This window comes from Campylobacter sp. BCW_6889, from assembly GCF_001762535.1.
Taxonomy (GTDB): domain Bacteria; phylum Campylobacterota; class Campylobacteria; order Campylobacterales; family Campylobacteraceae; genus Campylobacter_D; species Campylobacter_D jejuni.
Genome location: NZ_MJWZ01000076.1, coordinates 74,225 through 130,598 on the forward strand (window position 1 = coordinate 74,225; position 56,374 = coordinate 130,598).

A 56,374-nucleotide genomic window follows, 5' to 3' on the forward strand; every position below is an offset into this window, starting at 1 on the left:
TTAAAGAGCCTATGTAATCTCTACTTTTACTCTCAAGATAAAAAGTCCCTTCTTTATGAATGCCAACTTTTGCCAAAAAGCAATCGTATGGACTTTTAGTTTTAACGATATCCCCTTCATAAATCTTTTTGCCATTTTTATCATAAATCCCAGTCCATAGCTCGATTTCAAATTTATTTCCATTAAGATGCGCCACTCTAGTTAATACATCAATCATTAAAAGAGAAATAAGACACTTATTTGTTTCGTGTCTCTCAGTTTCGTTGTTCCAAATCCTAAAATCAAAATCTTGTAGTTTCATTATTTATCCTTTAAAAAAACTTTTTAAAAAAGCCTTTGTTGCTTTGTTCGTTTTCATATTCTTTTACAAGTTTATTAATATTTTCAACTAATTCGCTTTTTTCTAAAATTTGTGTAATTTCATTATCTAATCTAAAAACTATGTATTCTTTTTTTCTACTTTCTAAAAAAGCAAGTGTTTCAAGTAAATTATTACCTATAACCCCACAAAGTTTTTGCATTGAAATATCTATATCATTAAGTATTTTTATAGTTTTTGAATTTTGTTTTACACCAAAAAGATAATGGTATTCAACTTCTTTGCTTTGAAATATTTCAAAACATTGCGTATATTGTTCTCCATTAAAAATCTCAAGAACAACAAAATTTTCATCTTGAAATATTCTAAAACTCTTAATTGTTTCTGCTAAGATATAAGTATTATTAATTTTGACTGATTTCATTTGTTATCTCCATTTATGCTTTTTATAGTTTTTTGCCATTCCTCATCGCTTTTAAACTCATTATTAAGTTCTTTTAAAAGTTTAAGTACTTCATCATTAGACAAATTAGAAAGAATAGTTCTTATTCTTTCTAATGGCTTGATATCCTTATGGATAATTCCAAAGAATTCCTCTTGCTCTTTTGTGCTTAAATCTTCAAAAAGTTCAGCCAAATCATGAGCGTAAAAATCTTCTAAATCACTCGCATCTATGCTTACATTGACATGCATTTTTTATCCTTTTGTTTTAAATTAAGTTTTAAAAACTTAATCAAATCCGCCTTAGCGGACTTGTTAAATTCTCAATTTTGAATTTCTAAACTTTCAATCTTTGGTTCTATTCTAAAATTATCCTTTACAACTCTTTTAAGTCCAAGCTTTACTAAGGTGCTATCTTCAAGCTCTGCAATGGCATCTTTATTAAGTTCTTCTTTATAAGTAATGCAATCATTAAGTCCATAGCTTTTTAAAGCTTTGATTAAGTTTTCTAGTTTTTCTTTCACACGTGGTAAAGATACACTTTTACTTAAGCGATAGCCAATCTTGCCAAAGGTAAATTCTTTAGATCTTTTTTCGGCAAATTCATGCTTGTTATTTTCACAAAAAGTAGTGATACATTGCTCTATGTATCCAAGCTCATCACTTAAAACCTTAATCTCTCCTGCGCGAGCTTCTTTAATCTCATTGCAAGCTAAAGTTACTTCTCCATTAATCTTTTCTATTTTTACACTAAGCTCTGCCACTTTTTTAAGTGCTAAATTAACATCTTCTAAATTATTTATTTGCATTTAAATCTCCTTTTAAATTAAATTTGTTAATTTGATAATCCCAAAGAACTACGCCATATCTTAAAAGCACTGCGTGTTTAGCTCTTTTCTTAACTATCCTTAAACCTTTTTTTTCACGCAGTGTCACGGAGCCTTCAGGTGGGTTAAGGGAGTGTAGCTCTTTATCGCAAAAGGTGGCTTTGCCACATTGCGAAGTCAAAGAGGCAACTCCAAAACTAGCTCTTTAATGCCAAGCTTTTTAGCTAATGCTAATTCTTCTTGCATACCTTGTGAATACTTAGCATCTTTATGATTGCTCATATAAATATAATCACTTGCTTTTAAAAGCTCTAATCCCATTTGTAAAGCTTTGTCTCTGTGTTTGTTTTCATCCAAATAACTAAATTGTAGTATGGGTGAAACAGGTGTAAAACCTTCACATTCACGCATGATTTTTAAGCATTCTTGCTGGGCTACACTAATAGCCTGAGCTTTTCTTTGACTTTCTCTTACAGCTAAAGCTTTGTAAGGAGAAGCGATATAAACTATTGCCATGAATTTTCCTTTCTAATAATTTTAGGGTTTTACCCTTTTTAAGTCTTCTTAAAAAAAGACTTAAAAAGAAAAAACTTAATCAAAACCAGCGAAGCGACGCCGTTAAGGCGAGGTTTCTATAAAGTGCTTTTAATTTAAGCACTTTTGTTAAGCTTTTTACCCAAATGAAAACGAATGATTTTTTTTGCAATATAATCAGGATAAATTCCTTTTAAAACATCTACAAACACTCCACTTTGCTTGTAATAAATCCCTACGCCTCTTACTTCAAAAAGACTTCTACTATAATCAGCTTTCTCACCTTTAATCATTGGTATCATTTTTTCTCTCCTTGTATTAAGTTTTCTTTCTTTGCTTTTTCTTTTTTGATTAAGTCAATCGTTTCAAAGATAGCCATCCACTTATCTTTATTTTTAGGACTCTTTAACTTTCTAAGAGCTTCAGTATAGATTTGATGAACGCGTGTCACGCTAAGATTAAGTTCTTTAGCTATCTCTTCAAAACTCATAATATAACCATCTCGCTTGCACTAGTTAATAACTCATCATTTATTTCGCACTCTTCAAGTTCTGCAAGTCTTAAGGCCTTTTTTAAAAGCTTTGCAGAGCTTCTAAAATTACCATTGCTAAATTTAAAATAGCCCTTGCCAAAAAACTCATCACTTTCTTCCTTGCTAAGTCCTCTCATCATCCATTTACCACAAATCCTTGAGTAAAGTTGTTTAAGCTCTTTGTTTTTACCCATTAGGTTTTTGTATAAAATCTCAGTTCCTACTAAAATAAGAGGCACTCTAGCAAAATCCGCAATGCGTCTTAAATCCTCCAAAGCCTTTAGTGGTAGATATTCGGCTTCATCTACGATTAAAATCTTTTCATTGGTCTTTAAAAATCTTGCAATTGCTTTTAGTTTTGAAGCATTGTTACTATTTGCTTCGATTTTAAGAGCATTTAAAAGCTCATCAAGCATTACGCCCACACTTGTATGACAAGTTGCCTCTATTAAAATACTTTGTGGTCTGGTTTTAATAAACTCGTTTATAATAGTGGTTTTTCCTGTTCCTGCTTCTCCAAAAATAAGTGCGATTTCTTTTTCATTTACAGCTTCGCTCATTACAAAAGTAGCCATAGAAAAATCACGGCTTCTAAAAAGTTGTTCTTTTTTAGGTTTTTCATTTTGCTTATCTTTGTGATTAGCGATAAAATCTCTTATCTTTTTACTCCATAAAGCCACATCACCTTTATAGCTTGCACTTTTAATCTGTGAGATTAAAGAAGCACTCGCACCAATCGCTCTTGCCAATGCACTTGGCTTCATACCGCTTTGCTCTAAAAAGCATTCTAATTCTTTGCTTAGTTCTTGCATATAAATCCTTTTTTATAACTTCGCGGTGGAAATAAATTCCACCTTGCGATAAAGGGCGTTGCCCTTTTAAAACCCCTAAAGCCCCCGTCCCACTGCCGTGGGGAGAACTTTTAAATTAAAGCTTTTTTAAAAGCTTTTAAAAACTTTCAAAGCGTGTTTAAATAGACTTTAAAAGCTTTTAAAGACTTTTAATATCCTGCCTTTTTGGCAGCATTTTCCCATTTTGGAATTTTCTTTTCATCTTTAGCCTTGCTTTTTAAAGCAAAACGTTCAAGTTCTCCATTGCTTACAAGAGTATTTGAAAATTCAAGTTCAATTTTTGCATTGTTGCTAACTTTTACTTTTGGAGCTTTAACTTTTTCTAGTTTTTCCTTGCCAAGAGCTAAATACTTTTCCATATTCTTTTCTAAAATCATTCTTTGCTTATCGATTTTGTCTTTATTTGCTTTTATGGCTCTATTTACAAGCTTTCTAGCAACTTTAGCTTCTTCAATGCTTACTCCAAGTTCTAAATCTAAGTTGTTTGCTACACAAATAAGTTCTTTTTGTTTATCAAAGCAAAAGATTTCGTTTTGGTTATTAAGATTTTCACACACAAACACTTCTTCATGGGTGTATAATTTTGGATTATAAAAAAGAGTTCCATTAAGACTAAGTCCTTTATTTAGCACCTTTCTAAGTTTTAATTCACCGCCTAAATACATACTAAGGCTAAGCTCATCTATACTAATGGCATCGCTAATCTTTGCTTCAAAGCTTTCTTTTGGAGTGGCACCTAGTCGGTCAAGCCATTTGTTATTCATAAAATACGCACTATAATCATCAATACACTCTCTCATATACTCAAGTGTTTTAAGTCTTCTTTGATTTGTCTTATAGCCTTTTTTAAGTCTTCTTTCTTTTTTAGAATAAAAAAACTCAATAGCTTGTCTTTCTTTAACATTAGATCCTATGTATCCAACTAAGTTTGCAGTGAGTGAGTTTTGTAAGTCTTTAAATTTATTTTCTACATAAGGCTTACTCCAGCCACTGTAAGCTGGCATTGCTTTATAGTCAATGTTTAATCTCTCTAAAAGAGCTTTGACATTTTTACTTAAAAATGCCTTGCCATTATCTGAGTGTATGCATTTTGGCACACCATAAGTGCTGATGTATTTTGCGATGGCTCTTGCTATGCTTAAACTATCTTCACTAAAGCCTAGATAAAAGCTAGCCACACCACTATAAGTATCGATTAATGATATTATAGTGTAGCGTTTATGCCAAGAGCACTCATCGCCTTTTAGCCCATAAGTTTCATTGATAAAATCTACTTTACAAATAGCATCAAGTGGACTTGCATCAATTTCTACGATTTCATTGATGGTATTTACTTTCCAATTACTTACCCCAAGTGCTGGTAGATGTCTGCTTATAGCTCCATCTTCGCCATGCAAGATGATATTTTTTATGAGTTTGTTTTCTTTTAAGTATTTTTTCATACTTCTTAAAACACACTCATAGCTTATAAATTCATCTTTTTTGCCTAGAAAATCTTTTAAATCTAACTTGCCATTCTTTGCTAATTCATAATTTAATACCCTGTGGATATTAGAAGCATTAAGCCTTCCTTTTTGAGCAAGCAAAGTATTTATAAAAAGCTCTTTTATACCAAGAGTGCTAATGGCATCATCTTTTTTATTTTCTCTTTTATCTATTAAAGCATCAAGCCCGTTTGCTAAGTATTCTTTTTGCCAAGAAAAGAGCTTGTTTTGTGTGAGTTTAAACTCATAGATTTTTTTAGCGTTAATGTAATTTATAAAATCATTTGTGCTTATCTTGCCTTTAGCATGTAGCCATTCTTTAACCACAGCTGCTTTTTGTAAGGCTAAATTTTGCTTTTTAGAACTGGCTTTTGCAAAGAGACTTAAGCTATCTTTGTTTATTTGTATTTGATTTTCGCTAAGTTTGGTTTTGTTAGTGTTTTGCACTTGCAAGGCTTTAGAATTTTTAAGCAAAACATCATCATTTAATGCTTTGCTTAAAACTTCTTGTGTTGTTTTAGGAGTTATAGTAGTAGTATTGCTTATATCTTCTATGTTAAAACCTTGCTCTACTAGCTGTGCTTCTTCTTTGCTTAAAGGTTTAGACCAGATTTGAAGGGTTTTACCACCGCGTCCTTTGCCTTGGGTGTATTTAAAGTGTATTATATGACTACCTGAAATACAAATTTTTTTAGTCTGCTTATTTGCACGAATACAAGATTTTTTAAGTGCTTCGTAATTTATATCATATTGCTTTGCAAATTCTTTACTGCTTATCCACATTTAAGCCACCTTAAATCCATCTTTTTCTAACATTTCTTTTAATTCTTTAGCTCTGCCTCTTATACCTTTTGTTTTGCCATAGCTCATATTTAAAAGCAGTCTATAATCGCTTTCATTTAGCTTTTTAAACTTAGCCCAAGTACGAAGCTTAAAGCCTTTTTTGCTCATTTGCTCAGTTAAATTTGTAAAGCTTTTACGCATTTTTACTCCTTTATGGTATAATCACCTAAACCACTCCAAAAAAAGGAGTGGTAAAGATGATTTTATAACTCAAGTTTGAAAGTGATTTTTAGCTTCCAAACTTTGAGTTTTACGACCACCTTTTTACACTTTAAAACTTTCATTTTAAAGCTCCAAAAGTGATATTATCCCCACTCACCCAAGCCACTTTTAAAAAAAATCTTTTTGTGATACAATTCTTTTAAAAGTAATAGAATTATAGTGTAATTTATTAAACTTGTCAAGACAAAAGGTGTATTTTATGAATATTTCTCAAAAAATTAAAAATGCTAGAGAAGCTAAAAACTTAACACAATTAGAATTAGCTAAATCAAGCGGCGTTTCACTGGATTCAATAAAAAGATATGAAACAAAAGAATCTAATATAACAATACATAATTTAATAAAAATTGCAAAAGTTTTAGATATTGATTTGAATTATTTTGCGAATGTCCCTAAGTTGTCCCTTAGTCTGTCTTCTAAAATGTCCCTAAGCCAAGATAAATATGTCCCTAAGTTGGAAAATCAACAAGAAACCTTAAACGATGATATGATAAACATTCCTTTTTTTGAAAATGTAAGAGCAAGTGCTGGAAGTGGCGCTTATAACGATGAAGAAAGCACTCAAGCTTTGGGACTTTCTAAAAGTTTTTTGCGTGAATGTTTTGGCTTATACTCTTTTATAAATCTCTCTGTGATTTTAGGACAAGGCGATTCTATGGCACCAACACTTCCTGAAAACTGCTATCTTTTAATCCAGCAAGGAGAAGTGGCAGAAGGCGAAATTTGTGTAACACGCATTGAAGATGAGCTTTATGTAAAACGCCTTCAAAAACGCCCCAAGCTAAAACTCCTTAGCGATAACAAAGCATATGAGCCCATTAATCTAGAAGGTGAAAACTTTGAAATACTCGGACGCGTTGTAGGATATTTTAAAAAGACTACTCTTTAATTTTTTAAAGGTGTTTAAAAGACTTTGTAAAGTATTTATAAAAAGAATGTAAAAATGTGTAAAGCACAATGTAAAAAAATGTAAAGATAAAAGCTCACTTTGATTTCTAAAAAAATCTCATCAAAATACTATAAAATAATACTTTGATTAAAATTTCTCTCACTTTACTTTTTTACATATCTTTATACAATCATTGTGTCATGAATACTGTATTTTTCATTCCAAGTTGAAATTAGTTTATCCAAAAGCACCTTCTTTAATTTTTGTATTTAAAATTAATTTCATATATTCGAGTGAAATATTATATTTTATTAAAATATTATTAATTGAAAATTATTTATTTTATTTATATTTGTATAATATAAAAAATATATATAATTAATATTAAAAATTAAGACTTACTGATTCTAGTATAGAATCAGTAAATAATAATATGTGCAATTTGTGGCCCATGAACACCAAAAACAGTGACAAGTTCTATATCTGCTGTTCTTGAAGGCCCTGCTATAAATAAGATATTAGTAGGTAAGATTTCATTTTCTTTTTTTACCAAATTTAAAGCCTCGCTAAGACTCTTAACAACATTTTCTTTTTTAAGTAGCACTATACAAAGTTTAGGTGCAAGGCTTAGCATTCTAGGTTGAGTTTTGCTTGAAGGTACAAGTGCAACTCCGTGAGAGCTTACCCCTGCTCTTGCATGAATGATGGAAAAATCACTATGAAAAACCTCAGATCTTAAATTTTCGATTTCTTTATCAAAGCAAATCTTTTTTTCTGCTTTGATTTGTTCTAAATTTAAATTTAAATCCAGCCCATAAATCATACTTTTAAAGCCATATTTTGCGATAATTTCATTGATTTTTTCTTCTAAGGTATCTTTAGTGGCATTTTCAACAATGTATTTATTAACACTCATTTTTTGCTTCATTTCTGCAAGCATATCTTGGGTGGTTTGGATATGTTCTACAGGATCTATACTTTCAATGCGTGTGAACGTTGTTTCTTTGTAAGCTTTTTTAAGATGTTCTAAAATACTTGCTTTACTTTTGCTTGAAATTTCATCGATTTTACTCATAGCTTACTCCTTCTAGTTTTTGCACTTCTTTATAAAGATCCATTTTAATTTGAGGTAATTCTTTAAAAGCGTACCATTTTTTAATCACAGGCAAAACGCTTGCGAAATTTTGTACCGTCCAGTTAAAATAATGTGCTTTTGAAAGTGAAAAACGCCATTTATTACCATTGGTTGCGATATTTTTAAATTGTTTAAAAGCAAAGGCTTCTAAGGCATTGTGATGAACATTATTTGCTCCTAAAGGTGGATTTTTACCTTGTCCTATTTTATCACATCTTAATTTGCGAATAAGATCAGCCAAAGGAATTTGCACTGGACAAACTTCAGAACAACGCCCACAAAGTGAACAGAAATTTAAAATATCTCCTGTATGATCTATACCAAAAATATTAGGACTGATTACTTCTCCTATAGGTCCTGGATAAGTGGTTTGATAGGCATGTCCACCGATTTGATCATAAACAGGGCAAAAATTCATACAAGCCCCACATCGAATACAACGCAAAGCCTCATAATAATCCTCATGAGCTAACATTTTAGAGCGATGGTGATCAAATAAAATCACATGCACTTCTTTAGGACCATCTAAATCCCCATTTTTTCTAGGGCCTGTAATGATATTATTATAAGTTGGTATAAATTGTCCTGTGGCTGAAGGAGTGAGTAAAGAAACCATAGTAGCCGCATCTTCAAAGCTTTCCATGACTTTTTCTATGCCGCAAAGTGCGATATGAATATCAGGTGCTGTAGTGCACATTCTACCGTTTCCTTCATTTTCTATAAGCCAAAAAGCTCCTTCTCTTGACATGGCAAAATTGACCCCACTAAGTCCAAGTTTTAAGCCTTCAAAATCTTTTCTTAAATGCTCTCTAGCTACCGCATTTAAACTTTCAGGTTCATTGTTTTCTAAATTCGCTCCTAATTTTTCTTTGAAAATTTCTCCGATTTCATGGCGGTTTCTATGTATAGCAGGTACAACTATATGTAAAGGAGGCTCTTCATTAAGCTGTAAAATAAGCTCTCCAAGATCGGTTTCTATAGCTTTTAAACCTTTTTTTTCTAGGTAGTGATTTAGGCCTATTTCTTCGCTTGCCATAGATTTACCTTTTAAAAGCTTGGTAATATTTTTTTCTTTCATGATTTCATAGACGATTTCACAGACATCTTCATCACTACTTGCCCAATGCACTTTAATGCCATTTTTTGTAGCATTTTTTTCAAATTCTAAAAGCCTTTCTTCTAAACTCATTAAGGCATTGTTTTTAGCTTGTTTAGCTTTAGCTCTTAAACCCTGCCAGTCTTTAAATCTAGCATCAATAACATTGAGTCTATTTTTTTGTAAAGTATGCATGGCAGTCATTAAATTTTCTTGCATTTGCTTGTCATTGAGTTTAATTTGAACGATTTGTTCGTGAGGAATTTTTTGACTCATAGTCTTTCTCCTTCCAAGCGTTTAAGTAAAAAGTCATATAAATGTATGCCTTTTATATCTAAACCCATTCTTTTCATTGTGCCATCTATGTTTAAAAGACAACCTCCATCGCCACTGATGAGATATTTTGCACCGCTATTTTGTATATCTTTAATTTTACTTCTTACCATAGCATTTGAAATTTCAGGCTCTTTTACTGAAAAAGTTCCGCCAAAACCACAACATTCTTCCTCGTATTGAAGTTCTACTAATTCTACATTTTTTAGTTTTTTGATAAGATTTTTACTCGCTTGTATGCTTTTTTGCACTCTTAAAGCATGGCAATTAGAATGCCAAGTTACTTTTATAGGTGCACCTTTATCTTCATAATCTACTTTTAAAACTTCATCAAGGTATTGTGAAAGTTCTATGACTCTAGAGCTAAAATCTTTGACTTTAGAAAATTCAGGTTTGTTTTTAAAAAGTTCTTTATAGTCATGACTCATCATACCCGCACAAGATCCGCTTGGCACAACGATGGGGTAATCTTTATCAAATAAATCCACATTATATAAAGCAATCTCACGACTTTCATCGAAATAACCTGAGTTAAAAGAAGGTTGAGCGCAACAGGTTTGATTTTTTTTAAAAATCACTTCAATACCTTCACGCCTTAAAAGTTTTATTGCATTTAAAACGCTTTGTTGCATAGCAGCACTTCCTAAGCATGTGGCGTAAAAATACACCTTTTTCATGATCTCTCCTTTTGGGATAATTTAGGATAAATATTCTAATCCTATAAAAATAAAAGCAAAGTAAATTTTCCAACAAATATTCTAAAAACGAATATTTGTTGAAGCAAAACTTAAATTTTTTAATTATTTCACTATAACTTCAGGGATGATTTCTTGTAAGAAAAAAGCTATAATGCAAGTCCAAATTCCTATTAAAATAATAAAAGCTACAGAATATTTTAATGTGAATTTGAAAAGATCAGATTCTTTTCCTACAAGCCCAACTGCTGCGCAAGCTATAGCAATGCTTTGTGGACTGATCATCTTTCCAACGACCCCACCTACTGAATTAGCTGCTAAAAATAAAGCTTCACTAACACCTAGTTTTTGAGCACTTACTTGTTGCAAGGTTCCAAAAAGTAAATTAGCACTTGTATCAGAGCCTGTTAAAAATACCCCTATCCAGCCAATGATTGGTGAAAAGAAAGAAAAAGCATCACCTGTATGTGCAAAAGCAAGTCCTAAAGTAGTGCTCATACCACTATTTTTAGAAATAAAAGCAAAAGCCACAACTAAACCTATGGTGATACAAGGTATAGCCATTTCTTTTAAAGTAGCCCAAAAGCATTCTGCTGCATCTTCAGCTTTGATTTTTAAAATAGCTATACTTAAAAAAGCTGCAAGCAAAATCGCTGTTCCTGCTTGAGCTACGGTTTTTCCATTGATTAAATCTATACCTAAAGCCAAAGATAAAGGCTTAGCTTCTCCTATGCCTGTGATAGAAGGGCTTAAAATTCCAGTTGTGATATTGCTAAATTGTAAAGTAATGCTTGTATAGCTTAAAATTCCATCCTTATCAAAGAGAGCTTTAAACCAAGGTTGTGTCCAAATGATAATACAAACAATGAGTAAAATAAAAGGCGACCAAGCTTTTAAAATTTGATTAAAGCTTAGAGTGTTATCTTGAGTGAAATTGCTTTCATTATCAAATCTAAAAATATTTTTTGGTTTCCAAAATTTTAAAAATACAGTTGTAACCGCTAAAGAAACTACAGCTGAGATAATATCAGGTAATTCTGCTCCTAAGTGATTTGAGCTTAAAAATTGAGTAGTTGTAAAACTTAGTGCCGCAACTAAAATAGCTGGAAAAGTTTCTTTAACGCCTTTAAATCCATCCATTAAAAAAACTATGAAAAAAGGTATAGTAAGACTTAAAGGAACTAGCATTCTACCTACCATGGCAGAAACTGAATGCTGTTCTATGCCGACAAGATTTGCCATAGCAATAATAGGAATTCCCACCGCACCAAAAGCAACAGGAGCGGTATTTGCGATAAGACAAAGTCCTGCAGCTTGCAAAGGACGCAAACCAAGTCCTACTAAAAGTGCAGCAGTTATAGCCACAGGGCCACCAAAACCTATAGCACCCTCTAAAAATGAACCAAAACAAAAACCTATTAAAATCACTTGAATTCTATGATCTGGAGTAATACTCATCACGCTTTTTTTAATGATTTCAAAAGAACCCGACTTGATAGAAAGTTTGTAAAGAAAGATTGCCGCAATGATAATCCAAGCTATAGGCCACATACCATTTGTAAAGCCTTGAATAAAACTTGCGCCCACTAAATTCCAAGGCATTTTATAGGCAAATAAAGCTACCAAAGTAGCAAGTATAACAGTTAAAAAACCTGCTTGATAACCTTTAAGTTTTAAAACAACCAAACAAACTAAAAAACATAGTATAGGTAAAAATGCCACTAAAGCACTTAGCCAAATGTTTGAAAAAGGGTCGTAAACTTGTTGCCATGTTAAAATTTGCTCCAATTTTTCCTCCTTGATAATTATTTATGTATAAATTTATTGTAACAAAAAATTAAATTAAAATAAAAAAATTATAGAGTAAAGTAAATTACATTGTGTTATTATTGATTATTTTGTGTATTTTTGTAATATCATAAATATTAAATAAATATAAAAATAGAACAAGAAAAAATCTTATTCTAAAGGGGTAGAAGCTGTTAAAGGTGGAGTTATAATCATTAGTTCGTTTACTTCATAAAAAATTAGGATCTAAGGTGCAAGGGGCTATTCTAAAGCGTTTTTGTGTAGGAATATTTGGATTAAAAAGTTACCATACATTCATCAGATTCCAAAACTAAAGAACAAATTTGCACAGCTGAAGTTGTTGTTGGCATTATAGAAAATACAGTTTCTAGTTTACTATCTTTTAGATTATCTTGACAAGATTTTGCTCCAAAGGTTCCATCTTCTAGGATGGTCAAACAAAGATCGCTTTCTTTTGGATTTGTAAATTGCACATAACCAAAAGGAAGTTCATTAGCTAATTTATCTTTTTGTTTTAACTCATTGCTTAAAACAATTTCTTTAATATTCCAATTTTGATCAATAGGATCTTTTGAGATATCTCTAAAGGCACTTAAAAAAATTCCCGTTTCTAAATTTCTTATAGAAACCATTTTGGTAAAATCTTTCAAATCTCCAGTAGGAGTTGCAAAGGCTAAAGTTATAAACATAAAAAATAAAGCAACAATTTTTTTCATATTAAATGTCCTAAAATTTTCTAAAATTAACTGGAAAATGATCTTAAACTTGCAAGCATCAAAATCACAGCTAAAAGTGGTGGAGTATAGGCTTGTTGTCTGTTTAAATTTCCTGTAATTGCATAATCAATAGTCCCTCCGTTTGCTTGAGTTGCACTAGTTGGAAAAACCACTCTAATTTTATTTGCTAATCCTCTATCCACTGTATTTGTTATAGTAGAAGGATCACGGTTAAAATCCCCTGCTATCATCCAGTTAACTTGAGGTATATTTACAAAATGTGTATTTATGGGCTGTGATAATTGCTCCTACATCTGTTCCTTCATTGGCTAAAACATAGATATTGAAAAAAGCATCACTTCCATCGCGAATTCCTATAATGGGTCTTGAAACTATAGCTAAATTTACACGATTAGCTCCTACATCAACGCGAGAATAATAAATAAAAACCCTATCAGGTCTTGAAAGAGTCCTCAAATTCTACTCATATTCATCAATAGGCGTTCCATCTTGTTGCACATGGCGTCCTGTTGGAGTGGCTATTCTTAGTAAAGTTCCTATTTCTTGTATCATTAAGATATCTAAGGGGTTTGCTCCACTTGCAAGTTGTCTTATTGCATTATTGTTGATGCTACTAGTTAAAGGTGGGGTAAATAGGAATAATAAGTACTAAATCAGCATTGCTAATTAAACTTGGAATTTCTTGATTAGTAGGAAAAATAGGTTCAAGTCCTAGTTTTAAAGAAAAAGAATTAGTATCTTCAAATTCTCCAAATGAACGCCCCAAAGGATTTACATTTTCAAAATTTAGAAGAACATGCATTAAAGAAAAAAATCATAAAAAAAATAAAAACTTTAATTTTTTGCATTAAAAACCTTGATTATGTATTTAAATTTTTTAAGAAAATAATAACATAATTTTCATTATAATTTTCCGCTTCTTAAAATGTTTTATTTTGTTGTTTTTAAAGGTAGAATTTACATGCATCTTAAACACTTATATTTTAGTATTTCTCAAATTTTTAATTTTTACAAAGAAGGTTTTAAAAATTTAACTCTTGGAAAGACCCTTTGGAAAATTATCTTTATCAAACTTTTTGTTATGTTTGTGATTTTAAAACTTTTTGTTTTTGATGTAAATTTTAATTCTATTTTTAAAAGCGACAAAGAAAAAAGCACTTTTGTACTCAAAAATCTTACACTCGAAGGAAAATAAATGAACGAACTTAATAGCGTTGATTGGTCAAGAGCGCAGTTTGCTTTAACTGCACTTTATCATTTTTTGTTTGTGCCTTTAACCTTAGGCTTATCTTTTATCATTGCTATCATGGAGACTATCTATGTAAAAACTAAAAATGAAAGATGGAAAAAAATCACCAAATTTTGGCTTTCATTATTTGCTATAAATTTTGCTATCGGTGTAGCTACAGGTATTATAATGGAATTTGAATTTGGAACAAACTGGGCAAATTATAGCTGGTTTGTGGGAGATATTTTTGGTGCACCTTTGGCGATTGAAGGTATTATGGCATTTTTTTTAGAGGCTACTTTTTTTGCAGTTATGTTTTTTGGCTGGGATAAAGTAAGTAAGGGTTTTCACTTACTTTCAACTTGGTGTGTGGCTATAGGAAGTAATCTTTCTGCTTTTTGGATTTTAGTGGCAAATGGTTGGATGCAATATCCTGTAGGAATGAGCTTTAACCCTGATACAGCAAGAAATGAAATGCAAAGCTTTTTTGAAGTAGCACTTTCTCCTGTGGCTATTTCAAAATTTTTACATACCATAGGCAGTGGTTATGTGATTTCAGCTTTATTTGTAATAGGAATTTCAGCTTGGTTTATGTTAAAGGGACGCCATATTATCGAGGCTAAAAAAAGCTTAGTTGTAGGAGCTAGTTTTGGTTTGGTTTGTTCAATCTTTTTGTTTTTCAGCGGAGATGAAAGTGCTTACCGTGTAACTCAAACTCAACCTATGAAACTTGCAGCTATGGAAGGGGTTTATCAAGGTGAACATCGTGCAGGACTTGTACCTTTTGGAATCTTAAACCCTAAAAAAACCATAGATAATAACGAAAGTGTGTTTTTATTTGACATTACTATACCTTACGCTCTTTCTATATTAGGAAACCGTGATCCAAATTCTTTTGTACCAGGAATTGAAGATTTAATCTATGGAAATGAAAGCAAAGGTATAGAACCTATGCAAAATCGTATCGATAGAGGAAAAATCGCTATACAAGCTCTAAAAGACTATAAGCTTGCTAAAGAAAACAATGATACAATAGCTATGGCAAATCACAAATCTATTTTAGAAACTCATTTTAAAGATTTTGGCTATGGATATCTAGAAAAACCAAGCGATACTATTCCGCCTGTGGCTTTAACTTTTTATAGCTTTCATATCATGGTTGCTTTGGGAAGTTTTTTCTTTTTACTTTTCATCGTTACTCTTTATCTTACTATGGCAAATGATATTGAGAAATTTAGAAAAGTACTTTGGGTATGTTTATTATCCATTCCATTGGGTTATATCGCCGCTGAAGCAGGCTGGATTGTTGCTGAAGTAGGCAGACAACCTTGGGCAATTCAAGACTTACTTCCTGTACATATCGCAGCAACGCAACTTGGAAAAGTCAATGTTCAAATTTCATTTTGGATTTTTGCAGTACTTTTTACAGCCTTATTGATTGCAGAAGTTAAAATCATACTTACTCAGATTAAAAAAGGTTTTGACGCACATGCAGAGCATACTCCACTTATGGGCAAAGGAGAAAAATGATGTTTTTTGGTTTAGAACTCGAAGGTTTGCAAATTTATTGGTGGTTGATTTTAAGTTTGCTCGGCGGACTTTTAGTTTTTATGTTTTTTGTCCAAGGTGGACAAACTTTAATCGATGAGCTTAGCAAGGATGAGCTTGAAAAAACCATGCTAGTCAATTCTTTAGGGCGTAAATGGGAGCTTGGTTTTACAACTCTCGTACTTTTTGGCGGAGCTGCTTTTGCAGCTTTTCCACTTTTTTATAGTACAAGTTTTGGCGGAGCTTATTGGGCTTGGCTTTGTATTTTATTTTGTTTTATTTTACAAGCTGTGGCTTATGAGTATCGTAAAAAAGAAAATAATGTTTATGGCTCTAAAACCTATGAAATTTTTCTTAAAATTAATGGCTATTTAGGTGTGTTTTTAATCGGAGTTGCAGTAAGTAGCTTTTTTAGCGGTTCCGAATTTATCTTAAATGAGCATAATTTTGTTTCTTGGCAAAATCCTTTGCACGGCTTAGAGCTTTTACTCAATCCTTTTAATTATCTCTTAGGCTTAGCTTTGGTATTTTTAGCAAGGCTTTTAGGCGCAGCGTATTTTATGAACAATATCAATGATGAGAATATCAAAATAAGAGCTATGAAAAAACTTATGATCAATAGCATTCTATTTTTACCTTTTTTCTTAGGTTTTTTAGCGTGGATTTTCTTAAAAGATGGTTTTAGTGTAGATATCAATGGAGTTGTAAGCATGAGTGCGAATTTATATTTATATAATTTCTTAAATCAAATGATTTTTGCTGTTTTGCTTGTTATTGGTGTGATTTTAGTGCTTTTAGGTATGGTTCAAGGAGCAAAAGGTTGCTCTAAGGCTATTTTTACTTTAGGACTTGGAACGGTTTTAATAGTTTTTGCTTTATTATCAAGTATTGGTTTAGGTCAAAGTGCTTTTTACCCATCTTTAAGTGATTTACAAAGTTCTTTAACTTTAAAAAATGCAAGTTCAAGCTATTATACTCTAAGCGTCATGGCTTATGTGTCTTTGCTTGTACCTTTTGTTTTAGCTTATATTATCTATGTTTGGAATGCAATGGATAAGGTAAAAATCACACGCGAAGAAATCGCAAACGATGATCACGCATATTAAGGAGAAAAAATGTTACATGCTTTGTTTTTATTGACTTGGCCTTTAGTAATTTATCTAAGCTATAAATTTATAATGCTAAATATCAATCAATTAGAAAAAGATAGCAAACTATAAAGCAAGATAAGATTTAAACCGATATAAGTATAAATCTTTTCAAAATATTGCAATTTGCCCACTTTTGGGCATCTTTTAATCATAAATCTTTTAAAGCTTCATTAGCAGCATCAAGGGCGTGAATAAGGCTTGTGTCAAAAATTTTGATATTTGTATCATTTTTGGATATTAATAAACCAATTTCAGTGCAAGCTAAAAGCACTCCCTTTGCACCTTTTTCTTGTAATTTTTTTATAATATTTAAATATTTTTCTTTAGATTCTTGCTTGATTTTACCCTTGCAAAGCTCATTAAAAATAATATCATTAACGATTTTTATATCTTCATCGCTAGGAATAATAACGCTAATATTTTCTTCAATAAGCATTTTTTTATAAAAATCCTGAGTCATTGTGTATTTAGTACCCAATAAACCAATTTTTTGTATGTTTTCTTGTTTTAAAGCCTTAGCAGAGCTTTTTGCAATATGCAAAATAGGGATATTTATGTTTTGTTGAATTTCATCAAAAACCTTATGCATAGTATTAGTTGCAATTATTATAAAACTAGCCCCTGCAAGTTCTAATTTTTTAGCACACTGAGTTAAAATTTGCGCAGCTTCTTGCCATTTATCTTGGCTTTGTAAATTTTCTATTTCTTCAAAATTAACACTGTAAAGTAAAATTTTTGCAGAATTTAAAGATTTTAATTTATCATTTATAGCTTGATTTATTGTTTTATAATAAGTAATAGTACTTTCAAAACTCATTCCGCCTATAATACCAATGGTTTTCATTTTTCTCCTTAAAAATTAATTTTTGAGTTGTTTTATTATAATATATTTCATAGAAATACGATTTATTTTTAAATAAATAAATATATTTTAATATTTTTATTAAAATTTAAAATAATTTTTTAAACTATTTTCCAATCTACAGGAATTTTACCAACTTTTTTTAAAAATTTATTAGCCTTTGAAAAATGTTTACAACCTAAAAATCCTGTTCTAGCTAAAGGGCTTGGGTGAGCTGCTTTTAAAATCAAATGCTTAGCATTATCAATCAAAATCTCCTTGCTTTTTGCGTAATTTCCCCAAAGCATAAAAACAAGCCCTGATTTTTCATTGCTTAATTTATGTATTATAGCATCACTAAATTCTTGCCAACCCCACGAACTATGACTAGCTGCTTTATTTGCTTCAACGCTAAGAATAGAATTTAAGAGCAAAACTCCTTGTTTTGCCCAAGAGCTTAAATCTCCGCTTTTTGCTGGAGCGATGTTTAAATCATTTTGCAATTCTTTAAAAATATTATTAAGACTTGGTGGGATTTTTACATTTTTTGGAACCGAAAAACTAAGCCCCATTGCTTGGTTTGGTTGATGATAGGGATCTTGTCCTAGGATAATAATTTTAATTTCTTTTAAGGGACATAAATTAAAAGCATTAAAGATTAAATTTGCAGGCGGATAAATAATTATATTTTGATCAATCGCATTTAGGTATTGTTTTTTGATTTCTAGAAAATATTTTTTTTGAAATTCGTCTCTTAAAAATTCTTTCCAGTCATCATTTATTTTAATCTTATCTATGTTTATTGTAATTTCTTCCATGTTATCCCTAATTATTTAAATTATTAAAAATTTTATTCTAGCAAAAAAAGCTTGCAAAAATATATTAATTTTTTTTGAAGTAAATAAAATTTTTTATATTAATAAAAATTAAATATAAAGACATAATTTAGGATATAAAAATACTTAATTTATTATATTTTGAAAGTATTTTAATTATTAACCAATTATTAACTAAAAATGCAATATCATTATTTTATGATTTAAATCAAAAATTTTTGATTTTAAATTAAAATACTTTTTATGAAAGGTTCAAAATGGGAACAAGAAAAGAACATGATTTTATTGGGGAATTGGAAATCTCTGATGAGGTTTATTATGGAGTGCAAACTTTTAGAGCTGTTGAAAATTTTGATATTTCTCATGATAGATTAAAAGATTTTCCTCGCTTTGTTAGAGCTTTGGCTAGAGTAAAAAAAGCTGCAGCTATGGCAAATCATGAATTAGGTCTTTTGGATAAAAATATCCAAGATGCGATTATTAAAGCGTGTGATAAAATTTTAGAAGGCGGGTATTATGATCAATTTGTAGTAGATATGATCCAAGGAGGTGCTGGAACAAGTACAAATATGAATGCTAATGAAGTTATAGCAAACATAGGACTTGAACTTATGGGTCATAAAAAAGGTGAATACCAATATCTTCATCCAAATGATCATGTTAATTTAAGCCAAAGTACTAATGATGCTTATCCTACAGCTTTACACCTTGCCTTGCATGATTATTTAAGTGATTTGGCAAAAGCTATGGAGCATCTGAAAAAAGCTTATGAGAGAAAAGCTGAAGAATTTAAAGATGTTCTTAAAATGGGTAGAACCCAACTGCAAGATGCTGTACCTATGACTTTAGGTCGTGAATTTAAAACTTTTGCCGTAATGATAGGTGAAGATATACAAAGAGTATTAGAAGCTAGAAAATTGATTTTAGAGATCAATTTGGGTGGAACTGCTATTGGAACGGGAATTAATTCTCATCCTGATTATCCGAAGGTTGTAGAAAGAAAAATAAGAGAAGTGACAGGTTTTGAATATACTGTGGCTGAGGATTTGATCGAGGCGACTCAAGATACGGGAGCTTATGTACAAATTTCAGGTGTTTTAAAACGTGTTGCAACAAAACTTTCTAAAGTATGTAATGACTTAAGACTTTTAAGTAGTGGTCCAAAATGTGGTCTTAATGAGATTAATCTTCCAAAAATGCAACCAGGTAGTTCTATCATGCCAGGTAAGGTAAATCCTGTTATTCCTGAAGTAGTTAATCAAGTTTGTTATTTTGTTATTGGAGCAGATGTAACTGTAACTTTTGCTTGCGAGGGTGGACAATTACAACTTAATGTTTTTGAACCAGTTGCAGCATATAGCTTATTTAATTCTATTGTAATGCTAGAAAAAGCAATGTATACTTTAGCTGATAAATGTATAGATGGTATTACTGCAAATGAAAAAATTTGTTCAGACTTTGTCTATAATTCAGTAGGTATAGTAACAGCTTTAAATCCTTATATTGGTTATGAAAATTCAGCTTCTATAGCTAAAGAGGCAATGAACACTGGAAAAAGAGTGGCTGATATTGCGCTTGAAAGAGGGCTTTTAAGTAAAGAACAAATTGATGAAATTTTAACACCATCAAATATGCTAAATCCTCACATGGAAGCTAAAAAATAGCATTTTAGGATTTAATATGGATATAATGATAATTTTGCAAGTAATCGTCCTTCTTGGGGCAATTTTTATCGGTATTCGCCTAGGCGGTATTGCTATAGGTTATGCTGGAGGATTGGGTGTAGTTATACTAGGACTTGTTTTAGGTATGAAACCTGGTAATATTCCTTGGGATGTTATTTTAATTATTGCTGCAGCTATTGCAGCAATTTCTGCTATGCAACAAGCAGGTGGACTTGATTATATGGTAAGGGTGACAGAAAAAATTTTAAGATCAAGCCCTAAATTTATAAATTATTTAGCTCCAGCTTGTGGATGGTTGCTTACAATCTTAGCAGGAACAGGAAATGCAGTATTTTCTTTAATGCCTGTTGTAGTTGATGTTGCAAAATCTCAAAACATAAAACCTAGTGTTCCACTTTCATTAATGGTTGTTTCTTCGCAAATTGGAATCACTGCTTCTCCTGTAAGTGCAGCTGTGGTTTATATGAGCGGCGTTTTAGAGCCACTTGGATGGAATTATCCAACTTTAATTGGAATTTGGATCGGTACAACTTTTATAGCTTGTATGCTTACAGCTTTTATAGTGAGTTTAATCACTCCTATGGATTTAAGCAAAGATAGCGTTTATCAAGAACGCTTAAAAGCAGGACTTGTTAAAGATGCAGGAGCTATTTTACATGGTGAAGATAAACCAGGTGCTAAACTTTCAGTAGGAATTTTCTTGATCACTGTTTTGGCAGTTGTACTTTATGCAACTGCAATTTCAAGTAATATTAAATGGATTGATCCTGTTGTGGTTCCAAGAGATGCAGCTATTATGAGCTTTTTACTTACTGCAGCAACTTTGATCACTTGGCTTTGTAAAGTTGAACCAGGTAAAATTCTTGATACCAGTGTATTTAAAAGTGGTATGACTGCTTGTGTTTGTGTTTTTGGTGTAGCATGGCTTGGAAATACTTTTGTTGCAGGACACGAAGCTTCTATTAAAGAAGTAGCAGGCGACTGGGTTAAACAAACCCCTGCTATGTTAGCAGTTGCATTTTTCTTTGCAAGTATGCTTTTATATTCTCAAGCAGCAACCGCAAAGGCCATTGTACCTGTAATTATCACCGCTTTAGGAATTTCAGCAACAAATCCGCATGATTCTTATATGCTTGTAGCTTGTTTTGCAGCAGTTTCAGCACTTTTTGTGCTTCCAACTTATCCAACCTTACTTGGCGCTGTGCAAATGGATGATACAGGAACGACTAGAATTGGTAAATTTATATTTAATCACTCTTTCTTTATACCAGGAGTTTTAGCTATTGCAATTGCTGTAGCATTAGGCTTTGTATTAGCTCCTATGCTTATTTAAATCAAACCCTAGGTTTTTCTCCTAGGGTGAAAATTTTTTCATTAGTTTTTAAGTATATACTACGCTATAATATTCATTTTTAATTTTCTTTAAGAAAGGAATTTAATGAAGATAAAAGTTGGGTTGATTTTTTCAGGTATTGTTTGCCTTTTTTTAACAGCTTGTGTTAATCAGGTTAAACAAAATACAACATTTGAAAATGCTTTAACACAAAAATATTGTGGTGATGATTTTTTCAATCAAAATTTAGAAAAAATTAAAAAAAATGATGATGTCATTTATACAGGATTAAATGCAGGTTTGATTGCTAGAAATTGTGGTGATTTTAACAAAAGTAATGTATTTTTTGATGCTGTGGAAGAATCTTATAAATATGATGTGGATTTAGAAAATGTAGGCTCTAAAGCAGCTAAATTTGTTGGTACAACCTTGCTTAATGATACTATAGTTGATTATGATGGTTCTTTATATGAAAGAATTATGGTTAATATATATAAAGCTCTAAACTATATGGAAGAAGATGATTATGAAAATGCAAGAGTTGAGTTTAATCGTGCTTTAATGCGTCAAGATAAGGCAAAAGAATATTTTGCTAAAGAAATTGAGAAAAATCGTGCTGATTTAGATAAGGCAAAAGAAGATAAAAATTATGATAAAAATATGAATGAAAACTCAAAAGTTATAGAAGCACAATACGATAACTTATTTAAAGAGTTTGATACAACAAAAAATTTCATAAATCCTTATGCGACTTATCTTGCTTCAATATTTTTCTTTATGGATAAAGATTATAGAAAAGCTGCAGATTTATTTAGAGAAGTAGCTATTATTTATCCAAAAAATAAAACTATCAAAAAAGAGGCTAAAATTTTTAAAGAATATGCCACAAAAATAAAAGTCAAAAAAGCTAAAAAATATGTTTTTGTAGTTTATGAAAATGGATTTGGTGTAGTTAAGGATGAATTTGCTTTAACCTTACCTTTTATAGTGGATAAAAAAATTATTAGCACAAATATTGCTTTACAAACCTTGAAAAAAAGGGAAGCTTCTTTTGCAAATTTAAATATAAATGGTCAAAATACAAATGATTTTGTAGATTTAGACAATATTGTCGCTACTGAATTTAAAATAAATATGCCTGCAATGATTGCTAAAGCCTTAGCTCAAACTATAATTAAAACCACTTTAAATGTAGCTGTTGCAAATAATGACTCTACAGGTGGATGGCTAAGTCTTGCAACAGCAGTAGCAACTGCTGCAACCAACAAAGCTGATGTGCGTTCTTGGAGAGGTTTACCAAAAAGTATTGCCATAGCAACAATAGAAAACGACGGAAATTTAGAAATCAAAGATCCACAAGGCAATATTTTGTTTCAAAAATCATTGGATAAAAATAAAAATGCTCTTGTTGTAGTGCGTTCTTTTGCTCCGTATTTACCTGCAAGTGTTGCTATCATGGAAAAATAAGGCTAAAAGATGAAAAAAATTATTTTATTTATTTTAATGTTTTTACTTAGTGCTTGTGCACCAAGTTATCAAATAAATTCAAATCAAAATACTGTAATTTTAGGTTCAAATTTACCAAAAAGTTTAGTAAAACAATTTCAAAAGCGTATAAATAGCAATGGTTATTTAGAATTTGAAGTGATTTTACGCAGTACTTTTGCTAAAGATGTAATTTATAAAGTAGATTGGTTAGATAAAGATGGTTTTGTGCTAAGAGATGTTTTAAATGAGGATTATCAAGCCCTTAGAATTCCAGCAGGACAAGAGGTAATTCTTCGTAAACTTGCATCTGATACAAGAGCGAAGGATTTTAGATTAGAAATTAAAGCAAAAAATTAATCTCATTTTAGGAAGGATAAATCATGAAAAAAACAAAAATTTTAGGAACAGCTCTTATTGGAGCTTTGCTTTTTAGTGGTTGTGCGCAAACAGCTTATACAGATGGAAAGGCAAGTCAGGTAAAAAAAGGCGATGCTTTAACCTTGGGTCTTGATAGACAAGATTTTGAAAGTGCAGCTGAAACTATGATAAATAGTATGTTAAGCGATCCTGCTTTTGCAAATATTAAACCAGGTACAAGAAAGGTTATTGCTATTGGTAGGGTTGTGAATGATACCCCGCAAAGAATCGATACTGAAAAACTCACCGCAAAAATCACTTCTGCATTAAGAAAATCAGGTAAATTTGTTCTAACTTCGGCAGTTGCTGCAGGCGGAGCGCTTGATAGCATGAGTGAAGATGTAAGAGAATTAAGAGATAATGATGAGTTTAATCAAAAAACCATAGCAAAAAAAGGGACATTGGTATCGCCTGATTTTTCTCTTGCGGGTAAAATTAGACAAGATAATGTAAAACTTAGCAATGGTAAAACTCAAGTAGAATACTTTTTCTTACTAAGACTTACTGATTTAACATCAGGTTTAGTTTATTGGGAAGATGAGCAAACTATTGATAAAACTGGTTCTAGTAAATCAGTTACTTGGTAAAATAAAAATTAATTTATGAATAAAATTTTTAGCTCAAGTGTTTAGCTTGAGCTTTTTTTATGATTTTTAAAAGGATATGAAATGAAAAAAATATTATTTATTGGCTCTTTAGTTATGGCAAGTTTACTTTATGCACAAGGTTCCCAGCCTGTAGAAATTACACAACAAGATATAAATACTCAAAATGAAATGTCTGATGCAAGTACTAAGGATATTACCCCAAAATCAATTGAAGATTTTTTTGAAGAATTTGCCGATAATTTCGGTATAGAATATGGTATAACCAAAGATGGAAAAACTTTTTATACGGGAAAAAGTACTGTTGCTGTAAATGATACTGATCCACAATTTGCACAAGCTTTACAAAATGCTTATCAAAAAGCAATGTTAAATTTACAAAGCGAATTTATAAGAGATGCTTTTGGAAGAATTGCTACAAGCAAGATTCAAAATTATGAAGCAGATAATTCTACTAATGCTAAGGAATTTGATGAATTGCCAAAAGGTGATAAGGTTGATCAAATTTTAAATAAACTTACACAATTAGCTGGTGCTCAGCTTGATAAGGCATTAAAAGATTTAGGTATAGATACAAATTCTTTAAGCGAAGACAGAAAAAAGACTTTATTAAAGCAAGAATTTCTTAATAAAACTATGACAAATGCCATAGGTTCTATGAGTGGACTTGTTCCTGTGCAAACTATAGTTACACAAAGAAGAGGTGAGTATGATGTAGGTGTTATTGCTGTTATTTCCAATAAAACTCGCCAATTAGCAAAAGATATGGCACTAGCAAGACAGAGTGCTATTAAGGGTAAAGGCAAGGCAATAAGTGAGTATCTGCCAAAAGATACAAAAGGCTTTTTAAATGAATATGGAATTCGCTTAGTTTATGATGAAAATGGTGCGCCTATTATTTTAAGTTATGGAAACTGGGGTTATGTAGCAGATCCTAGCAATGCTAAAAAAACAAATATTTTAGAAGATAGAGCCAAAGAAACAGCACTTACTATGGCTGATGCTGCTATTATAGAGTTTATTAATACAAATTTAAGTCTTAAAGATGAAAGAACAACTGGTGATACTTACGAGGAAATTATCAAACAAAGTATTAATGTTAATGATAGTTCCACTCAAGAACAAACTCAAAACATAACAAATATTATTGACAAAGTAAGTAGTAAAATAAAAGCAAGTGCAAGCGGTAAAATTCGTGGTATTCGTACTCTTAAAAAATGGAGCTATACAAGTGAAAATGGTATTGAATATGTAGGAGCTGTGAGATTTTATTCTTATGAAAATTTAGCTAACACAAATGAGGCTTTAAATTCAAAGTCAAATACAACAAAAAATGAAGCTAAAAAATCTTCTAGCATACAAAGAAGCTCTAATGTTGTAAATAGCATGGATGATTTTTAAAGGTAAAAGATGAAAATAATTAAAATTCTTTTTTTAGGCTTATTTTTAAGTCTAAGTCTTAATGCTAAAGTTATAACCACAACTTCAACAAAATCAAGCACAGGCGAAGGCACAGGCTTGACTAGGGAAGATGCGATAAACAATGCCATTATAGAAGCTATAGGAAAAATGAGCGGAGTAAGCATCAATTCTCTTAAGAAATCTAACACTAGCGTTTCAACTGATAATTCAGGTTCAAACATACAAGATAATTACAGCGAGCAAATTTCAAAAGCCACCAAAGGTAGAGCCGATACTTATGAAATCAATAGTGTTGAACAAGATGTAAATGGTAAATATACAGCCAATGTAACGATTTTTAAAACCACAACAACAAAAAAGTATCAAGCTCCAGGTTTAAGTGCAGATAATAGAAGAAGTATTACTGTTTTTGATTCTACTCCAGATGTTGCAAAAAGAGGTATAGGCTCAGCTTTGCAACAAAAAATCATTTCTGATTTATTGCAAAGTCGTAAATTTAATGTTTTAGACCGTGATTCTAGTGGCTATTATGAAATGGAAAAAGCTTTAATCAAAAGTGGCGACGCAGCTAGTGATGAAGTTTATAAACTTAAAAATGTGTTAGCAACAGATTATATTTTATTGTTTTCTATTTCAGGACTTGAAGGTAAGCAAAAAACAAGCAATTTAACAGGAAAAAGCAAAACTGAAATTGAAGTTATCGTAGATTATCGCGTGTTTTTATTTGCTACAAGACAAATTAAATTTTCTAATACTTTAAGTATGAAAGTTAGCATTAAAGACGATAGCCTTAGTGCCAATGAAGCTGCACTCAAACAAATTGCAAATCGTATTGCAGGAGATATTTTAAATGCAATTTATCCTTTGAAAGTTGCAAGCGTTGAAAACAATGAAGTAGTATTTTCTCAAAGCTTAAATCAAGGTGATATTTATGAATGTTTTGCTCTTGGGAAGGTTATAAAAGATGCTTATACAAAAGAAAATACAGGAAGAGTAGAAAGCAAAACAGGAAGTATTGAAATCACTCGCACAAGCCCTAAACTTTCTTATGCAAAAATCACAGAAGGTAGTGTAAAAGTAGGCGATATTTGTAGACCTTTAATTGGTAGCAATAGTGGAAATGGTTATACTATAGGTCGTGATGCAAATTATGAAACCCAAGAAGGTGGCGGAGTAAATCTAGGCTTTTAAATTTTTAGAGTTTGATTTTTCTCAAACTCTAAATCCTTTCTTAAATTCATCAAAAATTAAAGAAAAATTTTGTAAAATCAAAATTCTATTAAACCACTAAAGCTTTTAAATCCGTTATTGCGGTGCTTTATGGTACTACCAATTTATAAGGAAAAGCAATGTATGCTATTATCAAACACAGCGGAAAGCAATACAAAGTAAGTGTTGGCGATGAGCTAAAACTAGATCACTTTGAAGCTGAAAGCAAAGCAAGTATTGAAGTAAGCGAAGTTCTTGCTATCAATGATAAAGAATTAAAGGTAGGTGCGCCTTTCGTAGCAGGTGCAAAAGTTGTTTTAGAAGTGATCAATCACGGAAAAGATAAAAAAGTTGTGATTTACAAAAAAAGACGCAGAAAAGATTCTAAACTCAAACGCGGTTTTAGAAGACAATTTACTCGCGTTGTAGTAAAAGATATCAAAGCTTAAGGAGTAAAGAATGGCACACAAGAAAGGTCAAGGTTCAACTCAAAATAACCGCGATTCTATAGGTCGTCGTTTAGGTGTTAAAAAATTTGGTGGCGAGTTTGTTAGAGCTGGAAATATCATCATCCGCCAAAGAGGAACTGCAACTCATGCAGGTAACAATGTAGGTATGGGAAAAGATCATACTATCTTTGCTCTAATTGATGGTTTTGTAAAATTCGAAAGAAAAGACAAAGACAGAAAAAAAGTTTCTGTATATCCTGCATAAGTTTTCAGGACGCTTTTTTAGCGTCTTGAAAACTTTAAATTTATAAATTTAACTTCTTTTATTTACTCAAATTTAGCTTTATAAATTTAAAGTCAAAGGCAATTTAAATGTTTATTGATAGTGTTAAAATTACTTTAGCTTCAGGCGATGGCGGCAAAGGTGCTGTAAGTTTTCGCCGTGAAAAACATGTTCCACTTGGTGGCCCTGATGGAGGAGATGGTGGAAATGGTGGTGATATTATTTTCGTATGTGATAATAATACCCACACTCTTGTAAATTTCAAAGGCAAAAGAGAATTACGCGCACAAAATGGTGCTGGTGGAATGGGACGCAATAAAAATGGCAAAAAGGGTGAAAATTTAGAACTTATAGTGCCCGAAGGAACGCAAGTTATCGATGCGCAAACTAATGAAATTTTACTCGATCTTACCAAAGAAGGACAAAGAGAGCTTTTTTTAAAAGGTGGAAAAGGCGGACTTGGCAACACTCATTTTAAACACGCCACTAATCAACGCCCCGATTACGCACAACCTGGTATAAAAGGAGAAAGTCGCTTAGTCAGACTTGAGCTTAAACTTATTGCCGATGTAGGGCTTGTGGGCTTTCCAAATGTGGGAAAATCTACTCTTATAAGCATTGTTTCAAATGCAAAACCTGAAATTGCAAATTATGAATTTACCACCCTTACTCCAAAACTTGGACTCGTGGATGTAGATGAGTATAATTCCTTTGTTATGGCTGATATTCCAGGGATTATCGAAGGAGCAAGTGGGGGTAAAGGCTTAGGACTTGCCTTTTTAAAGCACATAGAAAGAACGAGCTTTTTACTTTTCGTGCTAGATCCTATGAGGCAAATGCCTTTAAAAGAACAATTTATAGTACTAAGAAAAGAACTTGAAAAATTTTCCAATGAACTTTTTGGGCGTAAATTTGGCATCATGATTTCAAAAAGTGATAGTGTTAGTTTAGGAGAAGAATTTGCCGAGCAAATTGCTTTAAACATTAATGAGTTAGAAAATTATCTCAAAGAAATAAATAATCCGCAAAGCTTTTTAATCAAAGTCTCAAGTCTTGAAAAAACAGGACTTAAAGAACTTAAATTCATGCTTTTAGAAGAAATTAAAACTTTAAGAAATAACAAATAAAAATTTTAACAATCTAGGAAGTGTTTTATATTAAAAGTTTCAAACACTCCCTATTTTTTCAAACAATAACTAGTTTATATGAAATTTTGGCTAAAATTATAAAAATTTTTCAAGGAATAAGCATGAAAAGAATAGTTGTTAAAGTGGGTTCTCATGTGATTAGTGAAGAAAACACTTTAAGTTTTGAGCGTCTTAAAAATTTAGTCGCATTTTTAGCTAAACTCATGGAAAAATATGAAGTGATTTTAGTAACTTCAGCAGCGATTTCAGCAGGACACACTAAACTAGATATTGATAGAAAAAACCTCATTAATAAACAAGTTTTAGCCGCTATTGGACAACCTTTTTTAATCAGTGTTTATAACGAGCTTTTAGCCAAATTTGGTAAACTAGGCGGACAAATTTTACTTACAGGCAAGGATTTTGACTCTAGAAAAGCTACCAAACACGCAAAAAATGCTATCGATATGATGATAAATTTAGGAATTTTGCCTATTATCAATGAAAATGACGCTACAGCTATAGAAGAAATTGTCTTTGGTGATAATGATAGCTTAAGTGCTTATGCTGCGCATTTTTTTGATGCGGATTTGCTTGTGATTTTAAGCGATATTGATGGATTTTATGATAAAAATCCTAGTGAATTTAGTGATGCAAAACGTTTAGAAAAAATCACTCATATCAAAGAAGAATGGCTACAAGCAACCATAAAAACAGGTAGTGAGCACGGAACGGGTGGTATAGTAACCAAACTTAAGGCAGCTAAATTTTTACTTGAACACAATAAAAAAATGTTTTTAGCAAGTGGATTTGATTTAAGTGCGGCAAAGACATTTTTATTAGAAGATAAACAGATAGGTGGAACTTTGTTTGAGTGATTAATTTATTAAATTCTCTTTTAAAATCAAATAAGTTATAATTAAAACTTTTAATTTCACACAAAGCGAAAAAATGAAAAAAATTATTTTTATGGGTACTCCATCTTATGCAACTTGTATTTTAAAAGCACTAGTAGAAAATGAAAATTTTAAACTCGTAGCACTTTTTACCCAGCCTGATAAAGCCGTAGGTAGAAAGCAAATTTTAACTCCAAGTGATACTAAGGCTTTTTTAAGTCAAAATTATCCTAGTATTCCTATTTTTACTCCAAGTTCTTTAAAAGATGAAAATATTATAAGAGAGATTAAGGATTTAAATCCTGATTTTATCGTGGTTGCTGCCTATGGAAAAATTTTACCTAAAGCCATTTTGGATTTAGCACCTTGTGTGAATTTGCATGCTTCTTTACTTCCAAAATACCGCGGTGCCAGTCCGATCCAAAGTGCGATTTTAAACAAAGATGAAAAAAGTGGAGTTTGCACCATGCTCATGGAAGAAGGGCTTGATACAGGTGCTATACTTGAAAGCTTAGAGTGTGATATAAAAGATAAAAATTCAAGTGAAGTTTTTGAACTTTTAGCAAATTTGGCCGCTAAGCTCATCCTCACTACTCTTTTAAATTTTGATAAAATCACCCCTAAAAAACAAGAGGAAAGTCTAGCAACACTTTGTAGAAAAATCAAAAAAGAAGATGGACTTATAAATTTGCAAAATGCAAGAGAACTTTATCAAAAATATCTAGCTTTTACTCCTTGGCCTGGAGTTTTTTTGGAAAATGGACTTAAATTCTTAGAGCTTGAACTTGTGGATGAATTAAAACAAAATGCTAAGATGGGTGAAATTTTAGAATTGGAAAAAGAAAGTTTTTTGCTTGCTTGCAAACAAGGAGTTTTGCGTATTAAAAAACTTCAAGAAAGTGGAAAAAAAGCTCTTGATGGTAGGACTTATTTAAATGGAAAAAGGCTTAAAAGTGAAGATAGTTTGTGTTGAAAGTATAGACTCAACTCATCTTTTTTTATGCAAGCAAATACGCAATGGAAAGATTGATGGAAATTTTGCTATTTATGCTTTAGAACAAACAAATGGAGTTGGAAGTAGGGAAAATTCTTGGCAGAGCTCTAAAGGAAATTTACATCTTTCTTTTTGTATTAAAGAAGAAGACTTGCCAAAAGATTTACCTTTAGCTTCTGTGAGTATTTATTTTGCTTATTTACTTAAAGAAGTTTTACAAGAAAAAGGTTCTAAAATTTGGCTTAAATGGCCTAACGATTTATATTTAGATGATAAAAAAGCTGGAGGGGTTATAAGTGCTAAAATTTCAAATTTTATCATAGGTGGTATGGGTTTAAATCTTAAATTTGCACCCCAAAATACAGCTTTTTGTGATATAGAAATTTCGCTTAAAGATTTAGTGAGTGAGTTTTTGCAAAAAGTAGAAAAAAAAAATTTATGGAAGAATATTTTTAGCAAGTATATGTTAGAATTTGAAAAATCAAGAAAATTTAGCGTCCATCATGAAGGTAAAGTTTTTTCACTTGAAAATTCTTTTTTGTATGAAGATGGTTCAATTTTACTAGGTGATAAAAGGGTGTATAGTTTAAGATGAGCGAAATTATTACAATAGCAAATCAAAAAGGTGGAGTAGGAAAGACTACAACAGCAGTAAATTTAGCTGCTTCTTTGGCTGTGGCTGAAAAAAAAGTACTTTTGATCGATGTTGATCCGCAAGCTAATGCGACTACAGGACTTGGTTTTAATCGTAATAATTATGAGTATAATATTTACCATGTTTTTATAGGAAGAAAAAAGCTTTCAGATATTATTTTAAAAACAGAATTGCCACAACTTCATTTAGCTCCTTCAAATATAGGTCTTGTAGGTATAGAACAAGAGCTTGCTAAAGGTGAAAATAATGAAAAAAAAATGCTGCTTAAAAATCAAATTCAAGAAGTGATTGATGAGTATGATTTTATTATTATTGATTCTCCACCTGCTCTTGGAAGTATTACTATAAATGCTTTTGCAGCAAGCGATAGTGTAATTATCCCTATACAGTGTGAATTTTATGCGCTTGAGGGTGTAGCTATGGTTTTAAATACAATTAAAATTATCAAAAAAACTATTAATTCTAAACTCAGGGTTCGTGGATTTTTACCGACAATGTATAGCTCTCAAAATAATCTTTCTAAAGATGTTGTAGATGATTTGAAACAAAATTTTAAAAAACAACTTTTTACTATTAATGGAAACGAAGATGACTTTATTGTGATCCCTCGCAATGTAAAGCTTGCAGAAAGTCCAAGTTTTGGAAAGCCTATAATTCTTTATGATATTAAATCGCCAGGTTCTGTTGCTTATCAAAATTTGGCGTATTCTATATTAGGATAATTATGATGGGGTTAAATAAAGATAGGGGTTTAAGCAGTTTAATCAGTGATATGGATACTGTTTATAGTAAAGAATTGGGTTTTGATAAAAATCAAAGCACTATGATAGAAATTGATCAAATTTCACCCAATCCATTTCAGCCAAGAAAGAATTTTGATCAAGAAGCTTTAGATGAGCTTGCTAATTCTATCAAAGAATTTGGGCTTATTCAGCCTATTATTGTATTTAAAAAAAATAGTAAATTTATTTTAATTGCTGGAGAACGTCGCTTAAGAGCGGTGAAAGCATTAGGAAAAAAAGAAATTCTAGCTTTTATTGCTGATATTGATGAGAATAAGCTTAGAGAATTGGCTCTTATTGAAAATATACAAAGAGAGAATTTAAACCCTATTGAGCTTGCTAATTCTTATAAGGATTTGATGCAAGTTCATAAAATTACTCAAGAGAATTTAGCAGAACTTATTCATAAGTCTCGTACTCAAATAACAAATACTTTAAGACTTCTGAATTTAGATATTAGAACTCAAGAGTTGATTGCTTCTGGAAAAATTTCTCAGGGTCATGCTAAAGTTTTAGTTGGTTTAGATCAAAAAGATGAAAAAATGTTGGTTGATAGTATAATAGGTCAAAAACTTAATGTTAGAGATACCGAAAAAATAGTTAAAAAAATAAAAAATAATGAAAGCTTACCTAATCAAGAATTTGAAGATGAAATAAAGAAATTAAAACACATACTAAATCGCTTTGGATTTGACTGCAAAAATAAAAATAATGATTTTGTAATTCATTTAGAAAATATTGATAAAATTAAAAAATTAATCAAAATGCTTGAAAAGTTTTAACCAAAATCTTAGCTTTTTTATGGTAGAATAGTCCTTCAAAAATTCTAACCAAGGAGAATTATGTTTGAAGATATGCATCCTTCCATAATGCTTGCTACTATGGCTATTTTTTTAGCTATGATAGTTATTTTAAATAGTATGCTGTATAAGCCGCTTTTAAAATTTATGGATGAAAGAAATGATTCTATAAAAAATGATGAGAATAAAGTAAAAGAAAATTCTCAAGAAGTTTTAGGTGTGAATGATGAACTAGAAGCTATTCATATTAACACTAGAGAAGAAATTCAAAAAATTAAACAAAGTGCTATAGCTGTTGCTAAAGAAGAGGCAGAGCAAATTCTTAGAAGCAAAAAAGAAGAATTAGAACGAAAAATGGCCAGCTTTTATGCAGATTTAGCTGTTCAAAGAAAAGAGTTGCAAGAACATTTAAACATACATTTACCTGAGCTTAAGCAGGCTTTGCAAAATAACATAAAGAAAATTTAAGAGGAGAGAAATGAGTAAGTTATTCTTTATTATATTTTTGCTACCTTTGTATGCCTTTGGTGCATCAAATGGTAGTGGAGAATATGATATTATTCCAAGGACTATTAATTTTCTAATTTTTGTGGCTATATTGTATTATTTTGTTGCAACTCCATTTAAAAATTTTTACAAAAACCGTATTGTAAAAATTTCTTCTAAGCTTGATGAAATTCAAAAAAAACTTTTAGAAAGTAAAGCTAAGAAATTAGATACGATGAAAAAACTTGAAGAAGCGAAAGCAAATGCTGCTGCTGCTTTAGTTACAGCAAAAAAAGAAGCTGAAATCTTAGTTCAAAATATTAAGAAAGAAACTCAAGATGAGTTGGATTTACTTCAAAAACATTTCGAGGAACAGAAAGATTATGAATTTAGAAAAATGGAAAAAGAATTAGTATCAAATACTTTAAACGAAATTTTTTCTGATCCAAATATGACATTAAAACAGAGTGAAATAATAGAACTTATGATGAAGAAGGTATCTTAAATATGGAGAATATAATTGCAAGAAGATATGCAAAAGCGATAGCTTCAAGAGCTGATATAAATGATTTTTATCAGAATTTGTGTATTTTAAATTCTGCTTTTGTTTTGCCGAAATTTAAAAATGTTATAGAATCTAACGAGATTAAAAAAGAAAGAAAAATGGAATTTCTTGATTCTTTTTTTGATATTAAAAATTCTAGTTTTCAAAATTTTTTAAGACTTTTGATTGAAAATTCAAGATTAGAATACATTCCTCAAATAGTTAAAGAACTTGAAAGACAAAAAGCTTTTAAAGAAAATATTTTTGTTGGTATTGTGTATTCTAAAGAAAAATTAAGTCAAGAAAATCTTAAAGATCTTGAAGTAAAACTTAACAAAAAATTTGATGCAAATATTAAATTAATCAATAAAATCAGTCAAGATGATAGTGTTAAAATAGAATTAGAAGAATTAGGTTATGAACTTTCTTTTTCTATGAAAGCTCTTCAAAATAAGCTAAACGAATATATATTGAAAATTATCTAAGGAGAAAAAGTAAATGAAATTTAAAGCTGATGAGATCAGTTCAATAATCAAAGAAAGAATTGAAAATTTTGATTTAAATCTTGAAATTGAAGAAACAGGAAAAATTATTTCTGTAGCTGATGGTGTTGCTAAGGTATATGGACTTAAGAATATTATGGCTGGAGAAATGGTAGAATTTGAAAATGGTGATAAAGGAATGGCCTTAAACCTTGAAGAGTCGAGTGTAGGTATTGTTATACTTGGAAAAGGAGAAGGTTTAAAAGAAGGTGCTTCTGTAAAAAGACTTAAGAAGTTACTTAAAGTTCCAGTAGGTGAGGCTTTGATTGGCCGTGTTGTAAATGCTTTAGGTGAGCCAATTGATGCTAAAGGTGTGATCAATGCTAATGAATATCGTTTTGTTGAAGAAAAAGCAAAAGGTATTATGGCGAGAAAAAGTGTTCATGAGCCTTTACATACAGGAATTAAAGCTATTGATGCACTTGTGCCAATTGGTCGTGGTCAAAGAGAGCTTATCATAGGCGATAGACAAACAGGTAAAACTACTGTTGCTGTTGATACTATTATATCTCAAAGAGGTCAAGGAGTTATCTGTATATATGTTGCAATTGGTCAAAAGCAAAGTACAGTGGCACAAGTGGTTAAAAGACTAGAAGAACATGGTGCTATGGAATATACTATTGTTGTAAATGCCGGCGCTTCAGATCCTGCGGCTTTACAGTACTTAGCTCCATATACTGGTGTAACCATGGGTGAATTTTTTAGAGACAACGCAAAACATGCTTTAATTGTTTATGATGATTTGAGCAAGCATGCTGTAGCTTATCGCGAAATGTCTTTGATTTTACGTCGTCCTCCAGGTCGTGAAGCTTATCCAGGCGATGTTTTTTACCTTCATTCAAGATTGCTTGAAAGAGCAAGCAAGCTAAATGATGAATTAGGTGCTGGTTCTTTGACGGCATTGCCGATAATTGAAACACAAGCAGGAGATGTTTCTGCTTATATTCCAACTAATGTTATTTCAATTACAGATGGACAAATTTTCTTAGAAACTGATTTATTTAACTCAGGAATTCGTCCTGCAATTAATGTTGGTTTATCAGTATCTCGTGTAGGTGGGGCTGCTCAAATTAAAGCTACAAAACAAGTTTCAGGCACATTAAGACTTGACCTTGCTCAATATAGAGAGCTTCAAGCTTTTGCACAATTTGCTAGTGATTTAGATGAGGCAAGTAGAAAACAACTTGAACGTGGACAAAGAATGGTTGAACTCTTAAAACAACCACCTTATTCTCCGCTTAGCGTTGAAAAACAAGTAGTTTTAATTTTTGCAGGAACCAAAGGTTTCTTAGATGATATTGCTGTTTCTAGAATTAAGGAATTTGAAGATGGAATTTATCCTTTTATTGAGGCAAAACATCCAGATATTTTTGAGCAAATTCGCTCTAAAAAAGCTTTAGATTCTGATTTGGAAGAAAAACTAGCTAAAGCCATTAATGAGTTTAAAGCAAATCATTTATAAGGTCTTTTATGTCTAATTTAAAAGAAATTAAAAGAAAAATTAAAAGTGTTCATAACACTCAAAAGACTACAAATGCTATGAAGCTAGTTTCTACTGCTAAGTTAAAAAAAGCAGAAGAAGCAGCTAAAAGATCAAAAATTTATGCACAAAAAATCGATGAAATTTTGAGTGAAATTTCATTTCAGATCAATAAAATTGTTCACAATGAAGATGATGTGCGTTTATCTTTGTTTCATAAAAAAGAACAAATTAAAACCGTAGATTTAATATTTATCACTGCAGATAAAGGCTTATGCGGTGGTTTTAATATTAAGACTTTAAAAACAGTAAGTGAAATGCTAAAAGAATATGAAGCAAAAAATATTAATATTCGTCTTAGAGCTATAGGTAAAACTGGGATTGAATATTTTAATTTTCAAAAAATAGAATTGTTAGAGAAATATTTCCATCTTAGTTCTAGTCCTGACTATGAGAAAGCATGTGAAGTAATTCATGCTGCTGTAGATGATTTTTTAAATGGAAATACAGATGAAGTGATTTTAGTTCATAATGGTTATAAAAATATGATTACCCAAGAACTTAAAATTAATCATCTTATTCCAGTTGAACCAAAGAGTATTGAACAGACTCATAATTCTCTTTTAGAGCTTGAACCGGAAGGAACTGAGCTTTTAGAAGATTTAATGAAAACGTATTTTGAGTATAATATGTATTATGCGTTAATCGATTCTTTGGCGGCAGAGCATAGCGCAAGAATGCAAGCTATGGATAATGCAACTAATAACGCAAAGGCAAGAGTGAAACAACTAAATTTAGCTTATAACAAAGCAAGACAAGAATCTATTACTACTGAGCTTATAGAAATTATCAGTGGTGTTGAATCAATGAAATAGTAAATTTTAAGGAGAAGATAAATAATGCAAGGATTTATTTCACAGGTATTAGGTCCGGTTGTTGATGTAGATTTTAACGACTATTTACCTCAAATTAATGAAGCAATTGTTGTAAATTTTGAAAGCGAAGGAAAAAAACATAAACTTGTTTTAGAAGTAGCAGCTCATTTAGGAGATAATAGAGTTAGAACTATTGCTATGGATATGACAGATGGTTTGGTAAGGGGCTTAAAAGCTGAGGCTTTAGGTGCTCCTATTAGTGTTCCTGTTGGTGAGAAAGTTTTAGGAAGAATTTTCAATGTTACTGGAGATTTGATCGATGAAGGTGAAGAAATTTCTTTTGATAAAAAATGGGCGATTCATAGAGATCCACCAGCTTTTGAAGATCAAAGCACAAAAAGTGAGATTTTTGAAACAGGGATTAAAGTTGTGGATTTACTTGCTCCTTATGCAAAAGGTGGTAAAGTAGGTCTTTTTGGCGGTGCAGGTGTTGGTAAGACTGTTATTATTATGGAGCTTATTCACAATGTTGCATTTAAGCATAGCGGCTATTCTGTATTTGCAGGTGTGGGTGAGAGAACTCGTGAAGGAAATGATCTTTATAATGAAATGAAAGAAAGCAATGTTTTAGACAAAGTTGCTCTATGTTATGGGCAAATGAATGAACCACCAGGGGCAAGAAATCGTATTGCTTTAACAGGTTTAACAATGGCTGAGTATTTTAGAGATGAAATGGGTCTTGATGTGCTTATGTTTATTGATAATATCTTTAGATTTTCACAATCAGGTTCTGAAATGTCAGCACTTTTAGGAAGAATTCCATCAGCTGTGGGTTATCAACCAACCTTAGCAAGTGAAATGGGTAAATTCCAAGAAAGAATTACTTCAACTAAAAAAGGCTCAATCACTTCAGTTCAAGCTGTTTACGTTCCAGCTGATGACTTAACCGACCCAGCTCCAGCAACTGTTTTTGCTCACTTAGATGCTACAACGGTTTTAAATAGAGCTATTGCTGAAAAGGGTATTTATCCTGCAGTTGACCCACTTGACTCAACTTCAAGAATGCTTGACCCAAATATCATTGGAGAAGAACATTATAAAGTTGCTCGTGGTGTTCAATCAGTGCTTCAAAAATACAAAGATTTACAAGATATCATCGCCATTTTAGGTATGGATGAGCTTAGCGAAGAGGATAAACTTGTAGTTGAAAGAGCGAGAAAGATTGAAAAATTCTTATCACAACCATTTTTCGTTGCAGAAGTTTTCACAGGTAGCCCAGGAAAATATATAAGCCTTGAAGATACAATAGCAGGATTTAAGGGAATTTTAGAAGGTAAATATGATCATTTACCAGAAAATGCTTTCTATATGGTTGGAAATATAGATGAAGCTATTGCAAAAGCGGATAAATTAAAAGGTTAATTTATGAACGATTTGATTAATTTCGAGATAGTTACGCCTTTGGGTGTAATCTATCAAGGAGAAGTAAAATCTGTTACTTTACCGGGTAGTGAAGGAGAATTTGGCGTGCTTAAAGGACATGCTGCTTTGGTTTCTTCTTTAAAATCTGGAGTAATTGATATTGAAAAAGCTGATTTAAATCATGAATTAATTGCTATTGATGCTGGGCATGCAAAGGTAGATGAAGATAAGATTTGCGTGCTAGCAAAGGGTGCGGTTTGGGTTTGCGGAAGTGATGAAAGTGAGATTGAAAAAAATCTTGCTCAAGCAAAAGATTTGATCAAATCTATGAGTTCTGATAATGCAGCTTTAGCGGCAACTTTTTCAAAACTTGATAATGCAAGGATGCATTAATGAATTTTGAAGCTATATTTCATTTTTTCAATAGTTCAAGTATTATTACTTATATAGTTTTATTATGGCTTTCTTTATATTTTATTTTAGCGTTTAGTATTTTGTTTGCTAGATTGACTTATTTGGCTACATGGAGAAATAAGGAAAAAGAAAGTTTAGAAACTTTGCTCTTGGGTGAGAAGGATTTAAGTCGTACTGATTCGATTTTAAGAAAATGCAATGATACAACTTCAAATCATTTAGAAATCTATAAAAATTTAGCAAGTCGTCGCGCTTCTGCTGGACTTACTTGGCTTAGTATTATTGCTTCAACTTCACCTTTTATAGGTCTTTTTGGGACAGTTATTTCTATACTTGAAACTTTTGGTGGGCTTGGAACTCAAAATTCTTTAAGTATCATAGCTCCTAAAATCAGCGAGGCTTTAGTTGCTACAGGTTGCGGTATTTTAGTGGCAATTCCTGCTTATACATTTCATCTCATCATTAAAAGAAAAGCTTTCGAACTTTTAAGCATTATTGATAGCGAGATTAAAGTTATAAGTTCGAGTAAATAAGGTTAAAAATGCCATTTGATGATGAAAAACCTGAACTTAATATCACACCTTTAGTGGATATTATGCTTGTATTGCTTGCGATTTTAATGGTAACAGCTCCAAGCATTACTTATGAAGAAAAAATTAATCTTCCACAAGGTAGTCAAAAAAATACTAGCGCTCCAACTGTTAAGAGTTTAATTATTAGTATTAATGCAAAAAAAGAAATTTTTTTAAATCAAGAAAAATACGATTTTATAAGTTTTGCTGACAATCTTGCTCAAAGAAAAGCACAATTTAATACCGAAGATCCAGTTTTTATACGCGCTGATAAAAGCTTAAAATATGACGATGTTATTTCAGTCTTAAGAAGTGTAAAAAATTTAGGATTTAATAAAGTTGCTTTACAGACTGAATAATCATGAAAAATTATGGTTTGAGTAATTTAAATTCGTTTTTACTTGCTTTAGTAATATATATTAGTATAGTAATTCTTGTTTTTTTTAGACTTGTAAGCGAGGTTGAATCTGCTATACAATATACCGATATAAAAGATAGTTTTGTAGATATTGAACTTGCTGAACCATCAAAACAAGTTATTACTCAAAGCAACACTCCTAAAGAAATACAAAAACCAACAGAGCAAATTGATATAGAAAAACTTTTTGCTCAGACTACAAATAAAACAGTTAAAACTGAAGATATTGACCAAAAGGCAAGTAATTTTAATGAGCTTTTTGGAAATATTAAAGAAATACAAGAAGAAAAGACTACAAAAATTCAATCAAGTGCTAAATCAGGAATTTCTAGTGCTCCAAAACCTCAAGCTTCCGAACTTGTAAAACAACTTAATGATAGTTTACTTCAAGAAGAAAGTTCAACGCAAGGCGAAAGCACAAAGGCGCAAAAGATTGGAATTTATGATGAATTTTTAGGGAAAGTTGTGCGTATTATCACTCAAAGATGGACTCAGTATTATCCAAATAGTGAAAAAATTTCTGTTAAGGTAAAAATTTTTATTGATGAAAATGGAAAATTTGGCTATACTTCAGTTGAAAAAAGTGGGAATCCTTTATATGATGCTAAAGTGGCTGAATTTTTAGAAAGTCAAAAAGGTAAATTTATTACTTATCCTCCGCAAAATAAAAATATAAGCATTACCATGAATTTAAGAGATGAAGCAAAAGTTAAAAATGATTAGGAGAAAAAAATGAAAAAAATTGTAGCAATTTTTTTAGTCTTTTTAGGAAGTCTTTGGGCAGAAGATCCAGTGATTGATGTTGTTAATTCTGGTGTAGTTTTACCAAAGATTATTGTTAAAGATAATTCAAATTTAAGTGATGAGAATTTAAAGAAAAGCTTTTATAATATCATTGTGAACGATTTGAAAGTAAGTTCAAACTTTGAAGTTGTTGCTAATGCAACTGAGACAAGTAATTATACTTTTGAATACGCTTTAAATAAAAATGGTAACACTTTGAGTTTAAATGTAAAAATAAAAGCTGGCGGTTCTGATAAGTCAGAGCAAACTTATACTTTAAATGGTTTAGAGCAATATCCATTTTTGGCACATAAAAGCGTCAAAGCTTCTGTAAATGCGTTAGGACTTGCACCTGTTGATTGGATGGATCATAAAATTTTGATCGCGAGAAATTCTAGCTCTAAGAAAAGTCAAATTATTATGGCTGATTATACTTTAACTTATCAAAAAGTTATTGTTGATGGTGGGCTTAATTTATTTCCAAAATGGGGAAATAAAGAACAAACTCTATTTTATTATACAGCTTATGATCATGATAAGCCAACTTTATACCGTTATGATTTAAATACCAATAAAGCTAGTAAAATTTTATCAAGCGGCGGTATGGTTGTAGCAAGTGATGTGAGTGTAGATGGAAGTAAACTACTTGTTACCATGGCTCCAAAAGATCAGCCTGATGTTTATTTATATGACTTAAATACCAAAAATCTAACACAATTAACTAATTATTCTGGTATTGATGTTAATGGAAATTTTATTGGCTCAGATGATAGTAAAGTGGTATTTGTAAGCGATCGTTTAGGATATCCTAATATTTTTATGCAAGATTTAAATAGCAATAGTGCTGAACAAGTTGTTTTTCATGGTAGAAACAATTCGGCTGTTTCGACTTATAAAGATTTTTTGGTTTACTCAAGTCGTGAACCAAATCAAGCAGGTGTTTTTAATATTTATTTGATGTCAATTAATAGTGATTATATTCGTCAACTTACAGCAAATGGAAAAAATTTATTTCCAAGATTTTCTAGTGACGGTGGAAGTATAGTATTTATTAAATATTTAGGTGCGCAAAGTGCTTTAGGTGTTATTCGTGTAAATGCAAATAAGACTTTTTATTTTCCTCTTAGGGTTGGAAAAATTCAATCAATTGATTGGTAAAAATTTCAATTTTAGGTTAAAATTAATTAAAAATTAGATATAATAGTAAGAATTTATTAACTTTGAAAGGTCATAAATGAAAAAAATTCTTTTTACTTCAATTGCAGCTCTTGCAGTTGTTATTAGTGGTTGTAGCACAAAAAGCACTAGCGTAAGCGGTGATAGTAGTGTTGATTCAAATCGTGGTTCAGGTGGAAGTGATGGTTGGGATATTGATTCAAAAATTTCTCAACTTAATGATACTTTAAATAAAGTATATTTTGATTTTGATAAATTCAACATTCGTCCTGATATGCAAAATGTTGTAAGCACGAATGCTAATATCTTTAACACTGAAGTAAGCGGTGTAAGTATTACTGTTGAAGGAAACTGCGATGAGTGGGGAACTGATGAATATAACCAAGCTCTAGGTTTAAAAAGAGCAAAAGCTGTAAAAGAAGCTTTAATCGCTAAAGGTGTAAATGCTGATAGAATTGCTGTTAAAAGCTATGGAGAAACAAATCCTGTGTGCACTGAAAAAACTAAAGCTTGCGATGCGCAAAACAGACGTGCTGAATTTAAATTATCAAGATAATTAATGAAAAAAATATTCACAGTAGCTCTTCTTGGAGCTACTTTACTTTATGCAGAAAGCTCAGCTTTTGGTGCAGGAGATATAACAAGCAATTCTTCTTATGGTTTAACTTCAAATGAAAAATTATTTAAAGAAAAGTTAGATAATTTAAATAATGAAAATATACAAACAAATGCTAGAATTAATGAAATTAACGAAAGAATCGAGGGTTTACAAAGCACTTTAGAAGGTATAAATTCTCAATATGCTAAATCAAATTCTAGATTAAGTCAAGTTGAAGAGAATAATCAAAATATTGAAAATAATTTTACTAGTGAAATTCAAAAATTAAAGGCTTATGTTGAAGAAAGTAGAAAAATTCAAGAAGCTAATAATAAGCAAGTAAAAAAAGTTTTAGCCGAACTTAGTTCTTTAGTAGATGCTATTAATGCAAATTATGTTTCTAAAAACGAATTAAATGATGCAAATTTAAGCGTTAAAGCTACTACACCTAGTGTTGTTGTTTCAACTACAGATTCAAACAGTACTATTGAAAACAATAATGCTCAAAATACCCAAGATGATAAAGTAAAACAAATTGATGAATCTTGGAAAAAGAAAAAAAATAATGAAATTTTAGAATTAGCGATAAAAGATGTTGATAAAAATGCTTTTGAAGATTCCAAAGCAAAATTAAATTTTCTCATAACAAAGCAGTATAAACCCGCAAGAGCAAATTTTTGGTTAGGGGAGATCGAGTATAAACAAAAAAATTATAACAATGCTATTGTTTATTATAAAAAAAGTTCTTCTTTGAGTACAAAAGGGGATTATTTCCCAAAACTTTTATATCATACTGCCATTTCATTGGATAAAACAGGTGATACAAAAACAGCAAATGGTTTTTATAAAGCTTTAAAAACTAATTATCCAAATTCACCCGAAGCAAAAGCTTCACCCAATAGAAAATAAATTAAGGAGATAAAATGGCTATAGAAAAAAATAGTGTAGTTTCAATGTTTTATGAGTTAAAAGACGCAAATACAAATGAAGTTTTAGAATCAAATTTATATTCTCAACCTATTTCTTTTATTTTAGGCAAAGGTCAGATTTTAGAAAGCTTAGAAGAAGAAGTGATGAAGCTTGATTGTCCTAGCAATGCTGATGTGGTAATTAAAAAAGAAAAAGGTTTAGGCGAATACGATGAAAATGCCGTTCAAACTTTACCAAAAGAGCAATTTGCAGGTATTGATTTAAAGGTAGGTATGGAGCTTTTTGGCGAAGGTGAAAATGGCGAAACTGTTCGTGTAACTGTAAAAGAAATTAGTGAAAATGATGTGACAATTGATTATAATCACCCTTATGCGGGTCGTGATTTGCTTTTTTCTTTAAATATCGTAGATGCTAGAGCTGCAAGTGAAGATGAAATTCTTACAGGTATTATCGCAGGAAGTCATAGTTGTGGTTGTGGAAGCGGACATGGACACGATCATAATCACGGACACGGTGGCGGCGGTTGCTGTGGTGGCGGCGGTTGCGGTTGTCATTAATGAAGACCGCGTTTATATTTCCAGGTCAAGGCTCACAAAGTCTTGGCATGGGAAAAGATTTTTATGAAAACTCTATAAAAGCCAAAGAACTCCTTCAAAACGCAAGTGATTTTTGTAAGATTGATTTTAAACATTTGCTTTTTGAAGAAAACGAAAAACTCAATCAAAGTGAATTTACTCAACCCGCCATCGTTTTAAATTCCTTAATGGCTTATAGTGTTTTACTTGAAAAAAAACCTGATTTAAGTTCGAAATTTGCTTTAGGGCATTCTTTGGGAGAATTTTCAGCCTTAGCTGTCAATGGTGCTTTTGATTTTTTAGAGGCTCTTTCTTTGGTCAATAAAAGAGGGCTTTTTATGCAAGAAGATTGTGTAAAAGTTGAAGCGGGTATGATGGTTGTTTTAGGGCTTGATGATGAAAAGGTTGAAGAGCTTTGTCAAAAAGCACAAAAAGAAAACAAGCAAATTTTCGCTGCAAATTATAACTGCGATGGACAAATCGTTGTAGCAGGTTTAAAACCTGATTTAGCAAGTTATGAAAGTGTATTTAAAGAAGCAGGAGCTAAAAGAGCTATGCTTTTAAATATGAGCGTGGCAAGTCATTGTCCTCTTTTGGAAAATGCTTCAGCTAAGCTTTGTGTGGAGCTTGAAAAGGTGTTAAAACCAAATTTTAAAGCCGTAATTTCTAATGCAAATGCCAAAATTTATACAAGCAAAGAAGAAGCCCTTGAGCTTTTAAAAGCACAACTTATCTCTCCTGTGCTTTATAAACAAAGCATTAAGGCATGTGAAAATGAAGTAGATTATTTCATAGAATTTGGCGCAAGTGTGCTTAAGGGTTTGAATAAAAAAATCACTTCAAAAGAAACTTATGCTTTAACAAATATGAATGATATTGATGAATTTTTAAAGGTTATATGATGAAAATAGCAATTTTAGGAGCCATGAGTGAAGAAATCACTCCTTTGCTTGAAACACTTAAAGATTATACAAAAATAGAACACGCTAATAATACTTATTATTTTGCAAAGTATAAAAATCATGAACTTGTTTTAGCGTATTCTAAAATCGGCAAGGTAAATTCTACTCTTAGTGCTAGTGTGATGATAGAAAAATTTGGCGCACAAGCTTTGCTTTTTACAGGAGTTGCAGGTGCTTTTAATCCTGAACTTGAAATTGGTGATTTGCTTTACGCAACAAAATTAGCTCAATACGATCTTGATATTACCGCTTTTGGGCATCCTTTGGGTTTTGTTCCAGGTAATGAAATTTTTATCAAAACCGATGAGAAATTAAACAATCTTGCTTTAGAAGTTGCTAAGGAATTAAATATCAAACTTCGTGCAGGTATTATTGCAACGGGTGATGAGTTTATTTGCGATGAAGCAAAAAAAGCAAAAATTAGAGAAATTTTCAATGCGGATGCTTGTGAAATGGAAGGCGCAAGTGTGGCTTTGGTTTGTGATGCTTTAAAGGTGCCTTGTTTTATCTTAAGAGCTATGAGTGATAAAGCAGGGGAAAAGGCTGAATTTGATTTTGATGAATTTGTGATCAATTCAGCTAAAATTTCAGCCAATTTTGTGCTTAAAATGTGCGAGAAATTATGATAAATCTTAGCAAAAAACTCATACGCCAAGTTGCACAAGCTAATGCTAAATTTGGACTTATTAAAGATGGAGATAGGGTTCTTTTAGGGCTTAGTGGCGGGAAAGATTCTTTGGCTTTAGCCCATCTTTTAAATCGTATGCAAGCTCATGCTCCTTTTAAATTTGAACTTGAAGCGGTAACTTTGAGTTATGGCATGGGCGAGGATTATTCTCATCTTCATGCACATTGTGAAGAACACGGCATTAAACATAGCGTGCTTGATTCAAATATTTATGAAGTTTCAGGTGATACCATAAGAGAAAATTCAAGTTTTTGTAGTTATTTTTCGAGAATGCGTCGTGGAGCTTTATATACTTACGCTCTTGAAAAAGGTTTTAACAAGCTTGCTATAGCCCATCATTTAGATGATGCAGCAGAAAGCTTTTTTATGAATTTTATTCATAATGGAGCTTTAAGAACCTTAGCGCCTATTTATCAAAGCAAACGCGGTGTAATTGTGATACGCCCTTTGATTTTTGTGCGAGAAAGACAGCTTAGGGATAATGCTACACAAAATGAACTTAGCGTGATAGGAAATGAATTTTGTCCTGGTATGAAACTCAGCGAAAAAAATGTAAAATTCCCCCACGCTAGAGAAGAAGCTAAACAGCTTTTAGCAAATTTAGAAAAAGATCATCCTAAGCTTTTTACAAGTTTAAAAACCGCTTTTGCCAATTTACACACGGAGAGTTTTTGGCTTCAAAAGGCATAAAAGCATGAAAAAAGCTTTTGTTTTAGTGGATTATCAAAATGATTTTATTGATGGAAGTTTAGGTTTTGATAAGGCTTTAAAAATCAAAGAAAATATTCTTAAAGCCTTAAATCAAATCGATTTTAATAACACGCATTTGCTTTTAACCTATGATACGCATGATGAGCATTATCTACAAAGTAAAGAAGGTTTAAATTTACCTGTAAAACATTGTATTAAAGAGAGTTTGGGTTGGCAAATGCCAAAGGAATTTGAACCTTTTTTACAAAAAGCTCATAAAATTTTTTATAAAAATACTTTTGGTAGCTTAGAACTAGCTAATTTCATACAAAAAAGCGATTATGAAGAACTTCATTTTGCAGGGCTTGTTTCTCATATTTGTGTGTTTTGTAATATCATTTTAGCTTTTGGTGCTAAGCCTAATGCAAAGATAATTTTACACCAAAATTTAAGTGCAAGTTTTGATGAAAATTTAGAAAAATCCGCTTTTGATATACTTAGAGCTTATGGTATTGAAATTGTTTAATGCAAGGCTTTATACTTCATACTCAAAAAGTTAAAGATGAGGATTTGATCGTTTATATTTTAAGTCCTAAAATGCTTATTAAGGTTTATCGTTTTTATGGACTTAGACATTCTAGTATTTTAAGCGGCTATAAAATCGACTTTGCTTTAGAAGAAAATCCTAGTTTTTTACCAAGACTTAAAGATGTATTGCATTTGGGATTTTTATGGATTATGCAAAGGGATAAAATGCTTATTTGGCAAGAATTTATCCGTCTTTTATATAGACACTTAAAAGATGTGGAAGAGCTTGATAGTTTTTATTTTAATTTACTTGATGAGTGTGTGAAAAGGTTTGAAAAACAAAATCCAAAGCGTGTTATTGTTGATGCTTATTTAAAAATTTTGGAATTTGAAGGAAGATTGCATAAAGATTTTTTTTGTTTTGCTTGTGATGAGAAAATCCAAAATTCCATTACACTGCTAAGGGCTTTTTTACCTTCACATTCTCAATGTGCTTTAGGATTTGAGTTTGAAGAAAAAAAAATAAAACAATTTTATAGCAGTAAAAATTGTGCGATTTTTGATGATGAAGAAATAGAAAATTTATATCATTTGATTAAGGAAGGTTTATGATATTAAGTGATGAAAAATGTGATTTTTTAGAATCTATAGCAAGTTTTTTAAGTCCTAAAGATGTGGAGCTTGTCTTTGTGGATAGTAAAGAAATGCAAGAAATTAACTTAGAGCAAAGAAAACAAGATAAAACCACTGATGTGCTTTCTTTTCCGCTTGAAAATATCGATGAGAGTTTGCCTTTGGGTTCTGTTGTGATCAATGTGGATTTGGCAAAAGAGAAGGCTAAAGAGTTAGGGCATAGCTATGAAGAAGAAATAAGCTTGCTTTTTATCCACGCTATGCTTCATTTGTTAGGTTTTGATCATGAAAATGATAATGGAGAAATGAGAGAAAAAGAGAAAGAACTTATAGAGCATTTTAATTTGCCTAAAAGTTTGATTATAAGGACTTTAAAAGATTAAGTAAGAATTTTTTCTTCGAGTGTTAGAAGGTTTTATATTATATATTTTAAATTATGAGTAGATATTTTAAGAAAAAATCATTTTTGCCGATTTATCTTAATAAATTTCATTTACAAGGAAGGCAAAAATGATTAATGGTATAAATTCTTATTCAAACTACAATTACACAAATACTTTTAGTAATACTACTTCAAATACAAAATCATCTAATGCCATAGCAAATAATAACCTTGTAAGTGATAAATCACAAGCGGTAGATAAAATTTTAGGCTATGGCGTAGATAAAGAGGGCTTTTTTACAAGTGATTTTAACGAAGCAGCAGGTTTGCCAAAAGATTATAAGATTTATGCTAAGGATATGCAAAGCTTTGTAGAATGGGAGACAGGAGATAGATATTTTTATGCAACTCACACTTCAATAGATATTGCAAAAACTATAGGAAATGCTTATAAAGTGCTTTCTCAAATTATGCCGACAACTTCAAATGCTAGTCTTTCTGAAGAAGAATTAACAAATATACCTTATGCTTTTGTTTTAGATAAAAATCTTAATGTTACTAAAACTTTCACAAAAGATGAGTATGAAAAAATAGATTTAACTCAAGATAGAATTAATTTAACTTTTAATACTTTTTCAAATACTGGTTTTAATAAAATCAGTATTGACAATATTTTTAGCCATAGCAATGGCGATGTAAGATTAAATAAAAATGCTTATATCAACAAAGATGGTAGTGTAGATAAAGGTGGAGTTTTAATGGCTCTTTTAAATTCTCAACTCTATGGAGCAACTTCATTACTTTTAGAAGGCGATACGAGATTATTTGGAAAAATTACAACCGATAAAAATATTAGCAATGATGAGCGTGAAGATTTTCAAAACTTTATGAATGCCAATAAAATACAAAGCGCTTTTTCATATTCAAGTAATCCTGATGAATGGAATCCTTTTGAAGAGCGACTATCAATGAAGCTTTTTATTGGAAGAAGCAATAACATAGGAAATGCTAAACTTTCAAGACTTGCAATGGATTTAGACAAAGAATATCAAGAAATGATCAACTCTAATATGAGTTTAGAAGAATTTAAAACTAAATATCTTGATTTTAAACAAAGGCACGATGAGTTTGTAAAATCACTAGAAGAAGCAGAAAAGGCAAAAGGTGTAGATTATAGTAATCCTTTAAAAAATACAAATAACAAAGAAACTTCAGAAGAAGGCAAAGAAAAGCCTTTTAAACCTATACAAGCAGAAAGTAAAAACAAAGAAACTTACAAAGATGATAATATAAGAAACCAACTTGTAAAAAAACTATTAGAAGGTAAATTTAGCACTAGTAAAGAATTAGAAATTCTTTTTGGTGTGAAATTTAGTGATGATGATGCAGGAGAATTTAATAAAATTCTTTCTTTAAATTCTGCACCAAAAAGTATAGATATTAAGGCTTAAGGTTTTTTAAATTATAAAAATCGATCAAGTTAAACTAAAAAATTCTTCTATTTTTTTTCGCATTTCTTCGACATTGTCGATACGATTAACGCTATCTCTAAAGGCTGAAGCGTCTTTATGCCCTTTAGAATACTCGTGTAAATGTTTGCGAAATATACTTACGCCTTGATCTTTGTAGTGTTTTATCATTTCATCAAAATGAGTGAGTATGATTTCTTTTTTGAGTTTTTCATCTACACTTTTACCGCTTTTGATTTCATAAAATATCCAAGGATTTCCTACGCTTGCACGCCCTATCATAAGTCCATCACATTTTGTGATTTTATAAACTTCTTTAGCATTTTGTGCGTTAATATCACCATTTGCAATCACAGGAATACTAACGCTTGCTTTAGCATTGGCAATGGATTCATAATCGGCTTTTCCGCTATAAAGCTGTTTTCTTGTGCGTCCGTGGATGCTTACAAAATCCACCCCCAAGCTTTCACAAATTTTAGCCATTTTTTCAGGATATTTTTCATTAAATCCTAGTCGAAATTTCACACTTGTAAGGCTTTTTTTATTGTTTTCTTTAATTACTCCTACAAGATTTTTAAAAAGCTCTAAATTTTCTAGCAAAGCACTACCAGCGCATTGTTTAACAACTTTATTTACAGGGCAACCGCAATTAAAATCAATCCCATCTACAAAATCCATTTCATTTAGCATTTGCACTGCTTTTTTTAGCACTTCTTTATCTCCACCTGCAATTTGGACTATATAAGGATTTTCTAATTCAGCTCTTTCTAGCATATGTAGAGTTTTAGAACTTTCATAAACTAAGGCATTAGAACTTATCATTTCGCTTATGGTGATATCAGCACCAAATTTTTTTACTACATTACGAAAAGGCAGATCTGAAAAACCTGCCATAGGAGCTAAAAATAAAGGTTTTTTGCTAAAATCTATCATTGTATGAGTTGGTTTAGATTGATTTTGATATTTTTTTCACGCAAGGCTAAAAAGGCCTTAAAATCATTAAATTTCTTATCATCATTGTGAATTTGCTCTCTTAACTCATCTAAAAGTCCAAATTCAGCTAAAAGATATAAATGTGCTCTTAAAGCTTCGCTTTTTTCATTTTTAATTTTGTTAAAAATTCCTAAAATAGCATCAGGATTTAAAAGTTTAGTACTTAGTTTTGCTGCGTTAAGATAGTCTTTTTCGCTTAGTATATTGTGTGAAAGTAAAACTTCGTATTCTGCTGCACTAAGTTCTAAATTTCCTTCTTTAAAACGCTTGATAAGTGTGAGAACTTCAGAAGGCTTTTTAGGGATTTTTACATTTTTAATTTGTTCATAACTAGCTTTTTCTATAAGAGTATTAAAAGCAATTTCTTCAAATTCATCTTTGATTTCATTAAGGTTTTTAAGTTTGCTATAGGCATAATTTGCATCGTTTTTGAGATGATTTTTTTCATTTTGCAAATATAAAACATTGTTATTTTCGAGTTTAAATTTACTAAGGTTAAAAAATTCGTTTTTATTTAAACCATCAATAAGATCTAAAATTTCATTGATTTTATTTGAGTGTGGAATTTTTTCATGTGTTTTTAGGGTTTTAAAAAGCTGTGCCACAGCTCTAAATTCTTTTGTTTGAAAAGTGGTTTTAAGATCTTTTTCAAGGAGTAAATCTTGAGTATAAGCTTCAAATTTAGCTGCATCTTTAAAAAAATGCTTAAATTTTAAATAACGCAAAAATCCATAAAATGCTATGTGCAAAACGGCTAAAATCATATAAACAAATAAAGGAATAACAAGCCATATCATAATAGGTAGCTCAAAGGTATAAGTGCTGATATTTAGAGTATAGCTTCCTAGTTCTAGATGCCAAGCAAAGGCAAAAATAAGTGCTATATAAATAAAACTTGCAAGTAAAAAGAGTTTAATTTTCATGTTTTTTTTCCTTGTTCTGCAATTTGACGGCAAGTGATACAATATCTTGCGTGAGGTTTGACTTTTAGTCTTTGAGAGTCGATTTCATCATCGCAAGATTCGCAAATTCCATAAGTGCCGTTTTTGATTTTATCTAAAGAATTTTCGATTTCTATAAGTTCTTCTTTGAGATTGGTGCTGATAGTAAAGTCAATTTGAGAGCCTGTTTCTATGATAGAAAAATCTACACTATCGCTTGGGACGCTATTGTGAAGAGCTTCGATTTCATTTGAATTGCTTTGCAAATTTTCTAAGATGGTTTTTTTTCTTTCTTCTAAAATATTTTTGAAATTTTGTATTTCATTTTTTTTCATTTTAAAACTTTCTATTTGTGATAAGGGTGATTGTTGTTGATGCAAAATGCACGATAAATTTGTTCTAAAAGTAAGGTTTTAACAAATTGATGTGCTAAAGTAAGTTTGCTTAATGATAGTCTAAAATCCAAACTTTGATTAAATTCTTCTCTTAAACCATAAGCACCACCTATAAAAAAACTTAATTCATTTTTATCTTGGATGAGTTTTGCAAATTCTATACTTGTAAGTTCTTTCCCTTTTTCATCAAGAGCGATACAATAGCCTTTTTTATAAGGCATAAAAGCTTCTTCATAGCTTTTTTTTGCTTCTATGGCATTTAAATTTTGAGCTAAGGCTATTTTTTTATTAAAAACATTTATTTCTTTTAAAGTGGCGTATTTAGAAATAAGTTTAGAGTATTTCTCACTCCAAGTTTTAAATTCATCACTTTTTTGAATACAAAAGATATTAACTTGCAAATTATTTTCCACTGAAAAATTTTAGCACATCGCTAAGATATTGTTTTTGTTCTCCTCTTTCAACTATGGCATCTATAAGTCCATGTTCTAACAAGAACTCTGCTTTTTGAAAGCCTTCAGGTAAATCTGCTCCTATAGTTTGTTTAATAACTCTTGCACCAGCAAAACCGACTAAAGCTTCAGGTTCAGCGATGATTAAATCTCCAAGCCAAGCAAAAGAAGCACTTACTCCGCCCATAGTAGGATCAGTCAAAATGCTAATATAAGGAAGTTTTTCTTTGCTAAGAAGTTTAAGTGCGGCGCTAGTTTTGCTCATTTGCATCAAAGAATAAGTACTTTCTTGCATTCTAGCTCCACCGCTTGCACTTACGATGACAAGAGGGGTTTTGCTTGTGATGGCTCTTTGTACAGCTCTAACGATTTTTTCTCCTTCAACAGAACCTAAAGATCCACCCATAAAAGAAAAATCAAATACAACAAGTTGGGTTTTTAAACCATTGATTTCACATTCTCCACTAATAACAGAACTTTTTCTACCTGTTTTACTTTCACCTTCGCTAAGGCGTTTTTTATAGGATTTGCTATCAACAAATTTTAAAGGATCTATAGCCTCTAAATTTGCATCATACTCAATAAAACTGCCTTCATCGCTTAAAAGTTTAATACGTTCATCAGCTGAAATTCTCATGTGATAATTACATTTAGGGCAAACATTAAAACAAGATTCTATTTCTTTATAATACATCAAAGCATGACAACTTTGGCATTTTATCCAGTGATTTGGAGCTTCTTTAACACTAGGTTGTTGTCTTCTTATTTTTGAAAAAATATCTGCAAAATTCATATATTCACCTAATTATTTTTTAAAAATTCTAAGATTATATCAAAAATTTTCTTGTCTTGGCTTAGGAGAAGGAAATTTTCATTTTTTTCTATATATAAATTTTGATGAATTGTTAAAGCAGCTACTGTATCAAAAATTCGTGTTTTTCCAAGAATTAATACAAAACTAAAATACGAAGCATAAGCGAGACTTAAGGCTGTTGCGCCCAAAGAGCGAAATTTTAATTGATTTTTTGTTAAAAAATCGAGAAGTTCTGGATAAAGTGAAATTTTTTCAACTATACCTATTTTAGAAAATAGATTAGGTGTTAAGGGTGAGTATTTTGGATCGGAAAGATTAGATTTAAAAGCTTGATTGTTATTAAAAGCAAAAATTTCTTGACTGACAAGATTGCAAACAAAAGCGCTTTTTGCCTGATCTTTTTCTATGAGAGCTATAGAAGTTCCATAAAATGGTATTTTAGAAACAAAATTTGAACTTCCATCCAAAGGATCAAGAATCATTTGTTTTGGGTTATCTTTCCCGATCAAGCCACTTTCTTCAGAAAAAATTTGCCCAAAACAACTAAGATATTTTATGAAAATTTGTTCACATTTTAAGTCAAGCTCATAGCCTTGATTTTCATCATAGCCTAATTTAGAGCAAAGTTTAAGATCATTTTGTGGGATATTGTTTAGATACTTGCGTATTTGCAAATTTGCATTCAAGCAAGCATCTAAAAATTCTTTCATTAAAAGCGTGTTCCAAGATTAAATTCAAAACTGTTAGTATCATCACCTTTTTTATCATTAAGAGGTTTGGCAAATACAAGTTGTAAAGGTCCAATTGGTGTAATCCATTCAATGCCTATACCTGTACTCATTCTTTTTATTTCATCTAAATTTTTGCGTCCTATCATACCATAATCAAAAAACACGCTACCACGAAGTTTAATTCTATCAATCAAAGGAAAACTAAGTTCTACGGAATTGGCAAAAGCTATGGTTCCTCCCACTTCATCTCCCCATTGGTTTTTAGGACTTACCGTTCTGCTTTCAAAACCGCGTATCGATCTAATACCACCTAAATAAATTCTTTGGTTAATTGGTAAATAACCTTCATTCCATACTTTATAAAAGCTTGCTTTGTAGCGATAAATAAGATCATATCCTATATAGTCTTGCAAACCTTGATAAAAGTTAAATTTAGAGCTTGATGAAATAAATTCTTGATCTCCGCCAAGTCCAGCGTATTCTAAACTAGTTGAAGCAATGATACCTGATCGTGGCAGATAATAATCATCTGTATTGTTAAAGGTGATTGCTGGAGTTATAGAGCTTTTAATACTTTTGCCAAGTTCATATCCTGTTCTTAAAAGAGTTGGACTTAAGTGATAAATATCGCTTTGTTCAAGATTATAAGTTAAGCTTACATTATAGTATCTTGCAAATTGGCGTCCAACTGTTATATCAAAGCCGTAATTTTTTTCTGAATAATTATCCCATTCATAGTCATTTGAATAAAGTGTTCCACCTAGGCTATATTGACTATCAAGAACGCGTGGATTTATGAGACTAATCCTTCCTGATAAGGTATCATCGCTTTTATCTACGCTTACAGAGCTTTTTATCCCTGAACCAAAAATATTTGTATCTGATAAAGAAGCATTAAGTAAAATACCATCGCTTGATCCATAGCCAATGCCTCCAGAAATAGCTCCTGTAGAAGCTTCTTTAACATCAACAATCAAATCAATATGTGTATCGTCAACTTTTTCTTCTTTGATATTCACATCGTCAAAATAAGAAGTTCTTTTTAAAGCATTTTTTGACTCGCTTAAGTCTGTTCTATTGTATAAATTACCTTCTGTTATATATAATTCTCGGCGTATGACGCGATCTACAGTGCGTGAATTTCCTGAAATAATAACATTTCTTATATAAACTTTATCGTGAGGGATTACTTTAAATACAACAGTAGCTTCTTGAGTTTGATCATTTTTTTGAATATCAGGATAGACTTCTACAAACGCATAACCTAAATCAGCACTTTGTGTTTCTATGGTTTTAACATCTTTTCTAATGTCTTCAATATTGATAGTTTTGCCAGCGCTTGATCTTAAATCTTTTACGGTTTGTGCATTTTGTTTATCATCAAATAAAGGATTTTCTATGTTTATACTTTTAATTTTATAAGGCTTTCCTTCTTTGATAAAATAAGTCAAATTTGCTTGATAAGTATCTGTGTAGGTTTTAAGATAAGGAGGAGATACTTGAACATCTAAATATCCTTTTTTCATGTACTCATCAGCAATTCTTGAACTATCATTGCTAAGCTCAAAAACTTTTAATTTTCCATCATTGCGTCCCCACATCCAACCCATAAATTCTTTTTCTTTATTGACAATTGAAGGTTCTATATCAGAATATGAAAATTTCTTGGCTCCACTTAAATGAACATTATCAATAATGATATTTTCACCACGATTTACTATAAATTCAAGCTCTAATCCATCGGTATTTTCTAAAGTCTTTTTTTTGTATTCTACAATAGTATCAAAATAACTTTTTGCTTCATAATAAGCTTTAATGCGTTCAATAGCTTCTTTTATACTTCCTTCATCAAGTAGCGTACCTCTTTTAATCCCTAAAATACTTTCAACTTGTTTTCTATCATTTGAAGCTATACCTGTTATACTAACCTTTGCTATAGTTGGTTTTTCAGTAACTATAATTTCCAAAATTCCATTGTTGTTTTCAACTGAAATATTTTCGAAATAATTTTGTTTATAAAGATTAAGAATAGCAGTGTTGATTTTTGCAGGATCTATTTCTTCTCCTATTTTAAGCCCTGTAATATTTATGGCACTTGTATTTGATAAGTGGTTTAATCCGATAAATTTAATATCCTTAATGGTTGCTGCATTGGCTATAGCAACTAAAGCACAAATACTAATAAGATGTTTTTTCATTGATTTTTTACCTAAAGCTTTATTAAAAGCTGTATAATAGCAAAAAAAATTTAACAAAAAAACTAAGGTAGAAAGTATGAAAATAGCAATTATAGGGCTTGGACTTATGGGTGGATCTTTAGGGCTTTGTTTGAAAGAAAATAAGCTTATTTCTTGTGTTTATGGTATGGATTTAAGTGAAGAAAATGAAAAAGATGCCCTGCGATTAGGTCTTATTCATGAGCTTATAGAATTTAAAGATTTAGCTTTATGTGATATGATTTTTGTCGCAACTCCTGTTAATGCTATTATAGAAATTTTGCAAAAGTTAGTTGATTTGCCTTCTAATGTAACAATTATAGAGCTTGGAAGTACAAAAAGAAAAATTATAGAAAGTTTGCCTAAGAATTTAATCAAACAAACTCTTTTTGCTCATCCTATGACAGGAACTGAAAATTCAGGTCCAAAAGCGGCTTTTAAAGAGCTTTATAAAGATGCAGTTTGTGTTCTTTGTGATAGTGAAATAGCTGATGACTTGCATCAAAAAAGAGCAGTAGAAATTTTTTCTCATTTAGGGATGAAAATTGTTTTTATGGATAGTAAAGCCCATGATCATCATGCTGCTATTATTTCTCATTTGCCTCATGTTATAAGTTTTTCTTTGGCAAATTTTGTAATGAAAGAAGAGGATAAAAGAAATATTGTTCATTTAGCTGGAGGATCTTTTAAAGGTATGAGCAGAATTGCCAAATCATCGCCACAAATGTGGGAAAGTATTTTTTTACAAAATAAAGATAACTTATTAAGTTCTATTGATTTTTTTCAACAAGAATTAGAGAGATGTAAACAAATGATACAATTAGACAAAAATGATGAATTAAGAGAATGGATGAAACAGGCTAATACTCTAAGAGAAATTTTATAAATTTGCTAGATATTTACTGAAAATATAATAGAATTTATACTAAAAACAACAAAAACATTGAAAATTTTTAAGGAAGGTTATGGCAAAAAGAAAAGGCAAAACTTATTTATCTGTTTTAATTTTAGTTTTAATAGCAATTTTGATTTTTTTTATTTCAAGATTAAGTATTTTTGAAAAAAATCCTCCTCAAATTTTAATGCCAGATGTTGTATATACTGATCTTAAAAAACCTATTTTAGTGCATGTTAAAGATGATGAAAGTTCTATCAAAAATGTACAAATT

66 protein-coding genes and 3 pseudogenes (1 of these 69 only partly in view) are annotated in these 56,374 nt (G+C 31.0%); 42 read left to right on the plus strand and 27 right to left on the minus strand.

Annotation, left to right across the window (positions count from 1 at the left end):
* The 11 genes from AJ939_RS08860 to AJ939_RS08910 all read right to left on the minus strand — a co-directional run.
* Window positions 1–301: YopX family protein (locus AJ939_RS08860; protein ID WP_074469965.1), on the minus strand; the 301-nt coding region annotated here is incomplete at its 3' end.
* Window positions 302–311: 10 nt separating this feature from the next.
* The gene (locus AJ939_RS08865; protein WP_070276128.1) at window positions 312–743 is read right to left on the minus strand and encodes a hypothetical protein; all 432 of its coding nucleotides are present in this window, start codon (window positions 741–743) and stop codon (window positions 312–314) included.
* On the minus strand, window positions 740–1,012 hold the full coding sequence (locus tag AJ939_RS08870) for a hypothetical protein (protein ID WP_070276129.1): 273 nt from the start codon (window positions 1,010–1,012) through the stop codon (window positions 740–742). Before AJ939_RS08870 ends, AJ939_RS08865 begins: the two co-directional genes overlap by 4 nt.
* A gap of 71 nt (window positions 1,013–1,083) precedes the next feature.
* Window positions 1,084–1,569, minus strand: a complete 486-nt coding sequence (locus AJ939_RS08875; protein WP_070276130.1) for a host-nuclease inhibitor Gam family protein — start codon at window positions 1,567–1,569, stop codon at window positions 1,084–1,086.
* A complete protein-coding gene (locus AJ939_RS08880; RefSeq protein WP_250540845.1) occupies window positions 1,556–1,696 on the minus strand; it encodes a hypothetical protein in 141 nt (46 codons plus the stop codon). Before AJ939_RS08880 ends, AJ939_RS08875 begins: the two co-directional genes overlap by 14 nt.
* Before the next feature lie 68 nt (window positions 1,697–1,764).
* Window positions 1,765–2,103, minus strand: coding sequence for a DUF4406 domain-containing protein (locus AJ939_RS08885; protein WP_070276132.1), 339 nt, complete (start codon window positions 2,101–2,103; stop codon window positions 1,765–1,767).
* A 134-nt stretch (window positions 2,104–2,237) separates the two neighbouring features.
* Window positions 2,238–2,423, minus strand: a complete 186-nt coding sequence (locus tag AJ939_RS08890; protein WP_057980536.1) for a hypothetical protein — start codon at window positions 2,421–2,423, stop codon at window positions 2,238–2,240.
* Window positions 2,420–2,611 (minus strand): sigma factor-like helix-turn-helix DNA-binding protein, encoded by a 192-nt coding sequence (locus tag AJ939_RS08895; protein WP_002795448.1) that lies wholly within the window; start codon window positions 2,609–2,611, stop codon window positions 2,420–2,422. Before AJ939_RS08895 ends, AJ939_RS08890 begins: the two co-directional genes overlap by 4 nt.
* Entirely contained in the window at window positions 2,608–3,465 is an 858-nt protein-coding gene (locus tag AJ939_RS08900; RefSeq protein WP_002790751.1) for an AAA family ATPase, read from the minus strand. The genes AJ939_RS08895 and AJ939_RS08900 overlap by 4 nt, the downstream gene beginning before the upstream one ends.
* 188 nt (window positions 3,466–3,653) lie before the next feature.
* On the minus strand, window positions 3,654–5,771 hold the full coding sequence (locus AJ939_RS08905; RefSeq protein ID WP_070276133.1) for a Mu transposase C-terminal domain-containing protein: 2,118 nt from the start codon (window positions 5,769–5,771) through the stop codon (window positions 3,654–3,656).
* The gene (locus tag AJ939_RS08910) at window positions 5,772–5,972 is read right to left on the minus strand and encodes a hypothetical protein (RefSeq protein WP_052780860.1); all 201 of its coding nucleotides are present in this window, start codon (window positions 5,970–5,972) and stop codon (window positions 5,772–5,774) included. It abuts the gene before it with no gap.
* A gap of 280 nt (window positions 5,973–6,252) precedes the next feature.
* On the opposite strand from AJ939_RS08910, the gene AJ939_RS08915 reads away from it, so the two are divergent.
* Window positions 6,253–6,942, plus strand: a complete 690-nt coding sequence (locus tag AJ939_RS08915) for an XRE family transcriptional regulator (RefSeq protein ID WP_032584280.1) — start codon at window positions 6,253–6,255, stop codon at window positions 6,940–6,942.
* A gap of 418 nt (window positions 6,943–7,360) precedes the next feature.
* Here the strand turns inward: AJ939_RS08915 and AJ939_RS08920 are convergent, their stop codons facing one another.
* The 7 genes and pseudogenes from AJ939_RS08920 to AJ939_RS08950 form a co-directional block, all read right to left on the minus strand.
* The gene (locus tag AJ939_RS08920; protein WP_070233976.1) at window positions 7,361–8,017 is read right to left on the minus strand and encodes a lactate utilization protein C; all 657 of its coding nucleotides are present in this window, start codon (window positions 8,015–8,017) and stop codon (window positions 7,361–7,363) included.
* Window positions 8,010–9,449, minus strand: a complete 1,440-nt coding sequence (locus AJ939_RS08925) for a LutB/LldF family L-lactate oxidation iron-sulfur protein (RefSeq protein WP_070233974.1) — start codon at window positions 9,447–9,449, stop codon at window positions 8,010–8,012. Before AJ939_RS08925 ends, AJ939_RS08920 begins: the two co-directional genes overlap by 8 nt.
* Window positions 9,446–10,186 carry a (Fe-S)-binding protein gene (locus tag AJ939_RS08930; RefSeq protein WP_074470023.1) on the minus strand — a complete coding sequence of 247 codons (741 nt, stop codon included), beginning with the start codon at window positions 10,184–10,186 and terminating at the stop codon, window positions 9,446–9,448. Before AJ939_RS08930 ends, AJ939_RS08925 begins: the two co-directional genes overlap by 4 nt.
* Before the next feature lie 120 nt (window positions 10,187–10,306).
* Window positions 10,307–11,989: an L-lactate permease gene (locus AJ939_RS08935; RefSeq protein WP_070233972.1), complete on the minus strand. Its 1,683-nt coding sequence runs from the start codon at window positions 11,987–11,989 to the stop codon at window positions 10,307–10,309.
* Between the two features lie 171 nt (window positions 11,990–12,160).
* Window positions 12,161–12,726, minus strand: a pseudogene (locus AJ939_RS08940) (cytolethal distending toxin subunit A/C).
* A gap of 10 nt (window positions 12,727–12,736) precedes the next feature.
* Window positions 12,737–13,344, minus strand: a pseudogene (locus AJ939_RS11030) (endonuclease/exonuclease/phosphatase family protein); the annotation flags it as partial.
* A 16-nt stretch (window positions 13,345–13,360) separates the two neighbouring features.
* Complete coding sequence (locus AJ939_RS08950; RefSeq protein ID WP_070276134.1) at window positions 13,361–13,549, minus strand: toxin; 189 nt, start codon at window positions 13,547–13,549, stop codon at window positions 13,361–13,363.
* Between the two features lie 159 nt (window positions 13,550–13,708).
* On the opposite strand from AJ939_RS08950, the gene AJ939_RS08955 reads away from it, so the two are divergent.
* From AJ939_RS08955 to cydB, 3 genes are read left to right on the plus strand one after another with little or no spacing between them, the layout of a single operon-like run.
* Window positions 13,709–13,942 carry a DUF4492 domain-containing protein gene (locus AJ939_RS08955; RefSeq protein ID WP_002860921.1) on the plus strand — a complete coding sequence of 78 codons (234 nt, stop codon included), beginning with the start codon at window positions 13,709–13,711 and terminating at the stop codon, window positions 13,940–13,942.
* Window positions 13,943–15,505, plus strand: coding sequence for a cytochrome ubiquinol oxidase subunit I (locus AJ939_RS08960; protein WP_070233969.1), 1,563 nt, complete (start codon window positions 13,943–13,945; stop codon window positions 15,503–15,505). It begins immediately after the preceding gene.
* A complete protein-coding gene (gene cydB, locus AJ939_RS08965; RefSeq protein ID WP_070276150.1) occupies window positions 15,505–16,629 on the plus strand; it encodes a cytochrome d ubiquinol oxidase subunit II in 1,125 nt (374 codons plus the stop codon). Before AJ939_RS08960 ends, cydB begins: the two co-directional genes overlap by 1 nt.
* A 193-nt stretch (window positions 16,630–16,822) precedes the next feature.
* Here the strand turns inward: cydB and AJ939_RS08975 are convergent, their stop codons facing one another.
* A complete protein-coding gene (locus tag AJ939_RS08975) occupies window positions 16,823–17,518 on the minus strand; it encodes an aspartate/glutamate racemase family protein (RefSeq protein WP_044779849.1) in 696 nt (231 codons plus the stop codon).
* A gap of 119 nt (window positions 17,519–17,637) precedes the next feature.
* Window positions 17,638–18,333, minus strand: coding sequence for a uracil-DNA glycosylase (ung, locus tag AJ939_RS08980; protein WP_070233966.1), 696 nt, complete (start codon window positions 18,331–18,333; stop codon window positions 17,638–17,640).
* A 275-nt stretch (window positions 18,334–18,608) separates the two neighbouring features.
* Here ung and aspA point away from each other — a divergent pair, with 275 nt between their 5' ends.
* The 36 genes from aspA (at window position 18,609) to AJ939_RS09160 (ending at window position 48,645) form a co-directional block, all read left to right on the plus strand.
* The gene (aspA, locus tag AJ939_RS08985; RefSeq protein WP_002854440.1) at window positions 18,609–20,015 is read left to right on the plus strand and encodes an aspartate ammonia-lyase; all 1,407 of its coding nucleotides are present in this window, start codon (window positions 18,609–18,611) and stop codon (window positions 20,013–20,015) included.
* 16 nt (window positions 20,016–20,031) lie between these two features.
* Window positions 20,032–21,369, plus strand: a complete 1,338-nt coding sequence (locus AJ939_RS08990; protein ID WP_044779367.1) for an anaerobic C4-dicarboxylate transporter — start codon at window positions 20,032–20,034, stop codon at window positions 21,367–21,369.
* A 105-nt stretch (window positions 21,370–21,474) separates the two neighbouring features.
* Window positions 21,475–22,836 (plus strand): COG3014 family protein, encoded by a 1,362-nt coding sequence (locus AJ939_RS08995; protein WP_070233964.1) that lies wholly within the window; start codon window positions 21,475–21,477, stop codon window positions 22,834–22,836.
* 9 nt (window positions 22,837–22,845) lie between these two features.
* Window positions 22,846–23,214, plus strand: a complete 369-nt coding sequence (locus AJ939_RS09000) for a YcfL family protein (protein WP_002881373.1) — start codon at window positions 22,846–22,848, stop codon at window positions 23,212–23,214.
* A 23-nt stretch (window positions 23,215–23,237) separates the two neighbouring features.
* Window positions 23,238–23,861 (plus strand): penicillin-binding protein activator LpoB, encoded by a 624-nt coding sequence (lpoB, locus tag AJ939_RS09005; RefSeq protein WP_002851945.1) that lies wholly within the window; start codon window positions 23,238–23,240, stop codon window positions 23,859–23,861.
* An 81-nt stretch (window positions 23,862–23,942) separates the two neighbouring features.
* Window positions 23,943–25,280 carry a DUF6844 domain-containing protein gene (locus AJ939_RS09010; RefSeq protein WP_070233960.1) on the plus strand — a complete coding sequence of 446 codons (1,338 nt, stop codon included), beginning with the start codon at window positions 23,943–23,945 and terminating at the stop codon, window positions 25,278–25,280.
* Between the two features lie 9 nt (window positions 25,281–25,289).
* Entirely contained in the window at window positions 25,290–26,492 is a 1,203-nt protein-coding gene (locus AJ939_RS09015; RefSeq protein WP_070233957.1) for a CsgG/HfaB family protein, read from the plus strand.
* Between the two features lie 158 nt (window positions 26,493–26,650).
* The gene (gene rplU, locus AJ939_RS09020; RefSeq protein ID WP_002778820.1) at window positions 26,651–26,959 is read left to right on the plus strand and encodes a 50S ribosomal protein L21; all 309 of its coding nucleotides are present in this window, start codon (window positions 26,651–26,653) and stop codon (window positions 26,957–26,959) included.
* Window positions 26,960–26,969: 10 nt separating this feature from the next.
* Window positions 26,970–27,224, plus strand: a complete 255-nt coding sequence (gene rpmA, locus AJ939_RS09025; protein ID WP_002800974.1) for a 50S ribosomal protein L27 — start codon at window positions 26,970–26,972, stop codon at window positions 27,222–27,224.
* Between the two features lie 107 nt (window positions 27,225–27,331).
* The gene (obgE, locus tag AJ939_RS09030) at window positions 27,332–28,369 is read left to right on the plus strand and encodes a GTPase ObgE (protein WP_044779370.1); all 1,038 of its coding nucleotides are present in this window, start codon (window positions 27,332–27,334) and stop codon (window positions 28,367–28,369) included.
* 122 nt (window positions 28,370–28,491) lie between these two features.
* Window positions 28,492–29,247, plus strand: a complete 756-nt coding sequence (gene proB / locus AJ939_RS09035; protein ID WP_044779371.1) for a glutamate 5-kinase — start codon at window positions 28,492–28,494, stop codon at window positions 29,245–29,247.
* Between the two features lie 73 nt (window positions 29,248–29,320).
* Window positions 29,321–30,238: a methionyl-tRNA formyltransferase gene (gene fmt, locus AJ939_RS09040; RefSeq protein WP_044779372.1), complete on the plus strand. Its 918-nt coding sequence runs from the start codon at window positions 29,321–29,323 to the stop codon at window positions 30,236–30,238.
* Complete coding sequence (locus tag AJ939_RS09045) at window positions 30,201–30,854, plus strand: biotin--[acetyl-CoA-carboxylase] ligase (RefSeq protein ID WP_002881382.1); 654 nt, start codon at window positions 30,201–30,203, stop codon at window positions 30,852–30,854. Before fmt ends, AJ939_RS09045 begins: the two co-directional genes overlap by 38 nt.
* Window positions 30,851–31,636, plus strand: a complete 786-nt coding sequence (locus AJ939_RS09050) for a ParA family protein (protein ID WP_002851697.1) — start codon at window positions 30,851–30,853, stop codon at window positions 31,634–31,636. Before AJ939_RS09045 ends, AJ939_RS09050 begins: the two co-directional genes overlap by 4 nt.
* Window positions 31,637–31,641: 5 nt before the next feature.
* Window positions 31,642–32,478, plus strand: coding sequence for a ParB/RepB/Spo0J family partition protein (locus AJ939_RS09055; RefSeq protein WP_044779401.1), 837 nt, complete (start codon window positions 31,642–31,644; stop codon window positions 32,476–32,478).
* A 60-nt stretch (window positions 32,479–32,538) separates the two neighbouring features.
* A complete protein-coding gene (locus AJ939_RS09060) occupies window positions 32,539–32,964 on the plus strand; it encodes a FoF1 ATP synthase subunit B' (RefSeq protein WP_044779373.1) in 426 nt (141 codons plus the stop codon).
* Window positions 32,965–32,974: 10 nt separating this feature from the next.
* Window positions 32,975–33,487, plus strand: coding sequence for a F0F1 ATP synthase subunit B (locus AJ939_RS09065; protein ID WP_044779374.1), 513 nt, complete (start codon window positions 32,975–32,977; stop codon window positions 33,485–33,487).
* Between the two features lie 2 nt (window positions 33,488–33,489).
* Window positions 33,490–34,011 (plus strand): F0F1 ATP synthase subunit delta, encoded by a 522-nt coding sequence (locus tag AJ939_RS09070; protein ID WP_070233955.1) that lies wholly within the window; start codon window positions 33,490–33,492, stop codon window positions 34,009–34,011.
* 13 nt (window positions 34,012–34,024) lie between these two features.
* Complete coding sequence (gene atpA / locus AJ939_RS09075; RefSeq protein ID WP_002851836.1) at window positions 34,025–35,530, plus strand: F0F1 ATP synthase subunit alpha; 1,506 nt, start codon at window positions 34,025–34,027, stop codon at window positions 35,528–35,530.
* Window positions 35,531–35,538: 8 nt separating this feature from the next.
* On the plus strand, window positions 35,539–36,423 hold the full coding sequence (gene atpG / locus AJ939_RS09080) for an ATP synthase F1 subunit gamma (protein WP_002860587.1): 885 nt from the start codon (window positions 35,539–35,541) through the stop codon (window positions 36,421–36,423).
* A 24-nt stretch (window positions 36,424–36,447) separates the two neighbouring features.
* Window positions 36,448–37,845 (plus strand): F0F1 ATP synthase subunit beta, encoded by a 1,398-nt coding sequence (gene atpD / locus AJ939_RS09085; protein WP_002852005.1) that lies wholly within the window; start codon window positions 36,448–36,450, stop codon window positions 37,843–37,845.
* A gap of 3 nt (window positions 37,846–37,848) precedes the next feature.
* Window positions 37,849–38,238 carry an ATP synthase F1 subunit epsilon gene (gene atpC, locus AJ939_RS09090; protein WP_002851752.1) on the plus strand — a complete coding sequence of 130 codons (390 nt, stop codon included), beginning with the start codon at window positions 37,849–37,851 and terminating at the stop codon, window positions 38,236–38,238.
* Entirely contained in the window at window positions 38,238–38,792 is a 555-nt protein-coding gene (locus AJ939_RS09095; protein WP_002854361.1) for a MotA/TolQ/ExbB proton channel family protein, read from the plus strand. The genes atpC and AJ939_RS09095 overlap by 1 nt, the downstream gene beginning before the upstream one ends.
* A gap of 8 nt (window positions 38,793–38,800) precedes the next feature.
* Window positions 38,801–39,190, plus strand: a complete 390-nt coding sequence (locus AJ939_RS09100) for an ExbD/TolR family protein (protein WP_002866730.1) — start codon at window positions 38,801–38,803, stop codon at window positions 39,188–39,190.
* Window positions 39,191–39,192: 2 nt separating this feature from the next.
* A complete protein-coding gene (locus AJ939_RS09105) occupies window positions 39,193–39,972 on the plus strand; it encodes a TonB C-terminal domain-containing protein (RefSeq protein ID WP_070276135.1) in 780 nt (259 codons plus the stop codon).
* A gap of 9 nt (window positions 39,973–39,981) precedes the next feature.
* The gene (tolB, locus tag AJ939_RS09110) at window positions 39,982–41,190 is read left to right on the plus strand and encodes a Tol-Pal system protein TolB (protein WP_002860943.1); all 1,209 of its coding nucleotides are present in this window, start codon (window positions 39,982–39,984) and stop codon (window positions 41,188–41,190) included.
* A 76-nt stretch (window positions 41,191–41,266) separates the two neighbouring features.
* Entirely contained in the window at window positions 41,267–41,764 is a 498-nt protein-coding gene (gene pal / locus AJ939_RS09115; RefSeq protein WP_002851617.1) for a peptidoglycan-associated lipoprotein Pal, read from the plus strand.
* Window positions 41,765–41,767: 3 nt separating this feature from the next.
* The gene (locus tag AJ939_RS09120; protein ID WP_070276136.1) at window positions 41,768–42,715 is read left to right on the plus strand and encodes a tetratricopeptide repeat protein; all 948 of its coding nucleotides are present in this window, start codon (window positions 41,768–41,770) and stop codon (window positions 42,713–42,715) included.
* 14 nt (window positions 42,716–42,729) lie between these two features.
* A complete protein-coding gene (locus AJ939_RS09125; RefSeq protein WP_070233950.1) occupies window positions 42,730–43,293 on the plus strand; it encodes a peptidylprolyl isomerase in 564 nt (187 codons plus the stop codon).
* Window positions 43,294–43,340: 47 nt separating this feature from the next.
* On the plus strand, window positions 43,341–44,213 hold the full coding sequence (locus AJ939_RS09130; RefSeq protein WP_230099754.1) for an ACP S-malonyltransferase: 873 nt from the start codon (window positions 43,341–43,343) through the stop codon (window positions 44,211–44,213).
* Window positions 44,210–44,899 (plus strand): aminodeoxyfutalosine nucleosidase, encoded by a 690-nt coding sequence (gene pfs, locus AJ939_RS09135; RefSeq protein WP_002859787.1) that lies wholly within the window; start codon window positions 44,210–44,212, stop codon window positions 44,897–44,899. The genes AJ939_RS09130 and pfs overlap by 4 nt, the downstream gene beginning before the upstream one ends.
* Window positions 44,896–45,651: a tRNA 2-thiocytidine(32) synthetase TtcA gene (locus tag AJ939_RS09140; RefSeq protein WP_002860947.1), complete on the plus strand. Its 756-nt coding sequence runs from the start codon at window positions 44,896–44,898 to the stop codon at window positions 45,649–45,651. Before pfs ends, AJ939_RS09140 begins: the two co-directional genes overlap by 4 nt.
* Before the next feature lie 4 nt (window positions 45,652–45,655).
* A complete protein-coding gene (locus AJ939_RS09145; RefSeq protein WP_070276137.1) occupies window positions 45,656–46,177 on the plus strand; it encodes an isochorismatase family cysteine hydrolase in 522 nt (173 codons plus the stop codon).
* A complete protein-coding gene (recO, locus tag AJ939_RS09150; RefSeq protein WP_070276138.1) occupies window positions 46,177–46,791 on the plus strand; it encodes a recombination protein RecO in 615 nt (204 codons plus the stop codon). The genes AJ939_RS09145 and recO overlap by 1 nt, the downstream gene beginning before the upstream one ends.
* Window positions 46,788–47,195, plus strand: coding sequence for an rRNA maturation RNase YbeY (gene ybeY, locus AJ939_RS09155; RefSeq protein WP_002871111.1), 408 nt, complete (start codon window positions 46,788–46,790; stop codon window positions 47,193–47,195). Before recO ends, ybeY begins: the two co-directional genes overlap by 4 nt.
* Before the next feature lie 127 nt (window positions 47,196–47,322).
* Entirely contained in the window at window positions 47,323–48,645 is a 1,323-nt protein-coding gene (locus AJ939_RS09160; protein WP_070276139.1) for a Cj0814 family flagellar-dependent secreted protein, read from the plus strand.
* A 24-nt stretch (window positions 48,646–48,669) separates the two neighbouring features.
* On the opposite strand, the gene AJ939_RS09165 is transcribed toward AJ939_RS09160, so the two are convergent.
* From AJ939_RS09165 to bamA, 7 genes and pseudogenes are all read right to left on the minus strand, one after another.
* Window positions 48,670–49,596: a tRNA dihydrouridine synthase gene (locus tag AJ939_RS09165; protein ID WP_070276140.1), complete on the minus strand. Its 927-nt coding sequence runs from the start codon at window positions 49,594–49,596 to the stop codon at window positions 48,670–48,672.
* Window positions 49,593–50,579 carry a hypothetical protein gene (locus tag AJ939_RS09170; protein WP_002877207.1) on the minus strand — a complete coding sequence of 329 codons (987 nt, stop codon included), beginning with the start codon at window positions 50,577–50,579 and terminating at the stop codon, window positions 49,593–49,595. Before AJ939_RS09170 ends, AJ939_RS09165 begins: the two co-directional genes overlap by 4 nt.
* A pseudogene (dksA, locus tag AJ939_RS09175) lies at window positions 50,569–50,932 on the minus strand (molecular chaperone DnaK suppressor DksA). The gene AJ939_RS09170 and the pseudogene dksA overlap by 11 nt, the downstream one beginning before the upstream one ends.
* Before the next feature lie 11 nt (window positions 50,933–50,943).
* Entirely contained in the window at window positions 50,944–51,393 is a 450-nt protein-coding gene (locus tag AJ939_RS09180; protein WP_002870404.1) for a 23S rRNA (pseudouridine(1915)-N(3))-methyltransferase RlmH, read from the minus strand.
* Window position 51,394: 1 nt separating this feature from the next.
* On the minus strand, window positions 51,395–52,237 hold the full coding sequence (gene accD / locus AJ939_RS09185; RefSeq protein ID WP_070276142.1) for an acetyl-CoA carboxylase, carboxyltransferase subunit beta: 843 nt from the start codon (window positions 52,235–52,237) through the stop codon (window positions 51,395–51,397).
* A gap of 8 nt (window positions 52,238–52,245) precedes the next feature.
* Entirely contained in the window at window positions 52,246–52,968 is a 723-nt protein-coding gene (locus tag AJ939_RS09190; protein WP_002860954.1) for an inositol monophosphatase family protein, read from the minus strand.
* Window positions 52,968–55,187, minus strand: a complete 2,220-nt coding sequence (gene bamA / locus AJ939_RS09195; RefSeq protein WP_032603272.1) for an outer membrane protein assembly factor BamA — start codon at window positions 55,185–55,187, stop codon at window positions 52,968–52,970. The genes AJ939_RS09190 and bamA overlap by 1 nt, the downstream gene beginning before the upstream one ends.
* Window positions 55,188–55,263: 76 nt before the next feature.
* Between bamA and AJ939_RS09200 the strand changes: the two genes are divergently transcribed.
* Together AJ939_RS09200 and AJ939_RS09205 are read left to right on the plus strand one after the other, a co-directional pair.
* Window positions 55,264–56,091 (plus strand): prephenate dehydrogenase, encoded by an 828-nt coding sequence (locus AJ939_RS09200; RefSeq protein ID WP_070276143.1) that lies wholly within the window; start codon window positions 55,264–55,266, stop codon window positions 56,089–56,091.
* Window positions 56,092–56,170: 79 nt separating this feature from the next.
* On the plus strand, window positions 56,171–56,374 hold the 5' portion of the coding sequence (locus AJ939_RS09205; protein ID WP_044794428.1) for a M23 family metallopeptidase. Its footprint extends 1,170 nt past the window's final position; 204 of the gene's 1,374 nt are visible here — the first part of the coding sequence; it begins with the start codon at window positions 56,171–56,173; its stop codon lies off the right edge, out of view.

Bases quoted from the DNA above. Each gene is read 5' to 3' on its own strand.
- atpC (WP_002851752.1), top strand. From the start codon at position 37,849: ATGAACGATTTGATTAATTTCGAGATAGTTACGCCTTTGGGTGTAATC.
- AJ939_RS08915 (WP_032584280.1), top strand. From the start codon at position 6,253: ATGAATATTTCTCAAAAAATTAAAAATGCTAGAGAAGCTAAAAACTTA.
- ung (WP_070233966.1), bottom strand. From the start codon at position 18,333: ATGGAAGAAATTACAATAAACATAGATAAGATTAAAATAAATGATGAC.
- AJ939_RS08870 (WP_070276129.1), bottom strand. From the start codon at position 1,012: ATGCATGTCAATGTAAGCATAGATGCGAGTGATTTAGAAGATTTTTAC.
- aspA (WP_002854440.1), top strand. From the start codon at position 18,609: ATGGGAACAAGAAAAGAACATGATTTTATTGGGGAATTGGAAATCTCT.
- AJ939_RS09130 (WP_230099754.1), top strand. From the start codon at position 43,341: ATGGGAAAAGATTTTTATGAAAACTCTATAAAAGCCAAAGAACTCCTT.
- AJ939_RS08905 (WP_070276133.1), bottom strand. From the start codon at position 5,771: ATGTGGATAAGCAGTAAAGAATTTGCAAAGCAATATGATATAAATTAC.
- AJ939_RS09200 (WP_070276143.1), top strand. From the start codon at position 55,264: ATGAAAATAGCAATTATAGGGCTTGGACTTATGGGTGGATCTTTAGGG.
- AJ939_RS08955 (WP_002860921.1), top strand. From the start codon at position 13,709: ATGCATCTTAAACACTTATATTTTAGTATTTCTCAAATTTTTAATTTT.
- AJ939_RS09055 (WP_044779401.1), top strand. From the start codon at position 31,642: ATGGGGTTAAATAAAGATAGGGGTTTAAGCAGTTTAATCAGTGATATG.
- AJ939_RS09065 (WP_044779374.1), top strand. From the start codon at position 32,975: ATGAGTAAGTTATTCTTTATTATATTTTTGCTACCTTTGTATGCCTTT.
- obgE (WP_044779370.1), top strand. From the start codon at position 27,332: ATGTTTATTGATAGTGTTAAAATTACTTTAGCTTCAGGCGATGGCGGC.
- atpA (WP_002851836.1), top strand. From the start codon at position 34,025: ATGAAATTTAAAGCTGATGAGATCAGTTCAATAATCAAAGAAAGAATT.
- AJ939_RS09145 (WP_070276137.1), top strand. From the start codon at position 45,656: ATGAAAAAAGCTTTTGTTTTAGTGGATTATCAAAATGATTTTATTGAT.
- pfs (WP_002859787.1), top strand. From the start codon at position 44,210: ATGATGAAAATAGCAATTTTAGGAGCCATGAGTGAAGAAATCACTCCT.
- tolB (WP_002860943.1), top strand. From the start codon at position 39,982: ATGAAAAAAATTGTAGCAATTTTTTTAGTCTTTTTAGGAAGTCTTTGG.
- AJ939_RS09120 (WP_070276136.1), top strand. From the start codon at position 41,768: ATGAAAAAAATATTCACAGTAGCTCTTCTTGGAGCTACTTTACTTTAT.
- AJ939_RS09000 (WP_002881373.1), top strand. From the start codon at position 22,846: ATGAAAAAAATTATTTTATTTATTTTAATGTTTTTACTTAGTGCTTGT.
- AJ939_RS09045 (WP_002881382.1), top strand. From the start codon at position 30,201: ATGGAAAAAGGCTTAAAAGTGAAGATAGTTTGTGTTGAAAGTATAGAC.
- AJ939_RS08950 (WP_070276134.1), bottom strand. From the start codon at position 13,549: ATGCATGTTCTTCTAAATTTTGAAAATGTAAATCCTTTGGGGCGTTCA.
- proB (WP_044779371.1), top strand. From the start codon at position 28,492: ATGAAAAGAATAGTTGTTAAAGTGGGTTCTCATGTGATTAGTGAAGAA.
- AJ939_RS08875 (WP_070276130.1), bottom strand. From the start codon at position 1,569: ATGCAAATAAATAATTTAGAAGATGTTAATTTAGCACTTAAAAAAGTG.
- AJ939_RS09190 (WP_002860954.1), bottom strand. From the start codon at position 52,968: ATGAAAGAATTTTTAGATGCTTGCTTGAATGCAAATTTGCAAATACGC.
- pal (WP_002851617.1), top strand. From the start codon at position 41,267: ATGAAAAAAATTCTTTTTACTTCAATTGCAGCTCTTGCAGTTGTTATT.
- AJ939_RS08960 (WP_070233969.1), top strand. From the start codon at position 13,943: ATGAACGAACTTAATAGCGTTGATTGGTCAAGAGCGCAGTTTGCTTTA.
- AJ939_RS09070 (WP_070233955.1), top strand. From the start codon at position 33,490: ATGGAGAATATAATTGCAAGAAGATATGCAAAAGCGATAGCTTCAAGA.
- AJ939_RS08895 (WP_002795448.1), bottom strand. From the start codon at position 2,611: ATGAGTTTTGAAGAGATAGCTAAAGAACTTAATCTTAGCGTGACACGC.
- AJ939_RS09060 (WP_044779373.1), top strand. From the start codon at position 32,539: ATGTTTGAAGATATGCATCCTTCCATAATGCTTGCTACTATGGCTATT.
- AJ939_RS08990 (WP_044779367.1), top strand. From the start codon at position 20,032: ATGGATATAATGATAATTTTGCAAGTAATCGTCCTTCTTGGGGCAATT.
- AJ939_RS08925 (WP_070233974.1), bottom strand. From the start codon at position 9,449: ATGAGTCAAAAAATTCCTCACGAACAAATCGTTCAAATTAAACTCAAT.
- AJ939_RS09050 (WP_002851697.1), top strand. From the start codon at position 30,851: ATGAGCGAAATTATTACAATAGCAAATCAAAAAGGTGGAGTAGGAAAG.
- fmt (WP_044779372.1), top strand. From the start codon at position 29,321: ATGAAAAAAATTATTTTTATGGGTACTCCATCTTATGCAACTTGTATT.
- AJ939_RS08975 (WP_044779849.1), bottom strand. From the start codon at position 17,518: ATGAAAACCATTGGTATTATAGGCGGAATGAGTTTTGAAAGTACTATT.
- AJ939_RS08995 (WP_070233964.1), top strand. From the start codon at position 21,475: ATGAAGATAAAAGTTGGGTTGATTTTTTCAGGTATTGTTTGCCTTTTT.
- lpoB (WP_002851945.1), top strand. From the start codon at position 23,238: ATGAAAAAAACAAAAATTTTAGGAACAGCTCTTATTGGAGCTTTGCTT.
- recO (WP_070276138.1), top strand. From the start codon at position 46,177: ATGCAAGGCTTTATACTTCATACTCAAAAAGTTAAAGATGAGGATTTG.
- AJ939_RS08890 (WP_057980536.1), bottom strand. From the start codon at position 2,423: ATGATACCAATGATTAAAGGTGAGAAAGCTGATTATAGTAGAAGTCTT.
- AJ939_RS09010 (WP_070233960.1), top strand. From the start codon at position 23,943: ATGAAAAAAATATTATTTATTGGCTCTTTAGTTATGGCAAGTTTACTT.
- ybeY (WP_002871111.1), top strand. From the start codon at position 46,788: ATGATATTAAGTGATGAAAAATGTGATTTTTTAGAATCTATAGCAAGT.
- AJ939_RS09140 (WP_002860947.1), top strand. From the start codon at position 44,896: ATGATAAATCTTAGCAAAAAACTCATACGCCAAGTTGCACAAGCTAAT.
- AJ939_RS08865 (WP_070276128.1), bottom strand. From the start codon at position 743: ATGAAATCAGTCAAAATTAATAATACTTATATCTTAGCAGAAACAATT.
- AJ939_RS09015 (WP_070233957.1), top strand. From the start codon at position 25,290: ATGAAAATAATTAAAATTCTTTTTTTAGGCTTATTTTTAAGTCTAAGT.
- atpD (WP_002852005.1), top strand. From the start codon at position 36,448: ATGCAAGGATTTATTTCACAGGTATTAGGTCCGGTTGTTGATGTAGAT.
- AJ939_RS09095 (WP_002854361.1), top strand. From the start codon at position 38,238: ATGAATTTTGAAGCTATATTTCATTTTTTCAATAGTTCAAGTATTATT.
- AJ939_RS08920 (WP_070233976.1), bottom strand. From the start codon at position 8,017: ATGAGTAAAATCGATGAAATTTCAAGCAAAAGTAAAGCAAGTATTTTA.
- AJ939_RS09160 (WP_070276139.1), top strand. From the start codon at position 47,323: ATGATTAATGGTATAAATTCTTATTCAAACTACAATTACACAAATACT.
- atpG (WP_002860587.1), top strand. From the start codon at position 35,539: ATGTCTAATTTAAAAGAAATTAAAAGAAAAATTAAAAGTGTTCATAAC.
- AJ939_RS09105 (WP_070276135.1), top strand. From the start codon at position 39,193: ATGAAAAATTATGGTTTGAGTAATTTAAATTCGTTTTTACTTGCTTTA.
- AJ939_RS09170 (WP_002877207.1), bottom strand. From the start codon at position 50,579: ATGAAAATTAAACTCTTTTTACTTGCAAGTTTTATTTATATAGCACTT.
- accD (WP_070276142.1), bottom strand. From the start codon at position 52,237: ATGAATTTTGCAGATATTTTTTCAAAAATAAGAAGACAACAACCTAGT.
- AJ939_RS08900 (WP_002790751.1), bottom strand. From the start codon at position 3,465: ATGCAAGAACTAAGCAAAGAATTAGAATGCTTTTTAGAGCAAAGCGGT.
- AJ939_RS09125 (WP_070233950.1), top strand. From the start codon at position 42,730: ATGGCTATAGAAAAAAATAGTGTAGTTTCAATGTTTTATGAGTTAAAA.
- rplU (WP_002778820.1), top strand. From the start codon at position 26,651: ATGTATGCTATTATCAAACACAGCGGAAAGCAATACAAAGTAAGTGTT.
- AJ939_RS08885 (WP_070276132.1), bottom strand. From the start codon at position 2,103: ATGGCAATAGTTTATATCGCTTCTCCTTACAAAGCTTTAGCTGTAAGA.
- AJ939_RS08910 (WP_052780860.1), bottom strand. From the start codon at position 5,972: ATGCGTAAAAGCTTTACAAATTTAACTGAGCAAATGAGCAAAAAAGGC.
- AJ939_RS09100 (WP_002866730.1), top strand. From the start codon at position 38,801: ATGCCATTTGATGATGAAAAACCTGAACTTAATATCACACCTTTAGTG.
- cydB (WP_070276150.1), top strand. From the start codon at position 15,505: ATGTTTTTTGGTTTAGAACTCGAAGGTTTGCAAATTTATTGGTGGTTG.
- AJ939_RS09165 (WP_070276140.1), bottom strand. From the start codon at position 49,596: ATGATAGATTTTAGCAAAAAACCTTTATTTTTAGCTCCTATGGCAGGT.
- bamA (WP_032603272.1), bottom strand. From the start codon at position 55,187: ATGAAAAAACATCTTATTAGTATTTGTGCTTTAGTTGCTATAGCCAAT.
- rpmA (WP_002800974.1), top strand. From the start codon at position 26,970: ATGGCACACAAGAAAGGTCAAGGTTCAACTCAAAATAACCGCGATTCT.